Source organism: uncultured Nostoc sp. (assembly GCF_937863485.1).
Taxonomy (GTDB): domain Bacteria; phylum Cyanobacteriota; class Cyanobacteriia; order Cyanobacteriales; family Nostocaceae; genus Nostoc.
The window spans coordinates 1-57671 of sequence record NZ_CALMFY010000014.1 but is presented as its reverse complement, the minus strand read 5'-3'; the positions used below and the strand labels follow the sequence as shown (position 1 = coordinate 57671).

The 57671-nt window shown below is 42.2% G+C and carries 47 protein-coding genes, 1 tRNA gene and 1 pseudogene; 28 read left to right on the top strand and 21 right to left on the bottom strand.

Annotation, left to right across the window (positions count from 1 at the left end):
• The first annotated feature begins 130 nt into the window (after window positions 1-130).
• The 8 genes from Q0541_RS01840 (at window position 131) to Q0541_RS01805 (ending at window position 11014) form a co-directional block, all read left to right on the top strand.
• A complete protein-coding gene (locus Q0541_RS01840; RefSeq protein WP_273766779.1) occupies window positions 131-655 on the top strand; it encodes an SRPBCC family protein in 525 nt (174 codons plus the stop codon).
• Window positions 656-935: 280 nt separating this feature from the next.
• Window positions 936-2006 carry an Mrp/NBP35 family ATP-binding protein gene (locus Q0541_RS01835; RefSeq protein WP_273766777.1) on the top strand — a complete coding sequence of 357 codons (1071 nt, stop codon included), beginning with the start codon at window positions 936-938 and terminating at the stop codon, window positions 2004-2006.
• 418 nt (window positions 2007-2424) lie between these two features.
• Window positions 2425-3741, top strand: coding sequence for a rod shape-determining protein RodA (gene rodA / locus Q0541_RS01830; RefSeq protein WP_298904716.1), 1317 nt, complete (start codon window positions 2425-2427; stop codon window positions 3739-3741).
• A gap of 790 nt (window positions 3742-4531) precedes the next feature.
• Window positions 4532-4729: an NAD(P)H dehydrogenase subunit NdhS gene (locus Q0541_RS01825; protein ID WP_273766774.1), complete on the top strand. Its 198-nt coding sequence runs from the start codon at window positions 4532-4534 to the stop codon at window positions 4727-4729.
• Between the two features lie 151 nt (window positions 4730-4880).
• Window positions 4881-5537: an HAS-barrel domain-containing protein gene (locus Q0541_RS01820; RefSeq protein ID WP_298904709.1), complete on the top strand. Its 657-nt coding sequence runs from the start codon at window positions 4881-4883 to the stop codon at window positions 5535-5537.
• A gap of 141 nt (window positions 5538-5678) precedes the next feature.
• On the top strand, window positions 5679-7817 hold the full coding sequence (locus Q0541_RS01815) for a cation:proton antiporter (RefSeq protein ID WP_298904706.1): 2139 nt from the start codon (window positions 5679-5681) through the stop codon (window positions 7815-7817).
• A gap of 717 nt (window positions 7818-8534) precedes the next feature.
• Window positions 8535-9485 (top strand): UDP-glucuronic acid decarboxylase family protein, encoded by a 951-nt coding sequence (locus Q0541_RS01810; protein WP_298904703.1) that lies wholly within the window; start codon window positions 8535-8537, stop codon window positions 9483-9485.
• Window positions 9486-9622: 137 nt separating this feature from the next.
• Window positions 9623-11014: a UDP-glucose/GDP-mannose dehydrogenase family protein gene (locus Q0541_RS01805; protein WP_298904700.1), complete on the top strand. Its 1392-nt coding sequence runs from the start codon at window positions 9623-9625 to the stop codon at window positions 11012-11014.
• 233 nt (window positions 11015-11247) lie between these two features.
• Here the strand turns inward: Q0541_RS01805 and Q0541_RS01800 are convergent, their stop codons facing one another.
• Window positions 11248-12042, bottom strand: coding sequence for a DUF2993 domain-containing protein (locus Q0541_RS01800; protein WP_298904698.1), 795 nt, complete (start codon window positions 12040-12042; stop codon window positions 11248-11250).
• A 444-nt stretch (window positions 12043-12486) separates the two neighbouring features.
• On the opposite strand from Q0541_RS01800, the gene Q0541_RS01795 reads away from it, so the two are divergent.
• Window positions 12487-14172, top strand: coding sequence for a DUF262 domain-containing protein (locus Q0541_RS01795; RefSeq protein WP_298904695.1), 1686 nt, complete (start codon window positions 12487-12489; stop codon window positions 14170-14172).
• A 310-nt stretch (window positions 14173-14482) separates the two neighbouring features.
• Here Q0541_RS01795 and Q0541_RS01790 read toward each other — a convergent pair whose 3' ends face one another.
• The 3 genes from Q0541_RS01790 to glyA all read right to left on the bottom strand — a co-directional run bounded on the left by Q0541_RS01790 (window position 14483) and on the right by glyA (window position 20602).
• Entirely contained in the window at window positions 14483-16489 is a 2007-nt protein-coding gene (locus Q0541_RS01790; protein WP_298904692.1) for a cytochrome c peroxidase, read from the bottom strand.
• A gap of 1244 nt (window positions 16490-17733) precedes the next feature.
• On the bottom strand, window positions 17734-18984 hold the full coding sequence (locus Q0541_RS01785; protein ID WP_298904689.1) for a competence/damage-inducible protein A: 1251 nt from the start codon (window positions 18982-18984) through the stop codon (window positions 17734-17736).
• Between the two features lie 334 nt (window positions 18985-19318).
• The gene (gene glyA / locus Q0541_RS01780) at window positions 19319-20602 is read right to left on the bottom strand and encodes a serine hydroxymethyltransferase (RefSeq protein WP_298904686.1); all 1284 of its coding nucleotides are present in this window, start codon (window positions 20600-20602) and stop codon (window positions 19319-19321) included.
• Window positions 20603-20709: 107 nt separating this feature from the next.
• Between glyA and Q0541_RS01775 the strand changes: the two genes are divergently transcribed.
• The gene (locus tag Q0541_RS01775; protein WP_298904684.1) at window positions 20710-20877 is read left to right on the top strand and encodes a hypothetical protein; all 168 of its coding nucleotides are present in this window, start codon (window positions 20710-20712) and stop codon (window positions 20875-20877) included.
• A gap of 474 nt (window positions 20878-21351) precedes the next feature.
• Here Q0541_RS01775 and Q0541_RS01770 read toward each other — a convergent pair whose 3' ends face one another.
• From Q0541_RS01770 to Q0541_RS01760, 3 genes are all read right to left on the bottom strand, one after another.
• Entirely contained in the window at window positions 21352-21600 is a 249-nt protein-coding gene (locus Q0541_RS01770; protein ID WP_298904682.1) for a hypothetical protein, read from the bottom strand.
• A 29-nt stretch (window positions 21601-21629) separates the two neighbouring features.
• Entirely contained in the window at window positions 21630-22118 is a 489-nt protein-coding gene (locus tag Q0541_RS01765) for a hypothetical protein (RefSeq protein WP_298904680.1), read from the bottom strand.
• 957 nt (window positions 22119-23075) lie between these two features.
• Window positions 23076-25853 carry a pitrilysin family protein gene (locus Q0541_RS01760; RefSeq protein ID WP_298904678.1) on the bottom strand — a complete coding sequence of 926 codons (2778 nt, stop codon included), beginning with the start codon at window positions 25851-25853 and terminating at the stop codon, window positions 23076-23078.
• A 411-nt stretch (window positions 25854-26264) separates the two neighbouring features.
• Between Q0541_RS01760 and Q0541_RS01755 the strand changes: the two genes are divergently transcribed.
• Complete coding sequence (locus Q0541_RS01755) at window positions 26265-26750, top strand: hypothetical protein (RefSeq protein WP_298904676.1); 486 nt, start codon at window positions 26265-26267, stop codon at window positions 26748-26750.
• Between the two features lie 251 nt (window positions 26751-27001).
• Here the strand turns inward: Q0541_RS01755 and Q0541_RS01750 are convergent, their stop codons facing one another.
• The 4 genes from Q0541_RS01750 to Q0541_RS01735 all read right to left on the bottom strand — a co-directional run bounded on the left by Q0541_RS01750 (window position 27002) and on the right by Q0541_RS01735 (window position 32124).
• The gene (locus Q0541_RS01750) at window positions 27002-27478 is read right to left on the bottom strand and encodes a Uma2 family endonuclease (RefSeq protein ID WP_298904674.1); all 477 of its coding nucleotides are present in this window, start codon (window positions 27476-27478) and stop codon (window positions 27002-27004) included.
• Between the two features lie 173 nt (window positions 27479-27651).
• Window positions 27652-29745 (bottom strand): prolyl oligopeptidase family serine peptidase, encoded by a 2094-nt coding sequence (locus Q0541_RS01745; protein ID WP_298904671.1) that lies wholly within the window; start codon window positions 29743-29745, stop codon window positions 27652-27654.
• A gap of 416 nt (window positions 29746-30161) precedes the next feature.
• The gene (locus Q0541_RS01740) at window positions 30162-30377 is read right to left on the bottom strand and encodes a DUF2839 domain-containing protein (RefSeq protein ID WP_298904668.1); all 216 of its coding nucleotides are present in this window, start codon (window positions 30375-30377) and stop codon (window positions 30162-30164) included.
• A gap of 115 nt (window positions 30378-30492) precedes the next feature.
• Window positions 30493-32124, bottom strand: a complete 1632-nt coding sequence (locus tag Q0541_RS01735) for an ATP-dependent DNA helicase (protein WP_298904665.1) — start codon at window positions 32122-32124, stop codon at window positions 30493-30495.
• 144 nt (window positions 32125-32268) lie between these two features.
• Here Q0541_RS01735 and Q0541_RS01730 point away from each other — a divergent pair, with 144 nt between their 5' ends.
• Window positions 32269-33231, top strand: coding sequence for a M48 family metallopeptidase (locus Q0541_RS01730; protein WP_298904662.1), 963 nt, complete (start codon window positions 32269-32271; stop codon window positions 33229-33231).
• 94 nt (window positions 33232-33325) lie between these two features.
• Here the strand turns inward: Q0541_RS01730 and Q0541_RS01725 are convergent, their stop codons facing one another.
• Entirely contained in the window at window positions 33326-34036 is a 711-nt protein-coding gene (locus Q0541_RS01725; protein ID WP_298904660.1) for a PEP-CTERM sorting domain-containing protein, read from the bottom strand.
• 384 nt (window positions 34037-34420) lie between these two features.
• On the opposite strand from Q0541_RS01725, the gene Q0541_RS01720 reads away from it, so the two are divergent.
• The 4 genes from Q0541_RS01720 to Q0541_RS01700 all read left to right on the top strand — a co-directional run bounded on the left by Q0541_RS01720 (window position 34421) and on the right by Q0541_RS01700 (window position 37894).
• Complete coding sequence (locus Q0541_RS01720) at window positions 34421-34846, top strand: hypothetical protein (protein WP_298904655.1); 426 nt, start codon at window positions 34421-34423, stop codon at window positions 34844-34846.
• A gap of 390 nt (window positions 34847-35236) precedes the next feature.
• The gene (gene lysS / locus Q0541_RS01715; protein WP_298904652.1) at window positions 35237-36922 is read left to right on the top strand and encodes a lysine--tRNA ligase; all 1686 of its coding nucleotides are present in this window, start codon (window positions 35237-35239) and stop codon (window positions 36920-36922) included.
• A gap of 157 nt (window positions 36923-37079) precedes the next feature.
• Window positions 37080-37220 carry a hypothetical protein gene (locus Q0541_RS01710; protein WP_298904649.1) on the top strand — a complete coding sequence of 47 codons (141 nt, stop codon included), beginning with the start codon at window positions 37080-37082 and terminating at the stop codon, window positions 37218-37220.
• A gap of 338 nt (window positions 37221-37558) precedes the next feature.
• Window positions 37559-37894: a CHAT domain-containing protein gene (locus Q0541_RS01700; RefSeq protein WP_298904989.1), complete on the top strand. Its 336-nt coding sequence runs from the start codon at window positions 37559-37561 to the stop codon at window positions 37892-37894.
• Here Q0541_RS01700 and Q0541_RS01695 read toward each other — a convergent pair.
• Window positions 37882-37977: pseudogene (locus tag Q0541_RS01695) on the bottom strand (DUF29 family protein); the annotation flags it as partial. The gene Q0541_RS01700 and the pseudogene Q0541_RS01695 sit on opposite strands and share 13 nt — an antisense overlap.
• A 182-nt stretch (window positions 37978-38159) precedes the next feature.
• Window positions 38160-38756: a glyoxalase-like domain protein gene (locus tag Q0541_RS01690; protein WP_298904646.1), complete on the bottom strand. Its 597-nt coding sequence runs from the start codon at window positions 38754-38756 to the stop codon at window positions 38160-38162.
• Between the two features lie 196 nt (window positions 38757-38952).
• Between Q0541_RS01690 and Q0541_RS01685 the strand changes: the two genes are divergently transcribed.
• Window positions 38953-39582, top strand: coding sequence for a sigma-70 family RNA polymerase sigma factor (locus Q0541_RS01685; protein WP_298904643.1), 630 nt, complete (start codon window positions 38953-38955; stop codon window positions 39580-39582).
• A gap of 498 nt (window positions 39583-40080) precedes the next feature.
• Here Q0541_RS01685 and Q0541_RS01680 read toward each other — a convergent pair whose 3' ends face one another.
• Both Q0541_RS01680 and Q0541_RS01675 read right to left on the bottom strand, forming a co-directional pair.
• Window positions 40081-40794: a hypothetical protein gene (locus Q0541_RS01680; RefSeq protein ID WP_298904639.1), complete on the bottom strand. Its 714-nt coding sequence runs from the start codon at window positions 40792-40794 to the stop codon at window positions 40081-40083.
• 153 nt (window positions 40795-40947) lie between these two features.
• Window positions 40948-42396: an ATP-binding protein gene (locus tag Q0541_RS01675; RefSeq protein ID WP_298904637.1), complete on the bottom strand. Its 1449-nt coding sequence runs from the start codon at window positions 42394-42396 to the stop codon at window positions 40948-40950.
• 45 nt (window positions 42397-42441) lie between these two features.
• Here Q0541_RS01675 and Q0541_RS01670 point away from each other — a divergent pair, with 45 nt between their 5' ends.
• From Q0541_RS01670 to Q0541_RS01660, 3 genes are all read left to right on the top strand, one after another.
• Window positions 42442-42624 (top strand): hypothetical protein, encoded by a 183-nt coding sequence (locus tag Q0541_RS01670; RefSeq protein WP_298904634.1) that lies wholly within the window; start codon window positions 42442-42444, stop codon window positions 42622-42624.
• Between the two features lie 138 nt (window positions 42625-42762).
• Complete coding sequence (gene ppk1 / locus Q0541_RS01665; protein ID WP_298904630.1) at window positions 42763-44934, top strand: polyphosphate kinase 1; 2172 nt, start codon at window positions 42763-42765, stop codon at window positions 44932-44934.
• A gap of 200 nt (window positions 44935-45134) precedes the next feature.
• Window positions 45135-45551 carry a response regulator transcription factor gene (locus Q0541_RS01660; RefSeq protein WP_298904628.1) on the top strand — a complete coding sequence of 139 codons (417 nt, stop codon included), beginning with the start codon at window positions 45135-45137 and terminating at the stop codon, window positions 45549-45551.
• Window positions 45552-45680: 129 nt separating this feature from the next.
• Here the strand turns inward: Q0541_RS01660 and Q0541_RS01655 are convergent, their stop codons facing one another.
• Window positions 45681-45854, bottom strand: a complete 174-nt coding sequence (locus Q0541_RS01655) for a hypothetical protein (RefSeq protein ID WP_298904625.1) — start codon at window positions 45852-45854, stop codon at window positions 45681-45683.
• Window positions 45855-46192: 338 nt separating this feature from the next.
• On the opposite strand from Q0541_RS01655, the gene Q0541_RS01650 reads away from it, so the two are divergent.
• A complete protein-coding gene (locus Q0541_RS01650) occupies window positions 46193-46762 on the top strand; it encodes a DUF2854 domain-containing protein (protein ID WP_298904623.1) in 570 nt (189 codons plus the stop codon).
• Between the two features lie 692 nt (window positions 46763-47454).
• Here the strand turns inward: Q0541_RS01650 and Q0541_RS01645 are convergent.
• On the bottom strand, window positions 47455-47715 hold the full coding sequence (locus Q0541_RS01645; RefSeq protein ID WP_273766728.1) for a chlororespiratory reduction protein 7: 261 nt from the start codon (window positions 47713-47715) through the stop codon (window positions 47455-47457).
• Between the two features lie 611 nt (window positions 47716-48326).
• Here Q0541_RS01645 and Q0541_RS01640 point away from each other — a divergent pair.
• Both Q0541_RS01640 and Q0541_RS01635 read left to right on the top strand, forming a co-directional pair.
• Complete coding sequence (locus Q0541_RS01640) at window positions 48327-48527, top strand: hypothetical protein (RefSeq protein ID WP_298904615.1); 201 nt, start codon at window positions 48327-48329, stop codon at window positions 48525-48527.
• Entirely contained in the window at window positions 48515-49552 is a 1038-nt protein-coding gene (locus tag Q0541_RS01635) for a PleD family two-component system response regulator (protein ID WP_298904611.1), read from the top strand. Before Q0541_RS01640 ends, Q0541_RS01635 begins: the two co-directional genes overlap by 13 nt.
• 189 nt (window positions 49553-49741) lie before the next feature.
• Here Q0541_RS01635 and Q0541_RS01630 read toward each other — a convergent pair whose 3' ends face one another.
• On the bottom strand, window positions 49742-50947 hold the full coding sequence (locus tag Q0541_RS01630) for a histidine kinase (protein WP_298904608.1): 1206 nt from the start codon (window positions 50945-50947) through the stop codon (window positions 49742-49744).
• A 580-nt stretch (window positions 50948-51527) separates the two neighbouring features.
• On the opposite strand from Q0541_RS01630, the gene Q0541_RS01625 reads away from it, so the two are divergent.
• The 4 genes from Q0541_RS01625 to Q0541_RS01610 all read left to right on the top strand — a co-directional run bounded on the left by Q0541_RS01625 (window position 51528) and on the right by Q0541_RS01610 (window position 56552).
• Window positions 51528-51731, top strand: coding sequence for a hypothetical protein (locus tag Q0541_RS01625; RefSeq protein ID WP_298904604.1), 204 nt, complete (start codon window positions 51528-51530; stop codon window positions 51729-51731).
• Between the two features lie 1007 nt (window positions 51732-52738).
• Window positions 52739-54133 carry an S-layer homology domain-containing protein gene (locus Q0541_RS01620; RefSeq protein ID WP_298904601.1) on the top strand — a complete coding sequence of 465 codons (1395 nt, stop codon included), beginning with the start codon at window positions 52739-52741 and terminating at the stop codon, window positions 54131-54133.
• Between the two features lie 320 nt (window positions 54134-54453).
• On the top strand, window positions 54454-55488 hold the full coding sequence (locus Q0541_RS01615) for an SGNH/GDSL hydrolase family protein (protein WP_298904598.1): 1035 nt from the start codon (window positions 54454-54456) through the stop codon (window positions 55486-55488).
• Window positions 55489-55508: 20 nt separating this feature from the next.
• Window positions 55509-56552, top strand: a complete 1044-nt coding sequence (locus Q0541_RS01610; protein ID WP_298904986.1) for a M42 family peptidase — start codon at window positions 55509-55511, stop codon at window positions 56550-56552.
• Between the two features lie 50 nt (window positions 56553-56602).
• On the opposite strand, the gene Q0541_RS01605 is transcribed toward Q0541_RS01610, so the two are convergent.
• Window positions 56603-56827 (bottom strand): toxin-antitoxin system, antitoxin component, Xre family protein, encoded by a 225-nt coding sequence (locus Q0541_RS01605; RefSeq protein WP_298904595.1) that lies wholly within the window; start codon window positions 56825-56827, stop codon window positions 56603-56605.
• Window positions 56828-57165: 338 nt separating this feature from the next.
• A tRNA-Thr gene (locus Q0541_RS01600) sits at window positions 57166-57237 on the bottom strand.
• Between the two features lie 33 nt (window positions 57238-57270).
• Between Q0541_RS01600 and Q0541_RS01595 the strand changes: the two genes are divergently transcribed.
• A complete protein-coding gene (locus Q0541_RS01595; RefSeq protein WP_298904592.1) occupies window positions 57271-57564 on the top strand; it encodes a DUF3493 domain-containing protein in 294 nt (97 codons plus the stop codon).
• The last annotated feature ends 107 nt before the right edge of the window (window positions 57565-57671 follow it).

Here is a 57671-nt window from a genome sequence, read left to right as displayed (position 1 = left end):
GTGGCGGGATATAAAGCGGTTATAAACGTAGCAAGATCCCGCAGGGTAACGCCCTTGTCACAAACTGAGCGTAGTTGCCCACCATATCAGAGTTACCAGAAAGTGTCTAGGAAGGAGGAGGATTAAAAAAATGCAAGGTTGGTTATCCAAATTCATCCACCGCAAACGTCGTCGGTTTTGCGCTTCTCTGGTGCGGACGTATCGAGAGATTAGTTCGGCTTCTGTAGATGAACTATGGCAAAAAGTGGCTGACTTAACAGATGTTTCTTGGCATCCACTACTTAAGAGTACTAACGTGCCCTACGGATTAGTACCCAAACCAGGATTAATTTTTCATGCTGTAACACGCTTTTGGCCGATTCCCATCCGAATTTTTGTGGAGCGCGTCAATCATAGAGAGATGCTGAGTATCCGAGTGCTGGCGATTCCTGGGATAGAAGAACGGGTGACTTATCAAGTAGAGTCAACGGTTTGTGGTACTTGTCTGTCTTATTCCGTAACCCTACGGGGTTGGTTATCGCCCCTGATTTGGTCTTTATCCCGTCCTTATGCAGACCGCGTAGCACGGTCTTTAGTAGAGGCAGTAGAAAAGACGGCATTATCAACGGTATCTGGTAAGAAAAAATCCCTTAATGACAGTTGCTTTGATTTTTAGGTGATGGGGACTGGAGACTTTTAAGAGGCAGAGGGGCAGTTCTTGTAAGTGAAAGGGGAAAATACTCCCCTCTGCTCCCCTGCTTCTTTTCCCATGCCCAATAACTAATCCCTAAAGAAAGTTAAGATTCTATTAGGTGATAATGCAATTTGCTAAGTTTTGTTACGGCAGTAACAGTGAAAACACTAAGCTGACCTTACTTAAAAAAGCATCCAGTTAATAACTAAGATGTTCGCCACGAGTGTATTTTTTCATTTTCAATTTTGAATTTTGAATTTTTATGTACGATGTCCTCGACTCCCGCTCTGTGTTAGAAGTGTTGCGACCAGTAGAAGACCCAGAACTCCGCAAAAGTCTGGTAGAACTGAATATGATTCGCAACGTGAAAATTGACGATGGTAAGGTTAGCTTCACTTTGGTGTTGACCACTCCTGCCTGTCCTTTACGTGAATTTATCGTTGAAGACTGTCAGAAAGCTGTCAAAAAGCTCCCAGGCGTTACAGATGTAAGCATAGAAGTGACGGCAGAAACACCGCAACAAAAAAGTTTACCTGACCGCACTGGCATTTCTGGGGTGAAAAATATCATTGCTGTTTCCAGTGGCAAAGGTGGTGTTGGTAAAAGTACGGTGGCGGTGAATGTAGCAGTAGCTCTAGCCCAAACTGGGGCGAAAGTCGGCTTGCTAGATGCTGATATTTACGGCCCCAATGACCCTACCATGCTGGGTCTGGCTGATGCCCAAATTACTGTCCGCTCAACCGAAACAGGTGACATCCTAGAACCTGCTTTTAATCACGGCGTCAAATTAGTTTCAATGGGCTTTTTGATTGACCGAGATCAACCAGTAATTTGGCGTGGGCCTATGCTCAATGGTGTAATTCGCCAGTTTCTCTATCAAGTGCAATGGGGAGAACTAGACTATTTGATTGTAGATATGCCACCCGGAACCGGAGATGCTCAGTTAACTTTAACCCAAGCAGTGCCGATGGCAGGGGCGGTAATTGTCACCACGCCGCAAACTGTAGCCTTGTTGGATTCTCGCAAGGGATTGCGGATGTTCCAGCAGATGAATGTCCCGGTATTGGGGATCGTGGAAAATATGAGCTATTTTATCCCCCCCGATCAGCCGGATAAGCAGTATGACATCTTCGGTTCCGGTGGTGGCTCCAAAACAGCCGCCGAATTGGGAGTGCCACTGTTGGGGTGCGTGCCGCTAGAGATTTCCACACGAGTTGGCGGTGATAGCGGTGTGCCGATAGTCGTTGGTGAACCAGATTCAGCTTCAGCAAAAGCATTAACAGCGATCGCTCTTACTATTGCTGGTAAAGTATCAGTTGCTGCTTTGACATAATTAATTTTAATTTCTATCTACTTCTTGGGCTATAGCTTGGGAATACTAGGGATTGGGTATGGGGACTGGCGCATGGGGACAAGGAAGATAAGTAGAGAAGTCTGAGATAAGACTTCCTTAAATCAGAACTTTAGAGGGACAACGAGAATAAGCAATACCCAATACTTCGATGCCGCCCAACTCTTGGAGAGGCTGCGCCCTAAGCGTAGCTATGCCGCAGGCTTTACGGCTCCTTTCGGCAACTCTTGGAGACGCTCTTGCGTTCGCTCAAGGCAAGCCGCTCAGGACAAGCTCAGTACAAGTACCCAATGACGCCACTTGCTTCTCCTAAGGGAGACGCTGCGCGAACAACCGGGGGAACCCCGGCAACGCAGTGGCTCCCCAATGCCCAACACTTAAAAAAGTCTAAACTGGCACAATGTTATTAAAACGATCGCTTCCCAAAATTCGTTGGAAGTCTTGGGTTAAGCCCTGGCAGGATGTAGATTGGCTACTATTTTGTTTACCAATTGCTGTCAGTATCTTTGGTGGCATCATGATCCTCAGCACGGAACTGAAGCAGCCAGTAACTGACTGGTGGTGGCACTGGCTGGTAGCGGGTATCGGTGTGCTTATAGCTCTATTTTTATCTCGCACGCGTTACGAACTCTTGATGCAGTGGCACTGGGTAACATACGCACTAACGAACTTTAGCTTAACCGCCGTGATGATCGCTGGCACTAGCGCCAAAGGGGCGCAGCGGTGGATTAGTATCGCTGGTTTTAACGTGCAACCCTCAGAATTTGCCAAAGTCGGCATGATCATCACCTTAGCAGCTTTGTTACACAGGCGCACTGCTTCTAGCCTGGAAAGTGTTTTCCGGGTTCTGGCAATCACCGCTATACCTTGGGGATTAGTATTTTTACAGCCAGATTTAGCAACATCAATGGTATTTGGTGCGATCGTTTTAGGAATGCTTTACTGGGCAAATGCTAACCCTGGCTGGTTAGTTCTGATGATTTCTCCGGTGGTTGCCGCCATTTTGCTGAGTATATCTTGGCCATTAGCAGAGCCGATAGTTTTATTCAAAGAACTATCTTTTGGCCCATTAGGGCTAGTTTGGTCAGTTGCGATGGCTATTGTAGGCTGGCAAACTCTTCCCTGGCGTCGATTTGGTTTCGGTGCTATCAGTGCATGGAGTCTCAATATACTGGGTGGCGAATTAGGAGTCTTCGCCTGGAACCATATTTTGAAACTGTATCAAAAAGAGCGACTAACTGTATTCATGGACCCCGATCATGATCCACTAGGTGCTGGGTATCACTTAATCCAATCTCGTATTGCTATTGGTGCTGGTGAAATTTGGGGATGGGGTCTGTTCAAGGGGCCAATGACACAACTGAATTTTGTACCTGAACAGCATACAGACTTTATTTTCTCCGCAGTAGGGGAAGAATTCGGTTTTGTTGGTTGCTTGGTAGTGCTGTTTGTCTTCTGCTTAATTTGCTTCCGTCTACTGCATATTGCCCAAACCGCCAAAGATAACTTTGGTTCCTTGTTGGCTATTGGCGTTTTGTCCATGATTGTATTTCAGGTGATTGTTAATGTTGGCATGACTGTAGGTTTAGCGCCTGTGGCAGGAATTCCCCTACCTTGGATGAGTTATGGGCGTTCTGCTATGCTGACTAACTTCATTTCCTTGGGAATAGTAGAATCGGTAGCAAATTTTCGCCAAAGACAGAAGTATTATTCATGAGTCAGCCCCTTCTCTACGGGACGCTCTTGCGTTCGGGGAAGTCAAAAGTCACTCATTCAAACATTTTGAACCCCATAAATAAATTTAGTTGCTCTGAGTCAACTGACGTAGTATTTCTTGTACTACGTATCTCAAAATACATTTTTTTTATTTTCCATAAGTAAATTTAGGGGCTTGTACCTTTTTGTTTCTGGTCAAGGGTCAAAAACTCCTAAACTGTGGACTTTAGGACTTACCGCACAAGAGATCCTTAAAAAGGGGGCTTTTGGTTCCCCCTCCTTTTTAAGGCTACCGTGTACACACAAGTCGGAAAACCTCATCCACATTGGCTTGAATCTCGTAGGGTGCATTATGGACATTAGTCCTAACGCACCGAAAATCTGGGATAGTGCCTTACCCTACGGCATAACACTAATTAGCGATCGCTTTCCTTGGATAAACCGAAAATCTGGGATGGTGCGTTAGCCATTAGCCACATTTTTATAACAGTTAAAATATTGCACTGATCCACATCCCGCCCAGAATTTAAGTTCAGCGGCTCAGAACTACTGTCCATTTAAGTGGACTAAAATTTTCCCTAACACACAGAGTTTAACCATCTACATGACTTAAAACCTTGTATTTAGTCTTTTTGAAAGGACTTAACCTATAAGCAAGAGGAATTTATTTATTCCAAGACGGGTTGGCAACGAAGCCAGAGATTAAAAAGAGATGGGTAACGACAAGCATTTAGGCTGGGGACTGTCAAAAGTATTAAGCTATATAACAGGAAACAAGCGAGGCTAAAAACATGATTCTGCCTGGAGCAACTGTTCGCGTCAACAATCGTGCAGATACCTATTACCGCTACGAAGGACTCGTGCAACGGGTGAGTGATGGCAAAGTAGCCGTATTATTTGAAGGTGGGAACTGGGATAAATTAGTTACCTTCCGCCTGAGCGAATTGTCACTCGTAGAGACCACAGCCGGACGTAAAAAAGCCAAATAAGATTAGTTAGGAGTGAGATTAGTTAGGAGTTAGGAGTTATGATTCCTCAACTCATCACTCATAACTTCTAACTCAGCACTCAGCACTGGCTCAACCATAGCTATCCACTAACAGCACTGGCTCAACAACAGCTATCCGCAACAGCACTCCCATGCGCCTTCCCCTACCACAGTTTGCTACTGGCGATCGCCATCCCAACCACATTGCGGAGGTGATTGAGACTAATAGTACCGAATTTTTGGCCCAGTGTTTGGAACCGGAAGATTTGAGCTTTCCCTCCATGCCACCTTTTGGTAGTTGGGTCTGTTCTGTAGATGAAGAATCTGGCAATCAAGTTTATGCTGTGGTGTATTATGCCACAACCATGCCTATAGATTCCGTACACCGGGCTAGAGCTTTGGGATTGTCATTGCAAGACTTACGCGAGGAACAACCCCAAATATTTGCCATGCTCAGAACTGAATTCCGGGCTGCGATCGTGGGATTTGAGCAGTCTTCCCAAAATCGAGGTTATAACCAAAGAATATATCAGTATCTACCACCCCGTCCCCCGCAAATTCATCAAGCTGTTTATCGGTGCGAACCAGAAGCAATCATTAAATTTACTGAAGAACTAGATTTTTTGCGGACACTGCTTTCTATAAACAGTGCGCCAGTAGAGTCTTTGAGCGCAGCTGCCATTCGAGATGTATACCAGTTACGCAAAGCTGACCGAGAATGGTTAATTAAAGCTGGACGTAGCCTGAGCGTGCTACTAAAAGACGACTATGATCGCTTGCGGTTCATTTTGAGTCAAATCCATCCGTAGATAGTTAGTTCTTAAATAATTGCCTAGTTAGTGTAAGTTAATATTTTTGATTTTTCGTCAGGTGGCTTCTACATTTATATCGCTCAGGCGATCAGCCCCAAGGTAATCGCAGTTTTACCATAGCCCCTTCAATTCCTACCTATGGAACTCATATCACAAGTTCTTGTTCTGGAACCAACTTCCCAAGTTCTTGGCAAGGAACCAATTGTTCCCTTTGCTATTTTGCTGGTGGTCATCTTAGTTATACCCATCATGTTTGAGCGGCTAAGATTACCAGGATTAGTGGGTTTGGTTTTCTCAGGGCTAGTACTTGGGCCCTCAGGCTGGAATCTATTTCAGTCTGACTCGCCGCTGATTAACCTGCTATCAGACATTGGGTTAATTTACTTGCTGTTTGTCACAGGGTTAGAAGTTGATCTAGAACAGTTCCGCCGCCGAAAAAGTCGTGCCTTTGGGTTTGCTAGCTTGACTTTCAGTGTACCCGTAGTGATGGGAACCTTAGTAGGGCTAATTTTAGGCTCTGGCTGGAATACTTCAATCTTAATTGGCTCTTTATTCGCTTCCTATACCCTTTTGGCATATCCCATAATCAGCCGTTTGGGAGTGGTAAACAATGAAGCTGTTACTGTCACCATTGGAGCTAAGATTTTTACAGATATTGGTGCAATGCTGATATTGGCTGTTTGTGTAGGCATCACTCATGCTGGAGCATTCAGCTTTGCTAAACTACTCACCTTGTCGGGTTGGTTAACTATTTACTCTGTTGCCGTTGTCACAGGCTTTGATTGGGCAGGCAAAGAATTTTTCAAACGGTCTGGAGACGACGAAGGAAACAAGTTTTTGTTTGTGTTGCTTTCTGTGTTTCTGGCGGCTGTGGGCGCTCAATTGATTGGAGTAGAAAAAATTGTTGGTGCTTTTTTAGCGGGTTTGGCGGTGAATGAAGCTGTGGGTGAAGGCCCAGTCAAAGAAAAGGTGGTATTTATTGGCAGTGTGCTATTTATTCCCATTTTCTTTGTTGACCTTGGCTTACTGATCAATCTACCTGCCTCTGTGAACAACCTGAACACGCTCAAGTTAACGCTGTTGATGATAGTCGGTTTGATTGTCAGTAAATTAATTGCAGCTTTGTTCGCAAAACTGGTTTACCGCTATAAGTGGCAAGAAATGCTAACTATCTGGTCGCTATCACTTCCCCAGGTTGCTACAACATTAGCAGCAACGTTAGTGGGATACCGAGCTGAGTTGCTGCCATTAGAAGTATTACACAGTGTCATTGTCTTAATGCTTGTCACATCAACCTTGGGGCCGTTGATAACTAGTAGAATAGCTGTTGGTTTGAATTCCTCGCCAGCCGAAGATCCAGCACCACCCCTACCTGACCAAAACGCACCAGAAACAGACAGTGCCTTTACTATAGTCGTACCTGTTTATAATCCTCAGACCGAGCAGTATTTGATTGAAATGGCGGCATTATTAGCGCGTCAGTCTCAGGGCAAAATTGTACCACTAGCGATCGCTGCTGCTGCTGCTCAGATGGATGCACCGCAGTTAGAAGCCTCTCTACAACGGAGTGAGCGGTTATTGACCAAAGCCACGGCCCAAAGTCGAGTATTGGGTGTAGCTGCAGAACCACTGCTGCGAATTGATGATGCCTTTGCTCAGGGAATTAGCAGAGCTGCTCGTGAACAAAATGCTAATTTAATTGTTATGGGTTGGGGTAAACGGACTGGATTGCGAGCGCGTTTATTTGGGAATGTGATTGATGGTGTGCTTTGGGCATCCCATTGTCCAGTAGCGGTGACACGTCTAGTAGAATCACCGAAAAAAATTCAGCGCATCTTAGTACCAGTAGAAAACTTAACAGCACCTACATTACAGCCTGTGCAATTTGCCCAGATGCTGGCAGAGGCAAATCAGAGCCACATTACTGTGCTGAATGTGTGCGATCGCCGCACTAGTTCCAGTAAAATTGCTTGGAGGCGATCGCATCTCTCCCTATTGGTATCTAAATTAGCTTTGACCAATACCCCAGAAATTCAAATTATCGCTCATGAAAATGTTGCCCAAGCAATTTTGCAGGCAGCACGATTATATGATTTAGTCGTTTTACCTTTTATACGTAATCGTACCAGCCCTGGAGGGTTAGCTATTAGCGATGTCACAACCCAGTTAGCCAGACAACTCACCTGCTCCATTATCATGCTTGGAGAACCGCAAAGCACTCAAACCACAAATATAGTTATGTCTAACCCGGTTACCAGCATTACATCTGCTGTATGATACGAGCCAGAGTTCACTCTATCAATTTTGGATAATAGAATAATGGAATTTGGATTCACCCCAGCAAGATTGGGTGTGGGGCAAGCCGAATTTTGGATAATGGAATAATGGAATTGTTCCGCCCACACAATGTCAGGGCATGAACCGAAATAATTTTTAATTCTTGAATCTAAAATCTAAAATCTAAAATTGGCACAGTCAACAAGAGGATAGGGAAACAAAAAGACAGGGGGACGACTTGGGCTGCGATACCGATAGCGTACCCCTACGGGGATCTTGCTACGCGTAGCGTCTCTAAGAGTTGTCGAGATGCTCACCAGCCGCTCAGTGATCACCGGGGGCATCACATTCACAAAAATCTTTACAAAAAATGAATCGACTATAGGGATGTACAACTGCACATTTCTGGTCAACTTACTCTCTGCTGCTTTGCATCCAAGTGAGAACAGTAATAACCGTAAAAACACTTTATATTATTGAAGATTTGATGAACTTTAGGTGGAAGACTGACAATTTTGAGACTAAGTTTGTTATTTTGCTAGTTAAATTCCTAAGGAAGCAGGTAAAAATATCACAAATCTATAACCTAAGTAAGTTCAACAACACTTTTTGATTGAACCTTGTTCTTTTTTTCGTTTTGTATTTTTGTCCTCAAGCTGGGTAATCTAAAAGTAAGTGCAATAGCTACTGAAAATATTTGTAAGTAACTGGGAAACTATGAGAATTTTGGTGACGGGCGGTGCTGGGTTTATAGGTTCCCATCTCATCGACCGACTAATGACTGATGGGCATGAATTAATATGCTTGGATAATTTTTACACTGGTCACAAACGCAACATTCTTAAATGGTTAGGTCATCCGTACTTTGAACTGATCCGCCATGATATTACCGAACCAATTCGGTTAGAAGTGGATCAAATTTATCATTTAGCTTGTCCTGCTTCTCCAGTACATTACCAGTACAACCCAGTTAAAACTGTTAAAACTAACGTGATGGGAACACTGAATATGTTGGGGCTGGCTAAACGTGTGAAAGCTAGATTTTTCTTGGCTTCAACTAGTGAAGTATACGGAGATCCAGAAGTTCATCCCCAACCCGAAGAGTACAGGGGTAGCGTCAATCCCATTGGGATACGTTCATGCTACGACGAAGGCAAAAGAATTGCTGAGACTTTAGCATTTGATTACTACAGGCAAAATAAAGTTGATATTCGAGTTGCTCGGATTTTCAATACCTACGGACCGAGAATGTTAGAAAACGATGGTCGGGTGGTGAGCAACTTTATAGTTCAAGCCTTGCGAGGTAATCCTTTAACCGTGTACGGTGATGGTTCGCAAACTCGTAGTTTCTGCTACGTTTCCGATTTAGTGGAAGGATTCATCCGCCTGATGAATGGCGAGTACATTGGCCCAGTAAATTTGGGCAATCCTGGTGAATACACGATTTTACAATTAGCACAAGCAGTGCAAAATATGATCAACCCGGACGCACAGATTAAGTTCGAGACGCTACCTTCGGACGATCCCCGGCGTCGCCAGCCTGATATCACAAAGGCAAAAACTTGGTTAAATTGGGAACCTACAATTCCTCTGCAAGACGGGTTAAAACTAACAATAGAAGATTTTCGCGATCGCATTCAAAGCGATGTCAGTAATTCAACTATTTAAAGCGCCTAGCGTCGCTCTGAATTTTCATACAGGTTCGCTCTCGATAACTAATATCCTTAGTGGCTGATCCTGGCAGTGTATAAGTGTCTGAGAACTTCTTTTTAAAGACTAATCCCAAAAAAGTGAGGAGTTAAAAAATGCGTGTTTGCGTGATTGGTACTGGTTACGTTGGTTTAGTTACTGGTGCTTGCTTGGCTCATATTGGACATGATGTAATTTGCGTAGACAACAACGAAGAAAAAGTTAAGTTAATGAAGTCTGGACAGTCCCCAATTTTTGAGCCGGGACTCTCAGAAATTATGCAGTCCGCCATTCAAACAGAGAAGATTCATTTTACTAGTGATCTCGCTGCTGGAGTTACCCACGGAGAAATTCTGTTTATTGCTGTGGGAACACCACCTTTACCCACTGGTGAAAGTGATACTCGTTATGTTGAAGCTGTAGCCCGTGGGATTGGGGAAAATCTCAACGGTGGTTATAAAGTCATAGTAAATAAATCTACAGTCCCCATTGGCTCAGGTGACTGGGTGCGGATGCTTGTTCTAGATGGTACCGCTGAACGGCAGAAAACACTAATAACCGCAGGTGGGGTGTCGAGTGATGAGAAATTACCTGAGGTTGCAGCCCAGTTTGATGTGATCAGCAATCCAGAGTTTTTGCGCGAAGGTTCGGCAGTTCACGACACCTTCAACCCCGATCGCATTGTACTAGGAGGCAATAGTCAAAGGGCAGTAGCCTTGATGCAACAACTGTATGCCCCAATTGTGGAACGCAAGTATGCTGAGGATCAATCTTTACCCCCTGTGCCAATTTTGGCAACAGACCTGAGTTCGGCGGAGATGATCAAATACGCCGCTAATGCCTTTTTAGCCACTAAGATTAGTTTTATTAACGAAGTTGCTAATATTTGCGATCGCGTCGGTGCTGATGTTACCCAAGTAGCTAAAGGTATTGGTCTAGACTCCCGCATTGGTAACAAGTTTTTACAAGCTGGTATTGGTTGGGGCGGTTCTTGCTTTCCCAAAGATGTCTCCGCCCTGATTCACACTGCTGATGACTATGGTTATGAAGCCCAGCTACTGAAATCCGCTGTCAGTGTCAACGAACGTCAGCGGTTGATTGCTCTGGAGAAACTCCAACATGTTCTGAAAATTCTCAAAGGCAAAACAGTCGGACTACTCGGACTGACCTTCAAGCCAGATACCGACGACTTGCGCGACGCCCCAGCACTCAACCTGATTGAGCAGCTAAACCGACTAGGAGCCAAAGTCAAAGCCTATGACCCCATTGTTTCCCAAACAGGTCTACGTCATGGGCTTTCCGGTGTACTAGTAGAAACCGATGCCGAAAGACTAGCTGACGGCTGCGATGCTTTAGTACTCGTCACCGAATGGCAGCAGTTCAGCACTCTGGATTATGTGAAGATGGCAAAATTGATGGCTCACCCCGTTATCATCGATGGTCGTAACTTCCTCGACCCTGAAGTAATGATCCGGGCTGGATTCCAATATGTAGGCGTGGGAAGATAGATAGTTAGGAGTTATGAGTGATCAATGATGGATAAGAATTACTTACAACCTATAATCCATAACTGCTGACTCTAACTCTCTTAAAAACCCAAGAATTTATTTACAATACCGCCTAGATCATTTTAGGCGGTATTTAATTTTGTTTTAGAGCTTCGCCCAAAGAAGGCAGGGAGAGGTTCGTCGAACTGACGTTAAAAAAACTTTACTTACCTTGTTTACCTAAAAGTTTCATATCAAGCGCTATTTGGAATACGCTCAATTTCAGCATATCCACTGAAAATAAGTTTTTGACCTTCAGTTTCTAATCGGTTGAGCCGCATTTTCACTCCATCGAGGTCAAAGCGATCCAAATCAACCATATTATCCAAAATTTCTACCAGTGCCACGCTCAAGGTTTGCGAGATTTCCCGCTGGGCTTCTGGCACTTGGTCAAGTTCAATTTTCGGATCTTTGAAAGAAACTCGCCGCCGCCTTTCAATGCCTATAGTTAGAATCATGCTCAGGGGTACAAGTTCACCATTGTTTAAATCTGCTTTTGCTACGAGCTGTAAGCGATTTTCAGGTAATAGCTGTACCTGAACTTCCGTAAAGGAGACTGGTTCACCACCAGATAATGCCGTCAGGGATGGTACGGATAGATTAAGCAGGCGCTTTTTCACCAGTTCCGCATTAAAGGCTTGGTTGATGCCTGCTTCTGATAGAATTACTTGAGCGATCGCTTGAGTGGGTTGCTTGAGACTGAGTTTGCCACTTAAAACCGAGCTGAAGTCAATGGCAACCGCATCGGTTTCAAAAGACATCTCCTCTACCGCAAAATCTCTCCGAATCACCAAGCCACTACCGCTCATTTTGAAGCTATCAATGCTGCCTTGCAACAGTTTGCTGGAGGGATAGCAGCGCACAAAAACTTCTACTGACTCGCTTTGGGTAAACAGGTGGCGAATCGTTTGGCTGGCGACTGTGTTGAGCATCCGCTCTCCCCAATCTGTGCCTTTAGGATTTTGTAAACCAGTAAGTCCGCCGAACATGTGGTTTTAGGTCTCTAGAAGTTCTTTGTACTTTTGTAACAAACTGTGAAGAATACAGCAAGCGATCCCGTGATTAATTGTCCTGATGGATAGGTATGAGATCGCTGATGGTTATAAATTCAATGTATCAGATATTACTAACCATAAAGGTAGTGAAGCACATAAACGCGTGTCAAACACGTTTTGTTGAGGAATTTAAACGGGAAATGCAGCAGAAGTATAACATTTCTAGTGAGGAAAACTGAGTCAGATGTTGACATTGATATAAAATTTTTGCGAGGAAAGTTATCAATAACTGATTGGTGGGAATACTTGAACTAGGACATCAGACAGCTTCTTACCACTGCTAACGATGACACAGTTAAATCCAGTCTAGCTGATTACGTAAGAGCGGTTTGTGTTGAAGCTTTGATACCTACAGTTTTCCCATAAAATACTAAAACCATGAAAGCTACTCAAACCAAGTTTCTCAACTTCTTAGAAGGCAATAAACAATTAATCATCCCTATCTATCAGCGTCCTTATAGTTGGACAATTACCCAATGCCAGCAGCTATGGAATGATATTTTGCGTGCTGCTAAGGACAATGAAATTTCAGGGCATTTCATTGGTTCATTAGTTTACATGGTAGATACTGTGTATCTAACAGCAGTAATACCTAAATTGTTAGTTATTGATGGTCAGCAACGTTTAACCACCCTTTCATTACTACTTTCTGTTTTAAGTAAAGCTATTAGAGCAAGTAATGAAGAAATTGATATTAGTTCTGAAGCCCTAGAGGATTTTTATCTTTTTAATAGACATGCAAAGGGTAGTGAACGATACAAGTTCCTTTTAAATAAGAAAGATAGAGAAACTCTAATTCGATTGCTAGAAGATACAGAAATACCTAACGATAAATCTCAGCAACTTGTTGATAACTACCGATATTTTGAGAGTCAAATTCCTAAACTAGACATTGACCTCAATAGCCTGTACCGAGGTATATGCAAGTTAATGATTGTAGAAATTTCTTTGGAGCGCGATCGCGATGATCCACAATTAATATTTGAAAGTCTAAATTCCACAGGACTTGAGCTTTCGGAAGCAGATAAGATTCGGAACTATGTACTGATGGGACTTCAACCGGAGGAGCAGAACGAAATTTACAACCTCTATTGGCATCCAATGGAGAAAAACTTTGATAAAACCGGATATTCTCAGCTATTTGACCGCTTTATTCGGGACTATTTGACTATCAAATCTAGATCAGGAACTATTCCTAATATTAGAGAAGTCTATAGTAGCTTTAAGATTTATGTACAAGGTAAAAAAGATACTTTAATCAAAGAGATATTAGCGGATGTTTACCTTTACTCTAAATATTTTGTCAAGTTAGCTTTTGCTGAAGAAACTGACCAAGAAATTAAGCAGTTAATTACAGATATTAATACTCTTAAGGTAGATGTTGCCTATCCATTTTTAATAGAAGTTTATGATGATTACAATCAAAATAAGATAGCACGACAAGAATTTATCAGCATTCTTAGGCTTGTGGAAAGCTATGTATTTCGGCGGACTATCTGTGGCATTCCTACTAACTATATGAACAAGAATTTTGCCACTTTAAGTCGAGAAATTGACCGAGAAAACTACTTAGAAAGTTTACAGATTGCTTTGACTGGTAAAAAGAGTTATAAAAGATTTCCAGATGATGAAGAGTTTCGTCGAGAGTTCGTAGTTAAGGATATTTACAACTTTCGTGGTCGCAACTATCTACTTCGTAAACTAGAAAATTATGAGCGGAAAGAGTTAGTCAATGTTGAAGAATATAGTATTGAGCATATCATGCCACAAAATTCAAATCTTTCTTTAGAATGGCAGACAGATTTGGGAGAACAATGGAAAGAAATTCGAGCCAAGTATCTACACACTATTGGTAATCTAACTCTAACTGGATATAACCCTGAGTTGAGTGATCGCCCGTTTATAGAGAAGCGGGATAAAAAGAATGGTGGATTCGCAGATAGTCCTCTACGTCTGAATCGAGGGTTGCAACATTTGAAACAGTGGAACGAAACAGAAATCAATAAAAGAGCAGAATTATTAGCAGATATGGCTGTTAGAGTTTGGTCTTCTCCAAGTATGTGAAATGAGGCGATCGCAACCTCTACGCAAAAGCGCGTAGACGCGGAGCGGCTTGTCGTCAGACATCGCCTCTTTCATAATCATGAAGCTATCTGGTAAATAGCTGATCGATATCTCGTTTCAGGAATTGTCGTAAATACGTCTAAAAATAAGTTATTGATAAAACTTACTTGCGCGTGGTTGCCCATCTTTGTTATAAATCTAGCTTAAAATTAAGTGATATTCACCCCTAAGTTAGAAAATCTGCCCAATGCTGCTACTTTGGATAAAGCAATGCAACAAGGGCAGATGGTTACGTTTCAAGTCTAGAGTCTTACTCTAAGAAATTTGACTGGGGAGTAATGACACCTTTACGACCAACTGCGGGTATTTCCACTAGCTGATCTGTAGCCGTAGGAGTTCCATTAGTATTGCCACTGGCAGTCACTGAACTTTGATTGCCGGGATGTCCATTGGGGATGAACAATTGCGGATGGTCAAAGGGTGCTTGTTCAAGGAGGACTCGCTGATCGGTAAGTCCGGTTCTTAAGAACGCGACCAAATCAGCTTTTTTAGCATCGGTTAAGTTCAACGGTGCTGCACCAGGTCCACGGTCGTCACCTCGACCACGATTGTAAAAGTCTACTACTTGCTCCAGAGTTGCCTTCCCACCATTATGCATATATGGAGCTGTCAAGCCGATGTTACGGAGGGCAGGTGCTTTGAAAAGTGATGTGGTAGTGTTTCCGGCTCCTGGGTCATCTAAGGCAGGTCTGACACCGTAGTTAGGGAAGAAGCCGTTAGTTGGATTATTAATCAGCGGATCAGTTGAATCAGTTGAAGCTACTCCTGCGGTTCTTCTCACCGAAGCTCTGGTGAATTCTGGAATCGTATGGCAGATGTTACAATTACCGCCACCATTAGCCGGATTATTGACAAACACAGTCAGACCGCTTTTTTCCTGATCGGTGAGAGCATTGGTATTTCCCGCTTGGAATTTATCAAAAGGTGTCTGGTCAGACACAAGAGTAGAGATATACTTTTGCATTGCTAACCCAGAGAATAAGGAGAAATTCCAATCCCTAAGCGAAAACTGATTTGTAGGTAAAGTCAGTCCTTCCTCACTCTCATTACCATCATCATTTTTGCCGAGGACAGTTGGTACTCCATTACTGTCAACTTGAATGATTGACTTTGACTTCCACCATTGCTTCTTAAAGGCTTGCCGAATAAGCTTATCATAGGATGAGATATCCAGACCGGGCTTACGGTTTCGACTGTTAGATCCTAAAACACTGTCTTGCCGATCTACAAGTTGTTTACCTAAGGGTCTGAGGCTTTTGAGCTTCTGACCTTTTTTCCGCAGAAATTTAGCACCGACTTCAGGTAAGGTACGACCACCAGCAGATGTCTCAAATGGACTCAATAGTGGCCCGGTTACTAGGGAAGCTAGAGAGGAATTGTTGAGCGAAACGGAAACAGGAGTTAGTTGCCTTGATGTTGTAGCTATGTAAACTTTAGCATTAAAGTCTGCTGCTCCTTTTATATTCACCCCATTGAAGGTTTCCTTGGCGCGACCATCCCAAAACTGGAGTTTGTTGAAGATTGTATTAATTACCGTTGGAGTATTACGCGGCTCAACTCGACGCACATTAATTCCATTGACTTGAAAGCCGTCTGGATCTGGCACAGATGTAGTCGAATCCTCTGCTTGACCCGGAACAGTTTTATTAATAACACTGTTAAACACACCTTGGGATGAGGCGACATCGTTAGTGTCAGAAATAACTGTACTGGTTCGATCATTAGGATCTGCCAGTTTGTGAAATGGAAAATCTGCCGCCGTGAGTTGATAGTTTGCACCACCACCTACCTGGAAAGTTGTATCTTTCAGTGATGCCAAAAAACCAGGATTGATTTGATTCTTTGATCTATTATCAGCTCCGGCATGAAAGTGACAAGTAGCACAGGACTGAATACCGTCACTACCAAGCTGCATATCCCAGAATAGGGATTTTCCTAGCTTGAGTAGGGCTGTTTGGTCTTGAACAAAGTCTCCGAGATTGCTTGGTTGAGCCACTGCTGTCAGGAGTGGTGGGTTCGCCGGGTTAGGGTCTCCAGTTGTAGCCGCTGGTAAACTGGTTATATTATTTAGGGGAGCCGGGTTTGGTGTTACTGCCGATACAATACCTCCACCAGCGATCGCCAGAGAAACTATGACGAAAATTGCCAGAGGGCGTGAATATCTAGATCCTATTCTGGTTTTATACCTTAAATAAATCCAAAAAAGCATCGAAATTAGCACTAGTAACATTGCTAATGCACCATTTGAGGGTATCATTAAGACCTCGATATACGTGTGCGAATTATGATGTTGAGGCCATTCTTGACAGATTAAAATAAAATTAATTTTGTCAATAGTATTTACGCTGTAAATTAACTCCAAATGGGGGTATTAAATTCAATTTGACACAGAATTTTGAAGACAAAAATGAGTGATGCTTTTTCAGATGACGCATAGGCAGAGCCAGCCGTAGGCACTGCTAGTCCAAAACTTGTGTTTTCTACCCTCATTTTTGCGAAATTTTTAAGCACTATTACTCATTGACAAATTGATTATGATCTTAATCTTTCAAGAAGGGGTTGAGACTGACTCACAAAAACTCAGCCTTCCTTTAATTAGTACAAAATTACTAATGGAGGATTGTAACTATGTACAAAATACTAAGCAGTACTGATCTGATTTTCTAGGCATTTCGAGAACAAAGAAGTTTTTCCTACTAAACCAGATTTTGTTGTTTAAACGCAATACCTGTGAATGAAACTGTACGAACAATAAACTAATCAGGAAAAGATTATAAAAAATATAATATTGTAGTTATTAACAAGCTATTAACAAGATATTGATAAGTTATTAACAAGATATTAACAAGTTAATAATTTGTAAGCCACATTATGCAGGTTAGTTTTAAAATCTTGATATTTTATATTAACCAACTATTGTCTTAGGTTTCAGGCATTGAACTAGCTCGCCGCAGGCATTACAAAGAAAACAAGTACCAAAAGCTTTTTGACACTATTGTCAATAAATTTAGCATGTTGAAACTAAAAACTTTGCTCACTCTGAATAGATAATAAAAAGCGTGAATTGATTGCCAGGAATGATTTTTAGCCGTTTTTTAAAAATTTAGGTTTTGACAAAATAACGTGCAGAGGGCAAATTGTTGAGTACATTTACTCGTGCAGAATGTGGGTTGTAGTCTCAAATTAATGGCATTAATAAAAGCTGAAATACTTGTTCACCTCAAGCAAAAAATTATCTCTGGTTTAGAATATGAAACTACTGGTAATCATAGCTAGGTAGATTATATAATTACCCTGCTGCTTCGCTCTTTTGATGAGTTTAGTCTCTGGATTTAGACAAAATTTAGTTTTATGGAATAAAACTAAAGGCGATCGCAACTTCAAAAAAAAATGCGTAGACGCGTACTCCTACGGATCTCTGAAATCTATAGAAATCGCGCATTAATTCGCATCGTTAGGTACGCTTGTCATCCAAATCGGATGACAAACTTAACATACTTCCTATCTCGTCAACAACTTCCGGCGCAAATTATCCAATGCTGCATTTGCACTGACATGACGAATTAAATTTCGACCTCGCACTGTACCAAACTGATACTCAAAACTTGCCACTTCATCCTTTGGCCCAGCCAAACCAACGTAAACTAAACCCACTGGCTTGGTATCTGTCCCTCCAGTTGGACCGGCAATACCAGTAATACTCAATCCCCAGGTTGTTGCAAGGCGCGTTTTGACTCCAATTGCCATTTGCTCTGCAACGGTAGCACTTACCGCCCCAAATTTATCTAAATCTTCTGGGTTAACCCCCAGCAGCCCAACCTTCACCGAATTGTCATAAGAAATTACTCCACCCCAAAAGTAATCCGAACTCCCAGAAATCTCAGTCAATATTTGCCCCAGTCCGCCACCAGTGCAAGATTCTGCTACTGAAAGCGTTTCTTTTGATGCAAGCAACAACTGACCGACCACGGAAGCAAGAGTATCATTATTAACGCCGTAAAAATCTAGTCCGGCGATTTCTTTAATTTGTTTCTCAATGGGCGCAATTAAGGCTTCTGCTGCTGCTTCTGAATTTGCTTTAGCAGAAACTCGCAATCTTACTTCCCCCTTACCTGCATAAGGGGCTACTGTAGGATTTGGCAACTTCAAATAGGAAGCAACCTTTTCCGCCAAAGCGGATTCACCAATACCCCAAAACTTTAAACTCCGGCTATAAATAATTTCTTTACCCCAACCTTGACTTTTGAGAAATGGGACGGCTGTTTCTTCCCACATCGGATGCATTTCACTGGGAACACCAGGAAAGGTAAAAATCGTGATTTCAGGACGGGGTTGCCAGATGATACCGGGTGCTGTTCCAGTGGGGTTGGGTAGAATTTCTGCACCTTGGGGAATCAAAGCCTGCTTGCGGTTACTTGGTGACATAACCCGACCACGTTGGCCGAATTTCTGGATTATGTCTTCGATGATGTCAGAGCGTTCTACCAAGGGGACTTTAAAAAAATCGGCAATCGTTTCGCAGGTGAGGTCGTCTGGTGTCGGGCCGAGTCCACCAGTAAAAATGAGAATTTGCGCTCTGGAAATAGCAATTTCTATAACTTGCTTCAACCGTTCTGGATTATCCCCAACCACTGTTTGATAGTAGTGGGGGATACCTAGTTGCGCTAATTGTTGCGCCAAAAATTGAGCATTGCCGTTGAGGATATCTCCTAGCAGCAGTTCAGTACCAACACAAATAATTTCTGCACTCATTGGAAGGAATAGTTAGAAGTTAAGAGTAGAGACGCGATTAATCGCGTCTCTACAGGAGTTTAGAGTAGAGACGCGATTAATCGCGTATTGTAGAGGAGTTTGGAGTAGAGACGCGATTAATCGCGTTTGTAGAGGAGTTTGGAGTTATAGCAATTCTATGTGAGGTTGTGCTTTGTTTCGGTAGTAGGGGCAATTCATGAATTGCCCCTACACTGTGTTGTTTTGCGTAAGTCCTATAGGCACATCTTCATACAGAATTGGTATTAGGAGTTAGGAGTTCAAAACTTAAAACTTATCACTCCTAACTCTTAACTCCTAACTCCTAACTATCATCTCAGGCTAAGGCTGGTACAGGAATTTCCAGGTGAGAATATAAGGGGAAGCGATCGCACAATGCTGCTACCCGTTGCCGACAATCTTGGGTAACTACCTCGGAATCTGGAGAAAGCAGGCGATCGCTAATAATATTTCCAATCTCGGTAAATTCTGCTACTCCCAAGCCCCGCGTGGTCATTGCTGGCGAACCTAATCTTAGACCACTGGTAACAAATGGCGATTGCGGATCAAAGGGAACAGTATTTTTGTTAGCAGTAATATTCACGGTACTGACTAGCTGATCCGCCTGCTTACCCGTCATCCCGATAGAACGTAAATCCACGAGAATTAAATGGTTATCAGTACCATTTGACACTAGTTTTAAACCCCGGTTTTGCAGTTGTTCTGCCAAAGCACGAGCATTTTCAATCACTTGGGCAGAATAGGTTTTAAATTCAGGCTTCAGGGCTTCTCCAAAAGCTACTGCCTTACCAGCAATGACGTGTTCCAATGGCCCGCCCTGGCTACCAGGAAAAACAGATTTATCTAGCTTTTTACCTAGTTCTGCGTCACTAGTCAAGATTAAGCCACCTCTAGGGCCGCGTAGAGTCTTATGTGTAGTTGTTGTTACTACGTGACAATGAGGAATGGGATCAGGATGAAGACCACTAGCAACCAAACCAGCGATATGGGCAATATCCGCCAGCAAGTAAGCGCCGATTTCATCAGCAATGCTGCGGAACTTTTCAAAATCAATTACACGGGGATAAGCCGAATAACCACAAATCAGCAGCTTAGGACGCTCCCTCAGCGCCAGCTCCCGAATTTGGTCGTAGTCAAGTTGTTCTGTTTGTTGGCTGACACCGTAGTGGCTAACTTGGAACCACTTACCTGAGACATTTACAGGTGAACCGTGGGTGAGATGTCCCCCATGAGACAAATCCATCCCCATAATTTTGTCGCCTGGTTCCAGCAGGGACAGGAACACTGCAAAATTGGCTTGGGCGCCAGAATGAGGTTGTACATTCGCGTGAGCAGCACCAAATATCTGTTTAGCCCGATTGATCGCCAGTTGCTCGATTTTGTCGATAAACTCACAACCGCCATAGTAGCGTTTACCAGGTAATCCCTCGGCATATTTATTTGTCAGTACCGAACCTTGAGCCGCCAGTACAGCAGCGGAGGTAAAGTTTTCACTAGCAATCAACTCCAAGTGGTCTCGCTGACGCTGTAGTTCGTCGTTGATTAACTCCGCGATCGCTGGATCAGAGGAGGTAAGAAAGTCTGAATTAGTCCTAGTCACTTCAATTATCCTTGTGGAAATTTGTACAACGGCTGATTTTGGTTGAACGCAGCACCTAACAGCTTTACAAAGGCGATTAATCGTCTCCGTATTCTGGAGGTTTATTTGTGCCAACTTATTTATTATTAGACGCAAGCTCGATTAATGCATTAATTATCATAACGTTGCTTTTTGAAACTGGGCTAAATAAAGCTTTTTGCGATCGCTCCTCTGTCGGACAAAAAGCTGAAGCTTCTACAATTGACTGTGCGTTATACAACGCTTGCGGTACATAACTGCGAAGTTATCCGCTGAAAACTTTAAGCACTCAGTATGTTTTCCAAATGAAAAATTGTTTGAAACTGTGGGACAAAAAGCTGAAGCTTCGGCAATTGACTGTGCGTTATACAACAGTTGCAGAACATGACTGCGAAGTTATCCGCTGGAAAACTTAAGCAGTCAGTATTGTTGACAAATGAAAATTTTTTTGAAACTTACCTGTGGTAGCCGACAAACAGTATTAGCTATTTGAGTTGATCAACAAGCCGAGTTACCAAATGCTCTTGAAGAAATAGGGCTTGGCGGCACCGATGCTAAATTGAAAAACTGACCATTAAATATTTGACAAACTCTTGGATTTCTTCATTGGGAAAGGTATTAATTTCCAACACCATTTCGACTATGTAGAGTGCACTAAGCAAAAAAGTTATTTGTCCCAGACAATATCTGATTAATCAGATAGTATTTACAGGTGTGAAGATTGGATCTTTTCAATTCTCTTTTGACCTGTTTTGCTTGCCAAGTAAAAAAACTACATAGAAACGCTTTTTAATGAATGGGATATAAAGCCTGATATCCACAGCAGAACGCTTACTAACCCGCTTCATAAATACCTTTTGTAATTCTGTCAATTGAGCATCGGTAAAGGTAGCTGCTACTTGAGGAGGAATGCAGGCGAAAAACTGTTGTAGAAAAGTGCCACTTTTGGACGAATATTTAGTTAAATGCTTTTTAGGCATATTATTTTTATTGTCGAGGTGAATAGGCTTTAAAACATCGAACTGTGTTTATCATCCCAACACTTGTCATTACGCCAAGTTCTGTTAGTATATTCGCATTCAGATTTATCAAAAATCCAAGGAATAGATGTAGGGTAAGGCGAAGTTGAGATAGAAGTAAGTGAAATAACTGAAGACCATAAAAAACAGAAAATAGTGAAGCCACAACTCAAAAGAATGGTTACAAATACTGTTAATAATATGAAATTACCTGTATTTAAAAGAGGATATCTACCTTTTTTATATTGCAAACCCTGTTGCGAAAGACATTCCGAACCTGCTAATAAAACTAGATAAAATCGAAGTCTTGGAATCGGGAATGAAACTCTTATATCTACAGAATGACGAGTCCAAACATGAGAGCCAAAACCCCTTTGTATAGCTTTTATTTGCTCATCAGTAAAAGAGGCTGCTATTTTAGGATTAATCTTAGAAAAAAGTCCTTCAAAAATAGGATCAATATGTTCTAGACTGTTCATAATTGTGGTTGACTAGATGCCGCCGTTATCAGAATAACCCAATTTTCTAGCTCAGTCTTTGATATTTACATTAAAAAATTATCAATTGATAATAACTTTATATAAATGATTGATTTACGGTTTAATTACTTAATTTACTCAAGAAATTTTTAATTCTTCACTAGAGTTTAATATAAAAAAAGTTTTGATAAATTTTAGGCGATCGCAATTAGTAATATATAGCAATAAGTAAGTTGGTGCTAATATTTAAAGCTATATTAATAAATTTAAATCGTTGGTGCGCTGCTCGACAACGCACCAACGATTCAAGGTGCGTTAGCCTACGGCGTAACACACCCTACTTCAACTTTATATTTCTTCATATACAGGACTTACGCAAAATCATGAAAAAACGAACCGCATTCGCGCAGCGTCTCGTAGAGAAGGACGCAAAGGACACATAGACGCGCCAGCGGCTTCCCGCAGGGTAGGAATAAGGTTTCAGAGAGTTATTGCGTAAGTCCTAATATACATTGAATTTTTCTCGCCGACTCACTTAGATTCCTAACAAAAACCCCGATAAACAAGAAGTCAGAATTAAAAATACTCTCCGATGAAGTGATATTTTAGGATGAAGAATATTTAATACTGGTTTCACCCATGAGCAAGTGGCTCCATAAAGGGTGTTAGCGTGGCGGGACGAAGTACAGTTTTAAACCAATACTCATTACCCACTCCTACAGAATTCTTTCTGAATTCTGACCCCGACTTGTGATCTCTTCTTATAAAAGCAAAAGGTCTAATCTCAACCAACATGTAAAGGTGCAAAGCATATCTTTGCACCTTTAAGGACTGACAAAAAATAAATTCTCCAAAATTATTTGTACATTTGTAGGGGCGCAAGCCTTGCGCCCCTACGTTCGCGGAGCGTCCCGCAGGGATGCAATGTTTTTTTAACTGGAAGTCCCTTATGGGAAATCACGATCCAATCTTGGGTACAGTATCTCCAGGCCCGGCGGTGACAATTACCAGATTTTCTGGCTTAATTAAATCCTCAATTGCCTGTTGCATCTGAGCCATAGTGACTGCTTGAATCTTTTGGGGAAACTCTCGGATTTCTGCTCGTGAAAGTCCCAAGACAGCATTACTCAAAATGATGTTTGATACATCACTGGGATTAGCTAAATCCACGGGGTAACTATTAGTAATTGAGCGTTTTGCCGCATTGAATTCATCCTCAGTTATTCCTTGTTCGCGCAACTGTTTGAGTAAAGCCAGAGTACTGGCGATCGCTTTTTGGGTATCTCCAGGAGCAGTCTGCATCTGAATCAAGAACGGGCCAGGATTGATTCCGGCGGCAAAACCACTATAGATACCGTAGGTTAGACCTTGGCGATCGCGTACTTCCGTACCCAAGCGACTTGCTAAAGTATCACCACCCAAAATTTGATTTAGCACCAGTGCCGCATAATAACGTGGGTCTTTCCGAGCAATGCCGTTGTAGCCGATGTAAGTAACAGCCTCTGTCTTACCGGGAATTAGTTTATTTAGACGTGTTGAAGTTTGCGGTATTGACACGGACGCTATTTTAAGAACAGGTTGCTTACCTGTGGCTTGCCATTTGCCAAATGCCTCATTCAGCAAAGCTTTTACCTTAACTGGATCAAAGTCTCCTACTAAAGCGATCGTTGTTGTATCTGGTCGGTAGTGTGTCTGGTAGAAGCCAAGCAAATCATCACGAGTAACGCTCTTTAAGCTCTCGGCCGTGGGAAAGCTATGGAATGGATGATTTTCTGGGTAAATTGCTTGCTGAAATACTTGTCGTCCTAGTCCTCTGGGGTCATCTAGCTGGACTTTGAGACTTATCAACGCCCGCTGGCGACTCAGTTCTAACTGGTCGGCTGGGAAAGTGGCGTTTTCTAACACATCTGCCAGAGTTTGAATCAATATCGGCAGGTTCGCTGAAAGTCCCTCACCACTGACGCTAACTCCCTCGCGGCTAGCACCGAAGTTCAAATCAGCTCCCCGGTCTTCTAAGGTTTTTGCTAAGGTAAGAGCGTTTTTAGTCTGCGTCCCATTCATTAAGTTAGTCGCAGTCAGATTCGCTAATCCAGCTTTTTGATTGCCGTCAAATTCGCTACCGGCGTCAATTTGTCCACTCAGGTTAATCGTGGGGAGGTTGCGATCGCTCAAGAGCAGAACCCGCAAACCATTATTCAAGGTAAACTCTTCTGGTAGTGATTGTTTGCCCGAATCTGTAGCTGATGTGGCAGGTGGGAGATATTTGGCCAGTTCTGCTGGGTCTACAGGCTTACCGGGGCTGAAATTTTCCACTGTCCGACCAGAACCAGCGCTAGAAGTCCCTGGTTTACCATCTGGTTGAGTTGGCTCAAAGAAGCCGATGGTTTGTTTAGCCGGATTTAGGTAAGTTTTTGCTGCTTGCTGCACCTCGGCTGGGGTGACTTTAGCGATCGCAGCGAGATACTTTTCAATATAACGATAATCGCCGGCCACAGTTTGGTTATATCCCAGTTGGCTAGCTTGACTAGTGATGTCTTGGTTACCCAAAATATACGAGGCTTGCAGTTGCGTCTTCGCTCGGTTCAATTCTTCTGTGGTGACTAGCTGCTGTTGCAATTTTGCTAAAGATTCCTGGAGCACCTGGGCAATTTTCCCTAACTCTTGACCGGCAGCCGCTGTAGCATTAATTTCATACCAACCTGGTTCGATGAGTTCGGCTGCTCCGCCATTCACCGAACTAGCGAGTCCAGATTCCACCAACGCTTGGTAAAGTCTAGAGCTACGTCCGCCTGTGAGAATGGCATCCATCACATCAATTGCCGGCACATCAGGATGGTTGATATCTGGTAACGGGTACACCGCTTGCAATAGTGCCGCACTTCCAGGCTGCTTGAGGACAATCGGCGCTTTTTTAGCAACAGAGGTAGAAGCACTCACCTGGGCAGAATTTTTAGCCATAGCCGTCTTGGCTCGTTTTGGCAACTTCCCATAAGTTTCTTTAACAACTTTCAGTACAGGTTCTGTGGCAAAATCCCCTGTAATCACCAACGTGGCATTTTCTGGGCTGTAGTAGGTTTGGTAATAATTCCGCACCTGCTCCACCGTGAATTTTTCTACATCTGCTTTTGTGCCTCCCACAGGTAAGCCATAGGCTCTGCTTGGGAAAGCATCTTGCATCACTGCCCGACTCAGACGATAGCCTGGTGAATTTTCGTACCCCTGTAACTCGGAGATCACCACCCGCTTTTCACTCACGAGTTGTTCAGTCCCAACTAAGGAGTTTTCCATGCGATCGGCTTCAAGTGTCAACAATGCTTCGAGTTTGTCTCGCTGCACTGTGCCAAAGTAAGCTGTTTCGTCATAACTAGTAAAGGCATTGAACTGGCTACCCAAGGCACTAAACAACCTTCCAAACTGCACTGGACGGTCAGTTGTACCCTTGAACATCAAATGTTCTAGCTGGTGAGAAATGCCATTCTCTCCTTTAACCTCGTTGCGTGAACCAACTTTATACCAGACTTGTACGCTGACTACTGGAGCGGTATGGACTTCTTTGGTTAGCACCGTTAAGCCGTTGTCCAATACCGTTTTTTTCACCCCTTGGGTGAATGAGACAGCAGATACAGGTGCGGCTGCTGTTGGTGTTGCAGCATTGGTGAAATTGCCCGAAAGCGGCACAATACTTAAGAGCAGGCTGAGGAAAAACCCTACAAGCATATATGAGCGTAACTTCATAAGCAATGGGAAATGCAAAATTTCTAATTATAAAACAAAACCTTAATGCCGCTTTGTGCAAGTCAAAAGACTCACATTCTCGGCTTTTTTACCATTTTCAATGGTAGCTTTATTTCCGCCATGCCGTAATATTCGGTTTTCAAGCTTACCTATTTGCAAGACACCTACGAGCAATAGCCCACAACAAGGGTATAAAAATCCCTTCCCCTATTTTTTGCCACTTATTCCCTATTTTCAAGATAGATGTAACTTTACGCACTGTTACAAATTCTTGCAGGTATATTAACAAGGATTGCAATGTGTTCGATTTGACAAGTTTTTCGGAATATCCACCTTTATAAGTGGTTTAATTCTTATTGTCATCCCATCAGGGTAGATATCTTGATCAAACTAGCAATAAATTTTTGAGATATGCAAACAAGAAACTTAATTGCATCATTCACTTTAGGTATAACCTTAGCAGGAATACCTGTATTACAATCTCATGCCTTAGAAGAAAACACACCGGACGTGTATAGTTTCACAGGGTATAATTTAAAAGGTGAGAAAGTCAGTATTAATTACTCAACAACAAGCTTTATTGGTAAGCCCTCTTTCCAATATAAAGACCAGAAACAGACATTAAACTTTGAAGGAGAAAAGCAGATCCGGACTGTAGAAACGGAAATTGGTACACTAGTGACTGTGACTATTAAACAGACGCTAAATGGTGAGTACACCACATTTAGCTTGCTCATACCCCGTGTAAAAATTGGATTGGGCGAGGAAGTAAAAATTGTAACTAACGGAATCACAACATTGAATCGTTTTTCTACGATTCCTCAATCCAACCAGCAGCAGAAACAATTTTATACAATAATCAATCTGAAGGGTACAGCCCGATTTGTCGTGTTTTAAGCACAAAAGGGATATAGAAATTAGACTTCTTGCTCAGATGGAGGAAAACAGTAAGGGTGCAGGTAAATAATTGTTTATCTCCACCCTTATTGCTTAATCTGATTCCCTTTTAATTTGGCATCTGGGTGATAATATCTTTTGATCAAAAGCTTAGAAGTAGCTCAATGGCTTATTAGAACAGATTTTCTTTCCTTGTGATTTTTATGAGCGATCGCCTTTATAGACCAAATACGGTTCAGTTAAGGGTTTAATTACCGTTTAATTTGCTTAGGAAAGCTAGGAACTAATAAAGATTGCTCTAATTCCCCTTGCTCATTATAAAATTTCATTTGACCTTGTTCATTACATAACCATACTTCCACAGCTTGAGCTTCTAAATATAAATTTCTTTTAAATTCCATTTCTTCCAAAGTGTTACCACTGGATTTAACTTCTACACAAATTTCTGGTGCAATAGATGCTGATACTTCGTCTTCAATTTCAGAAAATCGTTCCTCTGAACACCAGACAACATCAGCAACTTTCACACCATCTGATGTGTTAATAGCACATTCGGGCATTACTTCTCCTGTATTCAATAAAGATTCTAATAAACGTTGGATTCTTCCTTGATAAAAAGAATGTTTAATTTTGACTGGACTCATTACGATTTGACCCCATTTATTTAATTCAATTTTGAAGGGTAAATCTTGTAATTGTTTGTGTTCACAAACTTCTTCCCATCTCATAGTTAATATTTGGCTAGAGTTATTGATTTAATTTTAACTCATCTATCAATATCGAGTCTTTTCCTCTCATTGCTGACATTTACCGTTGATTTATAGCAAAAACACTCACGCAAAAACGCAAACTTTATTTGAGCGGCTTGGCGTATTTGCGTGAGATAATCAGTTACATTATTCTAAACTTCAACATTCAAAGCACGCACCAAAAAAGCCCATTTATCTGCGGCTTCTTCGATAATTTTAGCCGTGGGTTTACCCGCACCATGTCCTGCTTTAGTCTCAATTCTAATTAACGTTGGCGCATCACCTACGTGAGCTTCTTGTAAAGCTGCGGCAAATTTGAAACTATGAGCAGGGACAACGCGATCGTCATGATCGGCTGTGGTAATTAAGGTTGCTGGATAAGCTGTATCTGGTTTGAGATTCTGCAATGGCGAATAAGCATACAGTGCTGGAAACTCTTCTGGATTATCTGCTGAACCATATTCGGAAGTCCAAGCCCAACCGATGGTAAATTTGTGGAACCGCAACATATCCATCACCCCGACTGCTGGTAAGGCTGCACCAAACAAATCAGGACGTTGTGCCATGCAAGCACCCACTAATAAGCCGCCGTTACTACCACCTGCGATCGCTAGCTTATCAGTCTTAGTATACTTATTAGCAATCAGCCACTCAGCTGCGCCAATAAAGTCATCAAAGACATTCTGCTTTTTATCCTTTATTCCTGCTTGATGCCATTCTTCGCCGTATTCTCCACCGCCACGGATATTGGGCATAGCATAGACACCACCCATCTCCATCCATACCAAAAGACTCACAGAGAAACTAGGTGTCATTGACGCATTAAAACCGCCATAAGCATAGAGATAAGTCGGGTTATTTCCATCTAATTTAATGCCCTTTTTATGGGTAATAAACATTGGCACTCTAGTACCATCTTTGCTATCATAAAAGACTTGTTTTGTCTCGTAATCATTAGGATTAAAATCTACCTCTGGCTGGCGAAAAATGGTACTTTTACCAGTTATCATATCGTAGCGATAGATAGTTCCTGGTGTGGTGAAACTGGTGTAAATATAAAAAGTTTCGGTATCATTACGCTTCCCTCCAAAACCTCCGGCTGAACCAAGTCCAGGTAGTTCTACCTCGCGAATAAACGCGCCTTTGAGGTCAAAAATTTTAATTTGGCTGTGAGCATCTTTGAGGTAATCTGCAACAAATTGGTTATTAAGTATGCCTACACTTTCTAACGTTTCTGCTGATTGGGGGATGATTTCTTGCCAATTTTCTGGCGCAGGATTTTTGGTGTCAATCGCAATAACTCTTCCCCGTGGTGCATTTAAATCCGTGCGGAAATAAAACAGGCTATCATCATTGTCAATAAAGCTGTAATCTGCCTCAAACTGGTTAATTAGTTCTACAACTTCAGCATTAGGGTTAGTCAAATCTTTGTAGAAAAATAAATTCTTGGAGTCAGTTCCCAGCCAAATTGAAATTATTAGATAGGTTCCATCTTCAGTAACACCGCCACTAAAACCCCATTCCTTTTGGTCAGGACGATGATAAATTAGTACATCTTCTGATTGGGGTTTACCTAGTTGATGATAGTAGAGCTTTTGATAATAGTTGACATCTTCTAATTGAGTTTTTTCATTCGGCTGATCATAGCGACTGTAAAAGAAACCTTGATTATCATGTGTCCAGGATGCACCAGAAAATTTAATCCACTTCAGGTGGTCTTGCAGGTCTTCACCAGTTTCGACATCGCGGACTTTCCACTCTTGCCAATCAGAACCAGAGGCGGATAGACCGTATGCTAAAAGTTTACCATCTTCGCTAATAGACAATCCTGAAAGAGCAACAGTGCCATCTTCTGAAAGTTTATTGGGATCGAGTAAAACTTTGGGTTGGTCTTCGAGGGTTTTCAGAGTGTAGAAGACACTTTGGTTTTGCAGTCCGTCATTTTTGAAATAAAAGTAGCGTTCGGTGGAACCGTCTTGCAGAGATTCACCTTCTTTAAAAGGGATACCATATTTTTCATAATCCCAAAGTTTGGTGAGGCGCTGTTTAATTTTTTCCCTGGTAGGAATTTCACTCAAGTAGCCAAAAGTAACTTGATTTTGTGCCTCAATCCAAGTCCTTGTTTCTTCAGAGTCAGGATCTTCTAACCAACGGTAAGGATCTGCGACTAAAGTCCCGTGGTAGCTATCGACTTGATTGCTCTTGTAGCTGGATGGGTAGGTGAGGGGTTTTTCAAAGGAGGGCATAATCTCAGGTCAAAAGTGCTTCTTTACATACTACAAAGATAGACCCAAGACGTGGAGCATACACAGACTAAACCTGCGGGAAAATTCTAATTGGAAAGAGTACCTGTTGGGGTATTACTAAGTAATCAAGCAGTCCCGTTAGGATTTTAATCAGCAAGCAAGATAAACTAATCCGCTTGGGTTAGGAGGATCAAGCCTTAATCCAAGCGGATTGAAGTATAAACAAGCGATGTCTCCGACGGGCTACGCCTACGCTCATTTAATTTGCATCAGTTTTAAGCCAAACCCCTTATCTGGTATATTTCTATAGCGTTTCTCAGTTGAGTCCAATAGAGACCTAACAAGAGCAGCTGGTTCCCTTCTAGCGTGGGGAGTAAGATTCAATATCTCTCCGAGTCAGAGGCTAACAGCAAGATTTAGAAGACTACTTGCCACCAACCGAAGGCTGGGCCGATAAAACGGATAGTTGCCCATCCTACAACCATAAGGATAATGCCTATCCAGGCACCACGAGTTGTCCAACTGACAAATAGTTCGGATTGAGCTTTTGTGATGGGAACCCAAGGCAAGATCCGAGTTTCTTGACCGTATGTTTCCCCTTGTCTGGTTTTACGACGCTTTGCTTCACCCATAATCAGCAACTCAAATTTTACTTAGGTTCTAAACTTATCTTGCCAGGAATCATGGCTATAGAGAGGCAATGAATTGCATTACCTTCATAAAATGTAAATTGGGTGACAAATGACCTTAAGCGGAATTTTCTTCACTAGTATTAGAAAACAGGCTTGGATCGAGATAGTTAATCCGTGCCAGAGGACTTAAGGCAGCAAGAATTTGAGCGCCATAGCTACGATTAACTACACGACTATCAAGTAAAGCAACAATGCCTTGACTTTCTCTGACTGGAGCGATCGCTCTTTGTAATTCATTCAAGGCTGCTGGCAACAAATATAAACGGAACCAATCTTGATGCGATCGCTTATAACGAGCTACCCTACCAGCTACTAGGGGATTTTCCAAAGATGGTAGGGGCAAAGTAGCAATAATTAACAAATGAGGTGCTGGCAAAACTCGTTGATGTTCCCGCCAAAATTCCCAACCGCTAATCAAAATCCCATTTTCATCTAAACAAGTTTTTTCTACTTGCACCCGCGAACCAAACTCTGAGGCCAGAATTGTCGCCACTTGAGACTTGAGTGGTACATCCCCCACCAAGACAACCGTTAATCCTGGTGCTGTAGCACTTAGACAAACCAGTGTGCGGACTTTGTGAATAAATGCCGCTTGAAATTCTGGTGTGTTAGGTAGGGGCAATTTATAGGGTACATACAGTTGAATTGCTTCCGCTTGATTTTCCGAAGAGAAATTCAGACAAGTTAAATCGTCCAAACCCAGGCGCTGTCGGAAAAGAGGAGCATCAGTTTCCGGTTCTATGGCGCTGCCAATTAAAACTACTGGTTGTCGCTGCCAAATGGGCGAGAGGATTTCCCCTAATTCCATTGGGGCATAGTGCAAAGAAAATAAACCTTGTCGATGGGCAATAGTCGCCCAGAAGAGAGGAGGGGAGGCAGTGCGCCCTTCTCCCAAGGGGAGACGCCAAGGGCGATGCGGTTCTCCGCGTTGTAGCAACTGCCGTGAGGCAGGGGGGGAAAGATTTTCATCAAGGATTTGTAATTGCTGCCAAAATTGTTTCCAAGGTTCTGGTAGTGCTTGTACTGACTCTAAAGCAGAATAGAGACGGCTTAAAATCTCTATTTCTGGCTGGGAAATTAGATAGCACTCATAAGGATTGGCAGGATGCTGAAAAAGTTCGTGTGTTAATTGTATCCGTGCTTCGCTAATTGCCTCAGCTTGGTTTGGGCAAGCTAGCATGAGTTGATCCCAATCATGGGGTTGAATATCTTGGGTAAGTTGATCACGCACCCAATCTTCGAGATCATCTACCCCATCAATAATTGTAGGGATGCCTTGGGGAAAGCGATCGCCACCAGCAAATTGTCCTCTTAACCAAGCTTCCGGGGAGGTTAACAGTAGCCCTTGAAACTCAGCATCAGGCCAAGCGTCACCTGTTCTAATCGATTTGTTGGCTGGTAGCCACTGCTGTAGACGGGGAATTTCTACCTGTAGCAGAAGTTGCTGCACCGCTTCTTGAGCAACAATAATTACAGGGCCATGCCACATTAGGGCTGATGCTACGAAACTGGTGCGATACCGCCCTTGATAGCCACAAACCGCCCCTACTTGAATTAGGGCACTACGTCCCAGGCGCAAGGCGCGTGCTACCAACCGTGCCATCGTCAAATGATGGGGCCAGGAAGGGAACCCCGCCTGCGATCGCAAAAAGTTATGTAGTGACAAGTGAACTTCTGCCTCAATCACACGCTTTTAATTCCATACAAAGTGACTTTTACTTCCAATTGCCCCATTTCTATTATTCAGTTCTCAGCTCTCAGTTACCAGTTAATAGACTGTTTATTGATAACTGTTCACTAATAAGTGTTCACTGACCCAATACCCTGAATTATGCCAACTTACACAGGAATTTCCAGCGAAGCCTTTAGGCATCCACTAGATCGCCAAGCCGAGCAAGCTTTACGAAATTTACCGGGATTTGATTTAATCGCTCGTAAATTTGTGGAATTTATCTACGAACGCCCTCAATTAGTCTATCTAATGGGTAACACCATCCAAGTCGGGCCGCGTCAATATTCCACTATTTACCAGATGTTTCGGGAATGCGTCCGAGATTTGGACATTTACCCAGAACCGACACTGTTTGTCTCGCAAAATCCCCAAGCAAATAGCTATGCACTGGGGCAAGAGAATCCTTACATAGTCATAAATACAGGGATACTAGACTTACTAGACGAAGCCGAAATTCGGGCGGTGCTAGCCCATGAACTGGGGCATATTAAATGTGGTCATACTATTTTAATTCAAATGGCGATGTGGGCGATGAGTGCTGCTTCTGCCTTGGGAGAATTGACCTTCGGCATCGGTAATCTTGTTACACAAGGCTTGATTTACGCCTTTTTTGAGTGGCGGCGGAAAGCCGAGTTATCCTCAGATCGTGCCGCACTTCTGGTGATGGATGACTTGAATCCCGTGATGTCAACGATGATGAAACTCTCTGGCGGTAGTAACAAATATGCCAATGAATGTAGTTTACAAGAGTTTATCAAGCAGTCAGAAAATTATCAGGCACTGGATGAAGATGGACTGAATCAGGTGTATAAATTCTTAATGTACAATGGCGCTCAGGGTATGATGTTGAGCCATCCTTTCCCTGTTGAACGCTTGCATTACTTACGGGCGTGGGCAATATCCGAAGAATACCAGCAAATTCGCCGAGGAAATTATCAGCGATCGCCTGCTTCCGGATCAGTAAATGTTGCAGCCGAATCTTCCGCAAATGAAACAGAAGCTTTACGCCAACAAATTGAAGAATTACAACGAGAAATCGACAGATTCAGAAGGTCTGAGTAAATTGTTTTAGGGTGCGTTAGACAAGGTTAACGCACCACATCCAGCTTATCCAATAGGTTACACGCTCCGTAACACTACCTTTGTTCGGTAATTGCTACTTTCTTTTATGTTTAAGAGCTAACCTTGAACTGAGTATACCTAGTATAATTAGAACGCCATGAATGGAAGTGGGTTCAGGAACAGGTTTAGCACTAGGAAGTTCACGAATTGTGAAAGAAGAAGAGAAATCGTTTCCGTCTAAATCATCGGGAACATCAACAGAAAACGTGAAATCGACGGACTCGCCAGGAGCAACCGATCCCCCAGACCACTGCAAATAGAAAGAACCATCCTGGAGCAGTTGCGTAAATTTAGACGAGGTAGGCTGAGGGTCAGAGCTTGAACCGTTGAAGTCAAAATCTGGAATCGCAAAGCCATAGGGGACTAGAATTAATTCAGGCGGTCCGAAGTCATCATTAACTCCGAAGCCAATCTTAAAACTAAACCCGCTCCAAGTAGAGTTAGTATTATTTACACCTGTTTCGGTAAAAAAATACTCTGTTGTCCCTGCTGAAGGTTCAACGAACAATTGAGTATCAATCGGGGCTATAGCTTGAAAGGTTTTAGGTGTACAAGATAAGCCAGGGAAGTTGAGAATCTGATTCGGGCTTGCAGCTGTGCTGTTGTCGTTATTAGGAAATGGCGTATTAACGGGAGTTTGAACTTGTGTACAGAATATATCGCCCTGACCTGGCCCCGTAGGCGGACTTATGCTAATAATGCTACGAGCCTGTGCTGCTCCACCAAAGCATAGATAAAATGCCAAGGTAGTTACAAGGATTTTATTTATTTTTTCATTTTCTCATATCTCTTTGGTTGTTGGGAATTCCAGCAACCAAATTTTATCAGCACTTACGCATTGACAGATTAACAGAAATGAGCAGTCAAACGATAATTTTGTACAAACTTGGATTTGAGTCTATATTTTGGCAAACGTAAAACTCCTCTTGCTTACTTGGATAAACTGAAAGTACTGCTAATCCAGTTAACTTTGCCACTCTAGTTTTTTTTGGATTCTCTCAAAGCGGATAATATTTTCTAGCTGGACTACCATTCTGTTGGAGGTAGGATAAATTCAAGATTCAAAATTAAGACTTGAAAATTGCTTAACTATATCTCAGCATTAAATTAGATGTAGGCATTTCTCAATATGGCAATTCACTTGACAAAACGGCTTTCTGTGTTCGCTGCTATTCTAGCTCTTGTCCTTTTCATGCCTGGAATTGCCTTAGCTGCACCCGTTCAACTCCATACTACTTCTGGTGTCATTTTCACCCAAACTACCAAAACTACAAGCTACTCCACCTCGTCGAAGATTAACCTGACTCCCTTACAAAGCCAACAACTCCAGGCTGTGCGTCAGAGAAGAAACAGGGAAATTGAGGCAGTCTTAAATACATCGCAACGTGCCCAACTTACTCACAATCTCCGGGCTGGTAATAATATCAATCAAGCCTTAGTAAAACTGAATTTGCAACCAGAACAGCAAGATTTAGTAAAGGCGATCATGCAATTTACTAACTTGAAAATGAAAGCTGTTTCATCTAGGCATTCGCCAAAAATAGTAGAGAAATAAAGGTTTGACTTACAGAGTAAAATTTTGAGCCTTTGTTATAGAAGATATCAATAATATTTTCTCTGACAGCCTTTTGGATAAAATGCGATCAAGCGATCGCACTTTTTCTTATAGGTATTTCACCTACTCAACACTTACGCAAGAACTCTCTGAAACTCTTATTCCTACCCTGCAGGTTCGCTCTTAGCGTTCTCGCAGAGTAGCCGCTGCTGCGTCTATGTGTCCTTTGCGTCCAACTCTTGGAGACGCTGCGCGATTGCGGTAGCCTGCGGCGGACTACGCCTACGCACATCACTTTTAGGCGATATGATCATCTGCAAAGTGCAAATATCTCTTACTCTCAACTTTTGCAACATCTATAATTAATGTTGCCCTATTTAGTTCGTTACCATGTCGGAAGAAGATATCCGAGCCGCAAGGCTGGAGAAAGTAGAACAACTCAAGCAGCTAGGGACTAATCCCTATGCCTATCGTTGGGAATCTACCCATCATGCAGCGCAGTTGCAAGAAAAATTTGCCAATTTACCCAGTGGTGAAGAAGTTGATTTAGAAGTTGCTATAGCCGGACGCATTATGGCGCGTCGCGTTTTTGGTAAATTAGCTTTCTTCACTTTGCAAGATGAAACCGGCACAATTCAGCTTTATCTGGATAAAAATCGCATCCAAGAAAGCATGGCAGATATTGATGCTGATGCCTTTAATCACTTGAAACAACTCACAGATGCAGGTGACATCCTGGGAGCCAAAGGTACTATTAAACGGACTGAAAAGGGCGAATTATCTGTCTACGTTAAACAATATACTATCCTCACTAAATCCCTGTTGCCCTTACCCGACAAGTGGCATGGATTAACGGATGTTGCCAAGCGCTACCGTCAGCGCTACGTTGACTTGATTGTTAACCCGGAAGTGCGGCAAACTTTCCGCCGTCGTGCCCAAATTACTGCTGGGATTCGTCGTTATTTGGAAGAACGGGATTTTTTGGAAATTGAAACGCCGGTTTTGCAAAGTGAGACTGGGGGTGCAGACGCGCGTCCATTTATCACCTACCACAACACTTTAGAAATGGAGTTGTATCTGCGAATTGCCACAGAACTTCATCTCAAGCGCTTGATTGTGGGTGGTTTTGAAAAGGTGTTTGAATTGGGGCGGGTTTTCCGCAATGAGGGAATTTCGACTCGACACAATCCTGAATTTACGACAATTGAACTTTACCAAGCCTACGCCGACTACAACGATATGATGGCGCTGACAGAAGGGATTATTACCACTGTCGCCCAAGAGGTACTCGGCACATTGCAAATTACCTACCAAGGGGAACCTATAGATTTAACACCACCTTGGCGGCGGGTGACAATGCACGATTTAGTTAAAGAAGTTACGGGTTTAGATTTTAATTCTTTCCAAACTTTGGAAGAAGCAAAAACAGCAAGTAAAAATGCTAGTATTCCTAGTGTAGATGAAGCCCAATCAATTGGTAAGTTACTAAATTTAGCCTTTGAAGAGAAAGTAGAGGCCAATTTAATTCAACCTACCTTTGTAATTGATTACCCTGTAGAAATTTCGCCCCTAGCAAAACCCCACCGTTCTCAACCTGGTTTGGTAGAAAGATTTGAGTTATTTATAGTAGGGCGGGAGACTGCCAATAGCTTCTCAGAACTTACCGATCCTATCGAGCAAAGAGAACGCTTAGAAGCACAAGCTGAAAGAAAAGCTGCTGGTGACTTGGAAGCGCAAGGTGTAGATGAAGACTTTTTGACAGCCCTTGAATATGGAATGCCACCTACAGGTGGTTTAGGGATTGGGATTGATCGGTTGGTAATGTTATTAACTGATTGTGCCAGTATTCGGGATGCGATCGCCTTCCCTCTACTCAAGCCCGAAGGCAGCGTTATTAAGGAATTTAGCTACGATCCAAAAACTCAAACACTGACTATTGAATTTGATAGTGGAAGTGTTTACGAGTATTTCAAAGTACCTCCTAGTGTCAAGGAAGACTTAGATAATGCACCGTCTAAAGGTCAATACTTTAACAAGTTTATTAAAGGGAAATTTAAGTTTGAACAATTGAGTTGAGTTAGTAACTGCTATTCAACAGTAGGGTGCGTTAGGCAAAGCCATAACGCACCATTTTTATTGCCTAAGTTGCACTCACTTATTCTATCTGATATTCCTTTAAAAGAATAATACGATTAACATTCCTTATAAGGAATACTATACTGTGAGCTAGGAAGTGACCTGGACTTGGGAACTTTATCTAGATATCAATGGGGAAATCCCCAAAGATTTGCTGGCTTTTTTCATCAGGATGATTCCTGAAGAGGAGCAACCAGAAAATCCACCAAAACCATTACTGAGTAGTTGTTGGATTTAGCTGAAGAATTGCTAGAGAAGTTGGCAGAAATTTTTGATAACTATAAATAAAAAATAGCTGAATTCAGATGACGAAAGGATTCGATACTCAAAAAACAAAAGGAAGACAAAACCACAAATACTATCTCGATTTCTTGCTTGAGGTATTGCAGGTAACACACGACAGCAATGGCAACTCCCAGCTCCAAAGCATATCAATAAGAATGGGCTACTGCCCAAAATAGTCTTGGGAATGCATACTGTAGAAGGCTACGTGGAGAACGAGCAAAAAATTTGGAGACAGCGATTATTTGCTATCAAAATGCCTTGCAAGTGTATAACCGTGAAAAATTTACCAATATGGGTATTCCTTCTCTAACTGATGATATTCTGACTCTCTCCACTGGCTTTTTGTGTGCTGGTGCTAAAAGTGTAGTTAGTACTCTGTGGTCAGTTAATGATTTAGCCACAGCATTATTTTCCATTTTCTACTACCAGCAGCGACAAGAAGGTAATAGCCGTCCTGAAGCTTTACAGCAAGCCCAAATCAAACTGCGCGAACTTAAGAAAGAGGAATTGCTGAAGAGGAAGGATATTAAAAAACTATATAATCACGCAAAAACGGAATTTGAAGAAGCCCAGATTCAAAAATCCCAATACGAGCGAGGTTCAACAGAGCGGTCGGTATCTAATTGATCCCACTGTTGAGTTTTGAGCAAGCTAACCTGCTCTTGAGTCCAAGCATAGAAATCTGTTTCATATAGATGATATGTGTACATCTTTTCAACGGTCATAAGCTTTTATTTAGCAAAACCCCATAATGACTTTAAATAATCAATGGTAGAGCGATGCCTACGGCGGCAAGCTACGCCTCACCTGCTATATAAAAATATTGGGTGGAGCGATGCCTACGGCAGCAAGCTACGCACCACCCAACCTGAAATAATCTAAAATCTAATGACTAATTCGCTACCTCTGCTACCTCAATAACGCGCCCTTCATAGTCCTTGACCAAAAAATTCAGGGGCTTGTGGTTGCGAATCTTCAATTTCAAACCGCGCATTTCGACTCGCATTAAAATCATTTCTAGGCAGTCATGGTCAAAGCAAACGTGGCGTTGCTGATTTTTGCTACCTAAACTCGCGCCAGTAATAATGTGTAACTGGGTGTTTTTCTTTAATTGATACCACAGCCCATCTGTGGCATTATTCATCATTTTGTTAGACAAGCTCGGCCCAGTAGACATATATAGTGGATCAATGCCAGTTGCGCCTATAGTTTGTTCGTAGTTGTAGTAATAGTGCAAGGGCACCTCAGCTGCTGGCAAATCTAGCAGCCCTTCATACAACTGTCGGGCAATCTCCAAATCCGACACCATTACAGTGTGTACTTTTGGGGCACTGGTGAGGAACATCCACATTGCACCAGCATAAGCTGCTAGCAGCATCACCATAATGCCTTGGGTGGAGAACAGGCTATCTAAGGGCAGGGAAGGGAGAAAGGAGCCTAAGGTAAGGGGACTGAGCAGGAACGATATCACACTAACTGCTATAACCATGAACAAATAAGGATTCTATAAGGGAGCCGATTTTATGATTGTCGATTAAGACTAAAATTAAGTCTTTGTTTCTAGTTTATCAATACTCTAGTAGTCTAAATGTGGGCTACAAACTGGGCAACACCAAGATATTATGCGATTAATTACGGGAGTGCAATTCCCAAAACTATTTTAACAACTATCAACTCAAAAACTTGTGCAAATTCCTCATTTTCCCGAAGCTAATCACCCGCTGGTGAAGTCGCTGTTCCATCACAGTGACGATGAACTACTGACTCTGTTTCAGCGCTATCCAGATGCCGGAAAGTACTTTACGGTGATTTTTTGCCGCTATAGTCCCATAGTGTATACCTTAATTCGGCATTCAGCGCGATCGCCTGTGCAAGCAGATTATCTGTTTGCCCTTACCTGGCGACATATCTACTACGAACTCGGTGGACTAAATTTAACCGACTCTGAATTAGGTAAGGAAACCTTAACCTTGCAAAATTGGTTAATTAATATGACAGCTTTCTGTATTAACGAGATTAAGCTACCACCCACAGAAGCAATTCATTATTCTCTTCAAACAACTTCGCCGCCATTATGGTGCTATGTACAACAGGCATTAGACCAATTACCACCTGTTTTGCGATTGATGGTGTTAATGGCTCAAACTTTCCACTGGAGCGAAACTAGAATCGCCGCCTATTTGCAAGCCGAAGGAGAAGCGATCGCCCCAAGTGTTGTAGCCAATTCTCTCCAGGAAGGCTATCGTATGCTAGAGGACAAATTACCCACAGATATTCGCACTATTTACTTTGGGGAAGATTTAGTTCAATCTTGAATTCATGATAAATGCGTAAATTAATTGTATTTAATTTAACAATTTAAAACTTCTTTTTAGACTTTCTACTTAAACCTGTAACTTTACAGGTAAGTTTTATCAAACAATGGCTTGTATTTCCAAGGCAAAAGGTAGGCTTAGTTTGGGCAAGTGCGATTTTTACAAAAGGGCGATTATACTGGCGCGGACATTGGAAGACAGCAAACAAGAAGTGCAATTGCTGGATCAGCTAACTAAAATGCTTCAGCTGAAGTAGGAGGACGGCATCGGAAATCTTTTGCATCGTTGAGAGTAGGGGCGTACAACTGTACATTGGTGTCAACTTAACGTTAAATCGGTGGTTAGAAACCGCGTCTACACAAGACTTTACCTCCAAAAAGCTTGACTTTCTCTTAGCCCACGGAGGAAAGCTCTGTTTGTGTAGCCGCGAATTCTATTCGCCAGGGCTTAAGTTGACTGAATTGAGAACAGCTAAAACTTAATCTACCCCTGCCTTTACTAATTCAAGAAGACAGAACCGTTTCGTTCAATTCTCATGGTACTTCTGCCTTGAGTTGCATCCGTGGCTTCCTTAAATGTAACTTCTAAGCTTCCTGGCTCGGAAGAAGGTTGTGGAGTCACGGTCAACTGTCCGCCATCTTGTCGTTCAAATGTTACCGTTACTGGTGCCTTTAGACCTTGCAGTGTTACATCTGACTTACCTTGTAGCGATCGCGGTGCTGTATCGCCAATCACTTGGAAAGTTACATTAGCCGCAGTGTTATTCACCAACCTGATATTAACTGTACCATTTGCTAGGGCGATCGTAGCATTGGGAGTTTGACGTGGTTGTAGTAGTTGTGGTTGGTCGCCAGAAACCGCGCCTGGTGAGGGCTGTTGAGTTTGCTCGCTAGGAACTGGGGGTGGTGTTGTGACACCTGATCCTGGAGATTCACCGCCGACACTCAATCTTGTTTGCTCTGGTGATGGGGTAGCAGGGACGGGAAGAAGCCCTTGAGCAGCTAGTCTTTTAGTTAGGGCATTAGGAGGACATCCCGGCGGCACCACAACCTGATTATTATGTGGTTCTTCGTAAAAAATTCTTGGACAAGGGTTAACCTTGGGAGGAGACTGCTGTGCTACTACTTGAGGAATTACTGGCAGACTAATCAGTAATCCCCCACAAATAGCGCCAAATAACTCAGCGGACTTGCGAAAATTTTGAGATTTCATATTCTTTGTGGACTCCTAAAAAAACACTTATTTTTTTAATAGTTTTTAAACAGCAAATTTAATGCGGCTAAATACTGCAATTGTTATTATATAAAGTAGTCAATTTATTTAATTTTCTACATCTATCACAGGAAACAAATATTTCTTGCCGAATTAAGACTCAAGAGTTATTGGTAAAGTTACAGTAAACGTAGTGCCAATGCCTTGGATACTTTCAACTTGAATATGACCTTGATGATGTTCGACAATAGCTTGAGCGATCGCTAATCCCAATCCTGAACCAGTCGCACTGGCTGTAGCTGTATTCCCAGTTGTATGAGTCCGTGCCGGATCTACCCGATAAAAGCGGTCAAACAAGCGTGGTAGTGCTTCTGCTGGAATTCCAACTCCGGTATCACTCACTTTAACTTGCAACTGAGCACTGGTGTAACGTAATCCAGAAAGGCGATTTATTCCCTCTATCCGCGCCAATCCCACTTTCACCCGTCCACCTGCTGGAGTGTAATGTAAGGCATTAGCAATTAAATTTGTGAACAGCCGCACCAGTTGATCCCAATTGCCTACAAGAGTAAACCAATTTTCCAGTAATTCGGGGCTTGTTTCTGAGGCGGGAGGGTCAACTAAATCTAGAGAAAGGGTGATTTCTTTTTCAGGGACTAACAATTCTTGTTCTTCAACCACTTCCATCAGCAAGGCATCCAGCGGACAAGGTGAAAAAATATCTTTGCTAATACCACTATCCTGCCGTGCTAGAAACAGTAAGTCATTGACTAACTTACCCAAACGCTGCGTTAACCGTTCCACCACCTTTAACTGTTGGCGATACTGCATAGAAGTAGTTGCTTCTGTCTCTGCTAAATCCAAGTCAGCAAGGGCAACTTGCACATTTGTTTGAATCAAAGTAATGGGACTTCTAAGTTCGTGGGAAGCATCAGCAGTAAATTGTTTGAGGCGTTGGTAGGATTCACCTACAGGTTCCATCGCTTTACCCGAAAGAAACCAACCACTTGCTCCGACACAAAGCACCATTAACCCAATACCTAGCGCTAAATCAAAAATTAATTGGCGACTGGGTTTAGTGACTTCAAACCAGGGATGGCTTACACGCAGATATCCTAATACCTGCCGTCCCATTTCCACCCGTTGGGTAACTTGTCGCAATAACAGTGCTGAGTTTTGAGTTTTGAGTTTTGAGTTTTGAGTTTTGAATTTTGAATTCTCACTCTCTTCCTTGACTACGCGTACAGTTTCGCCAGTGCGGTTAGCACGAATGGGAATATTTAGTGGTTCGGATAGCGTTGACCAAACTAATTCACCAGTCGGACTAAACCATTCTAGGTCAATATGGTCATCTTCTACAGTGTCGGCATTATCACGAAAACTGGCTTCTAGATTAATGCGAAATTTGTCAACATCATTATTGATCGGCTCAACTACAAGCGATCGCTCTACAATTTCCACTACATGATTGAGGGTATCGTCAATCCGCTCGATTAATGTACTGCGGACATATAAATATACTCCACTGGCGAATAATAGTAGTAATACAGCGGTGATAGCAGTGTACCAGACGGCAAGACGGCGACGAGTAGTTTGAAACATATTACAATGCAGAAGAAACTGCTTTAAATAAGCGAGTTAGGGAATTTGCCAGAAGGAGTTTATCTTGTTGAACGGGTTCCTATCCAAAATGGCATCACTAACAGCGATACTTTACCCAATTTAGAAGTAGCAGTTAACAAAGAGTTAGTCTACAACCAAAATCTGCAATTGCCAATTGCCACCGCAGCTAAGGAAACTGAAGAGAAAAAAGAAGCTCGAGAAAAATAACTGTTTTGATATTTTAATTTTTTCAATCGATAAAAGCGATAATTAAGGACAAACCGCTTCACTTGGATGCCCGATTTAATTTACTATGTGTATTGTTATCCATCTGTATAGGCTACATCTGGCTACCCTAAGATCGTTATGGCAAAATCGAAGAAAAGCGCCAATCCCATCAATTTAAACGATCCACAATATTATCTTAACCGAGAGTTAAGCTGGTTAGAATTTAATAGCAGGGTGTTACATGAAGCCTGTGACGATCGCACCCCCCTTCTCGAACGCCTGAAGTTTTTGGCAATCTTTAACTCTAATTTGGATGAGTTTTTCATGGTGCGCGTTGCTGCTTTAAAGCAACAAGTAGAGGCAAAAGTCAGCCTGTTAACTCCCGATGGTCGGACACCACAACAACAGCTAGATGATATTAGGTCTACCCTGATTCCTCATGTAAAAAAACAGCATCAACATTTTGAGCAAGTACTTCGTCCCCTACTTATAAATCAAGGCATCCATATCCTGGATTACATAGATTTGAATCAGAAACAGCGGACTCATCTCAACAGTTATTTTGAGGAACAAGTCTTTCCAGTTTTGACTCCCTTGGCTGTTGATCCTAGTCATCCCTTTCCTTTTATTTCCAATCTCAGTCTGAATCTGGCTGTTGTGGTCAAAAACCCAGACACCGAAGAAGAATTCTTTGCCAGAGTTAAAGTCCCCAGTGTTCTACCACGATTTTTACCAATACCGCCTGAATTGGGAGATCAGAACAACGAAAAACCTGCCCACTGGACTGGAGTGCCTTTAGAACAAGCGATCGCTCATAACTTGGAATCTCTATTTCCAGGGATGAATATTCAAGAATATCATCCGTTCCGCATTACCCGTGATGCCGATTTGGTATTAGAAGAAGATGAAGCAGATGATTTGTTGTTAGCGATCGAACAGGAATTGCGAAAACGGCGGCTAGGTGGGAGTCCAGTCCGGCTAGAAATTCAGTCCCAAACTCCTGAAATAGTGCGATCGCGATTATTGCATGATTTGGAATTAACAGAAAGTGATCTTTACGAAGTAGACGGTCTTTTGGGCCTGCGAGATTTGATGTATTTTATGGCATTACCACTGCCGGAACTCAAAGATCCACCACGTCAATCTGTTGTACCATTACGCCTGCAAAGGCTGAGGGAACCGAGTTTAAACCCAGATGCATTGGAGACGGACGAAGGAAAAGACTTTTTTGCTGTGATTCGGGAAAAGGATTTGCTAGTACACCATCCCTATCAATCCTTTACGACTACAGTGGTGCGCTTTATTACCCATGCTGCCTATGATCCGAATGTGTTAGCCATCAAGATGACTCTTTACCGGACTTCTGGCGACTCGCCCATCGTCAACGCCTTAATCGCCGCTGCCGAAAATGGCAAGCAAGTATCCGTGCTGGTGGAATTAAAGGCACGGTTTGATGAGGAGAATAATATTTACTGGGCAAAACGACTAGAAAGAGTTGGAGTTCATGTTGTCTATGGTCTAGTGGGACTAAAAACCCACAGTAAAACCGTCATGGTAGTGCGACGGGAAAAAGACCGGATACGTCGCTACGTGCATATTGGCACAGGTAACTATAACCAGAAAACGGCACGGCTGTATACAGATTTGGGATTGTTTAGTTGTCGTGAGGAATTGGCTGCTGACATCACAGATTTATTTAATTTCTTGACAGGATACTCCCTGCAAAAGTCTTATCGAGAGTTGCTGGTTGCGCCTGTGAATATGCGCGATCGCTTTTTGGCACTAATTCACCGCGAAATCGAAAATGTTCAAAATGGATTTTCTGGACGCATTGTTGCCAAAATGAATGCCTTAGTCGATCCGCAAATCATCGCCACTTTATATGAAGCTTCCCGCGCCGGAGTGCAAATCGACTTAATTATCAGGGGTGTTTGCTGTTTGCGCCCAGGACTCAAAGACATTAGTGAAAACATTCGCATAATCAGCATTGTCGGTCGCTTTTTAGAACATTCTCGGATTTTTTATTTTCATAACAATACACAAGAGGAAATCTATATTGGCAGTGCCGACTGGATGCGCCGCAACTTAGATCGCCGAGTGGAAGTAATTACCCCAGTGAAAGACCCTGATATTGCAAAAGATTTGCAAGAAATCATGGGAATTATGCTCGCAGATAATCGCCAAGCTTGGGAATTACAAGCTGATGGCACTTACATTCAACGCCGTCCCTATGATGATTCTCCAGAAGCTAATTCACAAAAAATTCTCATGAATATGGCATTACGCTCAACTGGTGTAGCCTCAACCTGATTGATTAAAAAATCAGTTACTTCTACCTTGACAACTAACTCAGCTTAGTTTTTTTTTAGAAAACTTTAATTTTTTGAGAAGTTATCTAAGTTGTTTGTCACGGGTTCACACAAGTTATTCAACCATAAGATAGAGTAAGTGCTGGCACTTATTCTCATAAACTGGAGACATTATTTTAAATAAAATTGTCTTTTTTCTAAATGTTAATGTTATCTTGTGAGCTTTCTACCTTGCGTGTTCTAGTAGTTGATGACCACGAACTGACTCGTTTAACCTTACAATTAGTTTTTTCTTGTCAGGAAAATATTCAAGTAGTAGGTTTAGCTAGTAATGGTGAAGAAGCTATAGAAATGGTTAAACGTTGCCATCCAGACGTAATTGTTCTAGATTTACAGATGCCAGTCATGGATGGCTGGAGTGCGTCTAGTCGCATTAAAGCTATATCTCCGAACACCCAGATCCTTGCTTACTCCTCAGTGGAAGACGTAAATTTTCAGGGGACAAAGGCAATGTCTAGCTTTGATGACGTTTGCAAGAAAGATGTACCTACAAGTGAACTTATTGCCTTAGTTAAGCAGTTGGGTCAGCGTGCAGGAGATGGTTCAGTTGCAGGATAAATGATACAGGTATGTTGCTTTGCCAACTTCAGCTTAGTTCAATTCTGGGGATTTGAGGAAATAATCCTACTCAGGAGCGTCGGTATAGCCTGAAGTTGACGGTTAGACCGACGCAGTTCTTGATAATTTCTACTCTACCGGAATGGTGCGTCTAAATTCATCAATTAATTCATCCAGTTCTTCCAAAGCCTGATTTACGTCAACTCTTAAAGTTCCCAGGTTAGGTTGCTCTAGTAGGCTTAACAGGTACTCGCGTTTGCTTTGAACTACGATAATTCGTTCTTTTATAGTCTGTACATCCATTATTTTTTCCTATCTTTAACTACCTTTAAATTTAAAGTTAACTCAAAATCCAACATTCTGGGGCACTATCCGCCCTTAGTAATTCTACTACACTAACTTTCACTCCCTTAAAAACTCTCCGTGTCTGCTGTACCCCTACTCAAAAGCCAGCTAGCAAGAGCGTCTCTGATCGGAGAAACCAAGCCAGAAGCTCTTGACTTCTCTTTGTGTCAGTCTTAATCTGGCAATTTTGAGTTGGTTGAATATTACCACCTGGGGACGATGTTCTTTCCTAATTTGTTACTCATAGCCGATGATAATAAAACTGAGGTATTCAGACTTTATACTAATTTAAGCTCATGCTACGCCAAATCTCTTTGGGAACACTCGGTTTAACTATCGGTGGCATATTAACCATCATTGGCTTCGTCGCCTATGCTGGTAATAATGCCACACTCAATCTTGTTGGATTTTTTTACGGGATTCCTCTGTTGTTAGGAGGGCTAGCGCTGAAAGCTAATGAACTTAAGCCAGTACCATTTAGCCAAACTACATCACCGTCAGCATTGATACTGCGCCAGCAGCAAGCAACTGATACTCAAAATAAAATTCGCAAAGACATCACCCGATATTGCTATGGTCAAGATTCTCATCTAGATACAACACTTTCTTTTCTGGGTTTGAGTCCCACAGACCAGGAAAGACCAACAGTCACAGGGTTGCGAGAAACAGAAGTTAATGGCAACTATGCCCTAATTTTGGAATTTGATTCTCCGCTAATACCAATTGATGTGTGGCAAAAAAAGCAGGAAAAAATGACCAACTATTTTGGCCCTGGATTGGAGATTCAAATAACGCAGCCATCTGAAAATACAATTGAGTTAGCGCTGATCAATACTAAAAAAGAGTCACTAGTCAGTAGTCAATAGTTAAGAACAAAAATTATCCTTACCCAAACGCCATACCTTTATGGCTTGTCGTTACCCACATTTATGTAACAGTCAAAGTGCTGTGCTAATTGACATCCCACCCATAACTTAAATTCTGGACTAATAGCTTCTATTTACTAAGCGTGAACTTCAATTTTCACTTTCACAAAGGATGTCCATATAGATCGCTTAAAATATTGTATTTAGTCCTTTTGAGAGGAATGCAAGCTATTAGCCTCAGAATTTATTTCAAGGCGGGATAACAACGAAATGGAAGATTTATTTGATATTGGTAATGACAAGGTTTTTAAGTATAGGGTTTCTCCCCTGCTTCCTCTGTTCGTGCAGTGTCTCCGTTAGGAGAAGTTCTAATGCCTACGGTGGTTACTGAGCAGCTGGTGAGCGCATTTGTACTGAACTTGTTCTGAGCGACGCCGTAAAGCCTGCGGCATAGCTACGCCCTAAGCGCCAGTCTCTCCTTGGCGCAGCCTCTAGTAGACAAGAGTTGTAGCGAAGCCGAGGTAAGCCCAAGTAGTTGAACCATGCCGTACCCCTACGGGGATCTTGCTAGCAAGAGCGTCTCCAAGAGTTGTGCGGCCTACACCAACGGATAACGCAACGTTAGGAAGTCATTGAGCATTGGAAGCTACTTCTTCGTTAACTTCTTTTCTGCTAAACAACTGACCAAAAAGTTACTTTTCTAAACGAACTGCATACCACTGTAAATATTGCCCAGGACCAATATCTAATTCGCAGCTGGTATCGAGTAAATATTGTGCTTGAGCTTCCACAGAATCAAACTTTTGCAAGTCAGGCGGCAAATCTTGAATTATGAGTTGTTGGAGAGTTGTTTTGAGCTTTTCTAATAACTCTGATTGTGTCAGAAATTGTTCGGGCTGATTTGTTTCTAGAACAACAAAATGATCCTGCTGATACATTAATGAGTCTGGCATTTTAAAGATTTAGTAAACGTAAATAAGTTTTGATTTCTTATAAAAACATCTAGTTGTTTGTATCGTCAAAAATATGGCGGTTTTATCTGCTGTCTGTAAACAAATTATCGGGTTTAGTTGTTAAAGATATTAATTTTTATTTAGTATATATATTTAATATAACCTTAGTAACTAAATTGCTGTCTTTCCGAAGAAACAAACTATTTTTTAATATAACTAGATATACTGAATCGAATTCAAGAAGAATTTTTACTTAAGTTATTCACTCAGAATGACTTGAGAATTAAGCTGAATGCAAAGCTTAACTTAATCTTATGTAATTATACTAAACCTCTGCAAGCCTTGTGAATAGACTAAATAAATTTAAGCCAGGTGATATTAGTCTTTAGTATTAGCTATCTTCTGAGCACGCTTTGGCAATTGCTTTGCCTTGTCTCACCAAGTTTATAAACTAACTACAGAACTCAATAATTAAGGTGTGCATTTGCAATTTTCAAAAAAATTGCAATTTGACTTTAAGAATGGGGAAATATAAAAGTAACATTTCCTTCCATAACCATAGCCGAACAAAAAGGTAACAATTGCCTTCATGTTCCAATTATAGATTGTCTATGCAACTTAGTTATCTACCGCTTGCTTGGCTCACTAATATTGAACAGTCTAGTGTCAAAAAACAGTTGATTGTGAAGCCCGACACACCTTTGCCGCAAATCCTGGCATTGATGAAAAGAGCGATCGCCGCCATGCGATCGAGTTGCACAGCCTTTTTCAGGATAGTCCTGCAAGTGGAAGGTAACTCATGTCAGGCATAAGCCCATTTTCTAATTCTAAGCAGCAATCACAGCAACCACCCCTGATTTTAGTGGCTGATGATGACAAGAGTGTTCGAGTATTCTTGCGTAAAGCTATGGAAAAAGAAGGTTATCGAGTGGTCGAGGTCAATGATGGTAAGCAATGTTTAGATGCTTACGAGACTATCAAACCAGATATAGTTTTGCTAGACGCTGTAATGCCTGTAATGGATGGCTTTACCTGCTGTAAGCACTTGTTCCAAATTGCCAAAAATAAATTAAAATCAGCCGTTGAAACCTTTGATACTGACTCAACCCTTAACAATACTGTGATCTCCAAGATATGGGAGCGCACTCCCATATTAATGATCACATGCTTGGACGATGAAGAATCCGTAAACCTTGCTTTTGACGCAGGGGCAACTGATTATGTCACTAAACCAATTCACTGGCCTGTATTGCGCCAGCGGTTGCGCCGACTGCTAAAGGAAGCGCAAATTTACAAACAATTAGAGGCGGCAAACCAAGCTTTGCAGCACCTTGCCAATGTAGATGGCTTAACTGAGTTGGCTAATCGTCGCCGCTTTGACGATTATCTCAATACTCAGTGGATTAATCTCGTACAAAAGGAATCTCCCCTGTCAATGATTTTGTGTGATATCGACTTTTTTAAATTTTATAACGATAGATATGGCCATCCTGCTGGGGATATCTGTTTACAAAAGGTGGGTGCTGTCTTAAGCCTTAAGGTACAAAAACATCAGGATTTAGTAGCGCGTTATGGTGGCGAAGAATTTGCTGTGATTATGCCATACACCCCTGCATCTGGCGCAGTTCACATTGCCGAAGTGATCCAAGCTGGAATTAAAGATTTGCAAATTGTTCATGACGGGTCTGTAGTGAGTCAGTATGTCACCCTGAGTATGGGCGTGGCGACTGTTGTCCCTACTTGGGAATCATCACCTTTAGATTTGATTGTGTGGGCAGATAAAGCACTCTACGAAGCTAAGGCAGGGGGGCGCGATCGCTTTGTCTCAACTTCTTAGTTCTGCTTTGACCAATGCCCAATACAACTTTTGGAGAGGCTGGCGCTTAGGGCGCAGCTATGCCGCAGGCTTTACGGCTTACCTCGACTTCTCTACGTTCGCGCAGCGTGTCGCAGACAGACGCTCTTGCTAGCAAGATCCCCGTAGGGGTATGCTCGGTACAAGTCGCTCAGTACAAGTGCCCAATCCCTAAGAAGGATAAACTGGCAGTGTGAAGTGGAACCATGCTCCATTATTCGGGGCAGAGTCTACCCAAATTTGACCATAATGTGCGAGGATGATGCGTTGGCATAAACAAAGACCAATGCCATAACCTTCTGTACCTTCATCCCGTTGCAGGCGGAAGTGGTTTTCAAAGATGCGATCGCGATTCTCTACAGGAATACCAGGTCCAGTATCGCCAATACTGAACTGAACTTTTTGGGTAGTACGGTGCAATCCGGCAACACTGATCTTGCCACCTTCTGGGGTGTATTTGATGGCATTATCCAACAAATTTACTAGCACTTGGCGGATGCGTTCTGGGTCAGCATATACATATGGCAAGTCATAGGGAATATCTGTTTCTACCTCTTGGCATTTGGCGGTGTAGCGATCGCACAATTCTTCTAATACATCTAAACACAGTTTCCCTAACTGTACCTTTTGTGGTATGATAGGAAACTCTGTATCTTTCCCACGACCTACCTGCAAAAGGTCGGCAATCATCCGATCAATGATCTTAGTTTGATTACGGGCTTGTTTTAATAAATGTACCGTCATCGATGGTTTGAGGCGCTGAAATTCCCCTTTCTCTAAATTGTAATTAGATTGGAGAGTTTCTATGGCGATCGCGACAGCAGTTAAGGGATTGCGAAGATCGTGTGCCAGCATAGCAATCACCCGGTCTTTAAACTGTAGCTGCTCTTGGAGGTTATCTTTTTCCTGTTTCAAGCGAAAAATTTCGTCTGAGAGTCGGATTAGTTCAGCAGAAACAGCAACTGAATGGATAGTGGATTTGGGTAATGTCGCCCTAGCTTTGTCCTCTATACGTTCTTGCAAGTCATCCTGTAATTTTAAGTAAGCGTCTACAGCGGCTTGCCAGCGAGGCCACCAGTTTTTCAATTGTGCTATTATATTACTCCCAGCTAAAATCTGTCGTGGTTCCGGATGGATTTTGATTAAAGCTGGCGTTGCGATCAATTTAAAGTGTTCTGCTAAGTAAGGTTGTTGTCCAATATCGATAATTTGAACTTCAAAAGTATACTCAGCCTGCAATTCTTTTAAGTAAGCACGTATTCGCTGCACCTGTTGTCGGGACTTTGGGCGTTCATCGACAAATAGTAACAGTTGGAGTGGAGCCTCAGAATAAATAGGCTGATCCTGGGAGACTTGCATGTAATCGTGTTTCAGCACTGGTAACAACCTGGCGACGTTTTACAGAAAGTAAAATTGACTGACGGTTGTCGATAATCGTTGTTTTTTCTTCATTCATACTCCGATTAGATCTGCGTTTTTGACATCAGACATATTTTTTTCAGCCTTTTGCCCCTTTTTGGCTAACTTCACCTCCAAGAAACACCTTTGCCCTTGAATAATATAAGTCTTAATTTGCCCTGAATCAAAAATATTCGCCAGAACCAGCAGGTAGAAAGGTTTAATACTATGTCAAATTGGCTAGTTGAGCAGCATGTCAATTTGATTACTCGCCTTGAACTAGTGATCACTGTACCAAACGCAGATGCTAATTGTATCTAATCTATCAGGAAGCTGTTAACTGTTCAGACCAAGTTTGTAGAGGGTTTTCTCAACCGCCAGTGCATCCGATGAAGTGTCTTTTTTGCCTCTACCCAATCATTAGTAGGATTAGGAAACAGCTATAGCTGACTATGTACTGCCTCTATAACTTGCAAAGCGCAGCCTGTGCCCAGCCTTTCCTAAAAGAACCCCTGCTCTATCCCAGAAGAACAGGAGATGGATTGCCCAAGAGAAAGCAATGGAAAACATAGAGGCGATGCCTACGGCGGTAAACTACGCACTTTTGGAGTCAGCATTCACTGCTTTCGAGGCTGCCAAGAAACTCGTGGCTACAGTACAAGTAGCACTTTCCCTAGAAAATCAATTTATAGATATTAGGGAAACTGCTGCGACACTTGACTGCTTTGCCTATGACCCCAGTCGCCAAGAACCACAAACTTAGGCCGCTAAGTTCCTGGAATTGCTTAACATTGGCATTTTCCACCTATTACCTTATTCAGCTTACCATCGTCAGATGAATAATCTCCAGAATCGATTGTAAGCGAACGTTAGCAAACTTAATCTATTTCCTTGCTTGGGTGAGGCTAAAGGGGGCTTTAGTCTTAGTCTATCACTTCAGTTGCTTGGTGTAGGCTTTGCCCGCCGTAGGCATCGCATTACAACTACTGCATCTGGAAGGAGATTAAAGCTTTTGCTAGCTATGCTGTTCTTTGGCAAGTTCTCAATCAGTTATCCACTCTGTTTAACTGAATATTTCCACAACTATTTAAAAAATTGATTCTCAATCTAATGCTTTGATAAGGCAACAATTTCAGCGCTCAAATCAAGGACTAAAGTCCCGACTACGAACTGATTCACCCATCCAACTTGGTGTGGTGAACTACTAACTATGAGGAGCAAAATTATAAAACTCTTATCTAGCAAGTATTTCAGGTTTATTTCTGTTTTTTTTTCCAAAATGTTAGTTTGCCAGAATTTTAGGGAACTCTATAAATAAGCATGGGAATTATCAAAACCTAATGGCTGTAAAACAAAGACAATACGGTAGCTTTTGCTACCGTTTACTCATTTTTAGAGATAGGGCTTAGTTGACATTTAAATAAACAAACCTATAGCAGTCCTAAATCATTTGTAAAAATAAATTAACCGCAGAGGCGCAGAGGAGGGCAGTTGCATGGGCGGGTTTCCCGACTTGAGCAAACTGCCTGTAGCGCAGAGAGAGGAATCGGAGATTTTTACGACTTAGGATTGCTATAGCAGATATCATCATCACCAACAGAGATATTTACCAAGAGGACGTGGTGAGTTGGTAGTGTCTTTTGGTGATATGAAGAGGCACAGAAGTAGAGGAAATGGGGTTTTTTCAATATTCCAGTCCCCAATGCCCCATACCCATTTAATGAACAGTCTGCGCTAGGGTAGGAATTGAAACTCAATTTGTGATTTCCTGTGCTTCCCTGTAAACGTCCAGCTGTATTTCTAATTTGGGCTGTTCTACTGACTTCGTTAACAGCCTGTGCTAACAGTCCAGTCGCCAAAAACCTTGAGCAATCTTTGGCGGCAGATCCTAAGCTGCAAAGCAATCCAGTTGTCTTTGGAGAATCTCAGGGTAACCAACCACAAGCACAGCAAAACGAATCAACAGTTCAGTTACCATCTGATTTTCCCAAAGATATCCCACTATATTCCAATGCCAAACTACAGGAAGTTACACCTGCTAACGGCTCAGAAAACAGAGTCTCAACTCGTTGGTTAAGTTCTGATCCCAGTAACTTTATTGCTAGCTTTTATAGCAGCCAGTTTCAAACAAATAACTGGCAGATTTTGCAACAGCCAACAGATAATGCAGCAGATGTCTTTGAAGCACGTCGTAACGATTTGCTATTGAAGGTTTCCATTCAGCCTAAATCAGTTACTAACGCCACACCTAATCAACCCCAAACAGCCACTGAATTACTGATTGAGTACGTACCGAATAGTACCGCTACAGCACAGCCTACCCCAACTACAAATCTTAACGAAACTACTAACGCCATTCCCCAACCAGGAGAGCCACAGTTCATTGGGCCGATACCACCTGCAAACTTGGCAGTACAGCCACCAAGTACGGCTAACAACCAAACAACTCCTACAGCCACACCCGAATCTCAGGAATTCAACGATCTCAATCAGATACCGCAAGAATGGCGGCAACACATCCAAGACTTGGCTGCATTAGGTGTTTTATCCATAGAGCCAAAGGCAACTAAGAGCAACTCTACTACCACAACTAACCAGTTTGAACCCGGTAAAATCGTTACACATCGGGAATACGCCCGTTGGTTAATTGCTGCTAACAATGCTATGTATCCCAGCAATCCAGCTAAACAAATTCGCTTGGCATCAGAAAGTACTCAACCAGCTTTTAGTGATGTGCCCGCAAAAGACCCTGATTTTCCAGCAATTCAGGGATTAGCCGAGGCTGGATTGATTCCCAGTCCTTTGTCTGGAGATTCTACAGTAGTTTTGTTTCGTCCTGATGCACCTCTAACTCGGGAACAGTTGCTGCTGTGGAAATTACCCCTAGATACTCGCCAAGCTTTACCCTCTGCTAACTTAGATGCGGTCAAACAAACCTGGGGTTTCCAAGACGCAGCGCGAATTGACCCTAAGGCTTTAAGAGCTGTGTTGGTTGATTACCAAAATAGCGAACAATCGAATATTCGGCGGGTATTTGGTTATACAACTCTGTTTCAACCCAAAAAACCAGTAACTCGGGCTGAGGCTGCTACAGTTTTGTGGTATTTCGGCAATCAGGGTGAGGGTGTATCGGCTGCTGAGGCTTTGAAATTAAAGCGAAGTTAAAGCGATGTCTACGAAGGGTTAGGCAATTCTCTTGCGGTTAGTTGATAGCCAGCCTGCATAAAAGTGGGCAATTCCATCTCTAGGATGAAAACTTTGCTATTTCTTTTTAATACACCTATCTTTATCAAGAAAATGTAAATCTAAGTATTTACAGCGTTTTTACCTGTGTATGATAAATTTTTAAGGCATAGTTAGGTGTAATAACGCAAATTAACTCATTAAATATGCCTAGTTTTAAAATAACTGAAGAAAACATTAGTTGTCATATTGCCTCTTGATTACTTTTAAACAGACTAAAAAATACCACAGGTAAAATAAATATGAAAAAACAAGCTGTAGCGGCAGGATTTGTTCTATTTTCTTTCATGTTGCCAACCAAAGCCTCTGCTGCGAGTTTTGATCAACTTTATGTATTTGGCGATAGTCTTTCCGATACAGGCAATATATACAATCTTACTGGGAAAGGATACCCTCAAAGCCCACCTTACTTTGAAGGACGTTTTTCTGATGGGCCGAACTGGGTAGATTATTTTGGAGATCAGCTAGGATTAAAGCCTACTTTATTCACTACTATTCCTTCCACACCTCCTACCCAAGGAATAAACTTCGCTATCGGTGGTGCTAGCTCTGGTTTAGGTAATGCTGTCCTTCCCGATTCAAATTTACCGGGAGTGCTCAAACAAGTCCTTGATTTTACTGGAACTTTGAAAGCAAATAATCAAACTGCTAATCCAGATGCACTTTATACATTATGGGGAGGTGCGAATGATTTCCTTTTTCCTAACCCCAAAGACTCGACCAAGCCAATCAGTAATATATCTCTGGCGTTGAATACTCTCATAGGAGCCGGCGCAAAAAATATTTTAGTGTTTAACTTGCCAGATTTGGGACAGCTACCAGCAGCTAAAACCAATGGTCGCAACCCTACAACCCTTAGCAAATCGAGTAGCGAGTTTGACTTGGGTTTAGCAAACACTGTGAGCGCTTTGAACCAAAACCCGAATCTCAACATCGTCTCTGTTGATATTTATTCTTTATTTAATCAGGCAAGTGCATTGGGTTTTACGAATGTAACCGAGTCTTGTCTATCTAGACCAGATATATGTGACCCAGGAAACAACAAGTTTCTTATCTGGGACGGTGTCCACCCAACCACCGCTGCTCATAAGGTGATAGCAGACACTGCACTGGCTGCGATTGAGGCTAAGTCTGTACCTGAACCCTCAATAAACTTAGGAATTTTAGCGCTCGGTGCTTTTGGTGCGGTAGGAGTGCTGAAGCGTCAACAAAAAAGGTCAGCACTTGTACCAGCAGGTCGGGTTGTTGATGCACAATTGTCCCATAATAATAGTTGAAAATTAAACTAACTGTATTGATGTGGGATTACGATCGCTTATTTGAAATTATTGAAGAATTGGTCATGCACCATTCTCCTAGTGGTGCAGAAGCTGAGATTAACCAGTTGTTGATGCAACGATTTGCGGCGCTGGATGTAGAAGTCTGGTGCGATCGCGCCGATAATATTATTGCGAAGATTCCAGGAAAAAATCCAGACCGAGCGATCGCTATCACGGCACATAAAGATGAAATTGGCGCAATTGTCAAGAGTATTGGTGATGAAGGTCGTGTCAAAGTCAGCAAACTTGGCGGTTCTTTCCCGTGGGTTTACGGCGAAGGCGTTGTAGATTTACTGGGAGATAACGAAACTATCAACGGTATTCTCAGCTTTGGTTCCCGCCACGTTTCCCACGAATCACCCCAAAAAGTCCAGCAGGAAGATACTACTGTTAAGTGGGAAAATGCCTGGATCGAAACCAAGCTGACATCTGCTGAATTAGAAGCAGCTGGTATTCGGCCTGGAACTAAAATGGTGATTGGCAAACATCGCAAGCGTCCAATTCGGTTAAAGGATCATATTGCTGGTTACACTTTGGATAACAAAGCTTCTGTTGCGATTTTGCTAGCTTTGGCTGAAAATCTCAAACAGCCAGTAGTCGATGTTTATTTAGTAGCGTCGGCGAAAGAAGAAGTGGGAGCAATTGGGGCGCTATTTTTCACCCAAAACCAGCGTTTGGATGCCTTGATTGCTTTAGAAATTTGTCCCTTATCTGAGGAATATCCGATTAAAGATGGCGAAAGTCCTGTACTTTTATCTCAAGATGCCTATGGAATATATGATGAGGGGCTAAATGGACAACTGCGCCAATCTGCCAAGCAACTTGATATACTAGTGCAGCTAACGATACTGAGTCAGTTTGGTAGTGATGCTTCAATTGCGATGAAATTTGGTCATGTTGGGCGTGCTGCTTGTTTGGCATTTCCTACACAAAATACCCACGGTTATGAAATTGCTCATTTAGGAGCGATCGCAAATTGTATCGATTTGTTAAAAGCTTTCTGCGAAACTGAGTTTGAGTGATAGTTTGAGGCTTTGATTGGAAGGAGCGATCGGATATCAACCCAAAATAGCTAACATGACCAAATTCGTAGTGTGTCATATTCTGCATTATCAGGGTTATCCCAGATTTTAAGCAGAACTGGTTCAGAAAGTTTTGCTGCTGCAAAGGTAAGGCTATGGTCTGTATTTTGCTTCTTCAGAGAATCAATAAAATCTTCAACTAGCAAAACTTGTTCGGGAGATAGCTTTTGAATTTTTTCAAGTAGCCTTTGCTCTGAAATACTATCAGCCTGCATTATTTAGATTCTCCTTGCTGGTTAGCAATTATTTGTAACTATTTTGCCTTTATTAGTTGTACCATGCGTTGATTATAGTTTTTAGTTCTCTCTCTATCCACGAAGGCGATCGTAAATTGTATTGATTTGTTAAAAGCTTTCTGGGAAACTGAGTTTGAGGCTTTGACTCGAACGAGCGATCGCATTTCAACCCAAAATAACCAGAAAAAAGTTTTGCAAAGTCTGAAGGTCTGGCTCCTCAAGAGTCATATTTAGGCGTGTTTTTAATGATTTTTACACCAATTTGGCTAAATGCTTAATTTATGTCAAACTTTAGTATTGAGCAATACTTTTATCAAAGCCGATGATGGGATTTGAACCCACGGCCTGCTGATTACGAATCAGCTGCTCTACCACTGAGCCACATCGGCGTACACAATCTAAGAGTTTAACATGATTTAATCATGGCAGATCAAAATTCTAAAAATCGCCTTAACTCTGAACAATATGCCAGCCTCAAAGCAGAAATAGCCGCTCCTTATCGCGGCTTACGACAATTTATCTACATCGCTTTCGGTGCTTCTGGCTCGATTGGCGCATTTGTCTTTTTTTTCCAAGTGCTTGCCGGACGGGATGTTGAGAGTGCTTTGCCTAGTTTAGCTCTCCAAGTCGGAATCATTGCCCTAATGGTCTTCCTCTGGCGCTGGGAACAGCGTCGGCAACAACGCCCTCAATCGGGTAAAAATCCTAATTCCTGAAGGGAGAAATTTTAGCTGTTAATTTTTATTGTTTTCGTTTTATATATCTTAGGACTAGCCCTTTCAAGGTGTGTTATTTTTCAGTTTTTTCTGGTTTAGAATCTTAA

Excerpts from the sequence above, each read along its gene's own strand:
- Q0541_RS01840 (WP_273766779.1), top strand. The coding sequence starts at position 131 with ATGCAAGGTTGGTTATCCAAATTCATCCACCGCAAACGTCGTCGGTTT.
- Q0541_RS01835 (WP_273766777.1), top strand. The coding sequence starts at position 936 with ATGTACGATGTCCTCGACTCCCGCTCTGTGTTAGAAGTGTTGCGACCA.
- rodA (WP_298904716.1), top strand. The coding sequence starts at position 2,425 with ATGTTATTAAAACGATCGCTTCCCAAAATTCGTTGGAAGTCTTGGGTT.
- Q0541_RS01825 (WP_273766774.1), top strand. The coding sequence starts at position 4,532 with ATGATTCTGCCTGGAGCAACTGTTCGCGTCAACAATCGTGCAGATACC.
- Q0541_RS01820 (WP_298904709.1), top strand. The coding sequence starts at position 4,881 with ATGCGCCTTCCCCTACCACAGTTTGCTACTGGCGATCGCCATCCCAAC.
- Q0541_RS01815 (WP_298904706.1), top strand. The coding sequence starts at position 5,679 with ATGGAACTCATATCACAAGTTCTTGTTCTGGAACCAACTTCCCAAGTT.
- Q0541_RS01810 (WP_298904703.1), top strand. The coding sequence starts at position 8,535 with ATGAGAATTTTGGTGACGGGCGGTGCTGGGTTTATAGGTTCCCATCTC.
- Q0541_RS01805 (WP_298904700.1), top strand. The coding sequence starts at position 9,623 with ATGCGTGTTTGCGTGATTGGTACTGGTTACGTTGGTTTAGTTACTGGT.
- Q0541_RS01800 (WP_298904698.1), bottom strand. The coding sequence starts at position 12,042 with ATGTTCGGCGGACTTACTGGTTTACAAAATCCTAAAGGCACAGATTGG.
- Q0541_RS01795 (WP_298904695.1), top strand. The coding sequence starts at position 12,487 with ATGAAAGCTACTCAAACCAAGTTTCTCAACTTCTTAGAAGGCAATAAA.
- Q0541_RS01790 (WP_298904692.1), bottom strand. The coding sequence starts at position 16,489 with ATGATACCCTCAAATGGTGCATTAGCAATGTTACTAGTGCTAATTTCG.
- Q0541_RS01785 (WP_298904689.1), bottom strand. The coding sequence starts at position 18,984 with ATGAGTGCAGAAATTATTTGTGTTGGTACTGAACTGCTGCTAGGAGAT.
- Q0541_RS01770 (WP_298904682.1), bottom strand. The coding sequence starts at position 21,600 with ATGCCTAAAAAGCATTTAACTAAATATTCGTCCAAAAGTGGCACTTTT.
- Q0541_RS01765 (WP_298904680.1), bottom strand. The coding sequence starts at position 22,118 with ATGAACAGTCTAGAACATATTGATCCTATTTTTGAAGGACTTTTTTCT.
- Q0541_RS01760 (WP_298904678.1), bottom strand. The coding sequence starts at position 25,853 with ATGAAGTTACGCTCATATATGCTTGTAGGGTTTTTCCTCAGCCTGCTC.
- Q0541_RS01755 (WP_298904676.1), top strand. The coding sequence starts at position 26,265 with ATGCAAACAAGAAACTTAATTGCATCATTCACTTTAGGTATAACCTTA.
- Q0541_RS01750 (WP_298904674.1), bottom strand. The coding sequence starts at position 27,478 with ATGAGATGGGAAGAAGTTTGTGAACACAAACAATTACAAGATTTACCC.
- Q0541_RS01745 (WP_298904671.1), bottom strand. The coding sequence starts at position 29,745 with ATGCCCTCCTTTGAAAAACCCCTCACCTACCCATCCAGCTACAAGAGC.
- Q0541_RS01740 (WP_298904668.1), bottom strand. The coding sequence starts at position 30,377 with ATGGGTGAAGCAAAGCGTCGTAAAACCAGACAAGGGGAAACATACGGT.
- Q0541_RS01730 (WP_298904662.1), top strand. The coding sequence starts at position 32,269 with ATGCCAACTTACACAGGAATTTCCAGCGAAGCCTTTAGGCATCCACTA.
- Q0541_RS01720 (WP_298904655.1), top strand. The coding sequence starts at position 34,421 with ATGGCAATTCACTTGACAAAACGGCTTTCTGTGTTCGCTGCTATTCTA.
- lysS (WP_298904652.1), top strand. The coding sequence starts at position 35,237 with ATGTCGGAAGAAGATATCCGAGCCGCAAGGCTGGAGAAAGTAGAACAA.
- Q0541_RS01700 (WP_298904989.1), top strand. The coding sequence starts at position 37,559 with ATGGGTATTCCTTCTCTAACTGATGATATTCTGACTCTCTCCACTGGC.
- Q0541_RS01690 (WP_298904646.1), bottom strand. The coding sequence starts at position 38,756 with ATGGTTATAGCAGTTAGTGTGATATCGTTCCTGCTCAGTCCCCTTACC.
- Q0541_RS01680 (WP_298904639.1), bottom strand. The coding sequence starts at position 40,794 with ATGAAATCTCAAAATTTTCGCAAGTCCGCTGAGTTATTTGGCGCTATT.
- Q0541_RS01675 (WP_298904637.1), bottom strand. The coding sequence starts at position 42,396 with ATGTTTCAAACTACTCGTCGCCGTCTTGCCGTCTGGTACACTGCTATC.
- ppk1 (WP_298904630.1), top strand. The coding sequence starts at position 42,763 with ATGGCAAAATCGAAGAAAAGCGCCAATCCCATCAATTTAAACGATCCA.
- Q0541_RS01660 (WP_298904628.1), top strand. The coding sequence starts at position 45,135 with ATGTTAATGTTATCTTGTGAGCTTTCTACCTTGCGTGTTCTAGTAGTT.
- Q0541_RS01655 (WP_298904625.1), bottom strand. The coding sequence starts at position 45,854 with ATGGATGTACAGACTATAAAAGAACGAATTATCGTAGTTCAAAGCAAA.
- Q0541_RS01650 (WP_298904623.1), top strand. The coding sequence starts at position 46,193 with ATGCTACGCCAAATCTCTTTGGGAACACTCGGTTTAACTATCGGTGGC.
- Q0541_RS01645 (WP_273766728.1), bottom strand. The coding sequence starts at position 47,715 with ATGCCAGACTCATTAATGTATCAGCAGGATCATTTTGTTGTTCTAGAA.
- Q0541_RS01640 (WP_298904615.1), top strand. The coding sequence starts at position 48,327 with ATGCAACTTAGTTATCTACCGCTTGCTTGGCTCACTAATATTGAACAG.
- Q0541_RS01635 (WP_298904611.1), top strand. The coding sequence starts at position 48,515 with ATGTCAGGCATAAGCCCATTTTCTAATTCTAAGCAGCAATCACAGCAA.
- Q0541_RS01625 (WP_298904604.1), top strand. The coding sequence starts at position 51,528 with ATGGAAAACATAGAGGCGATGCCTACGGCGGTAAACTACGCACTTTTG.
- Q0541_RS01615 (WP_298904598.1), top strand. The coding sequence starts at position 54,454 with ATGAAAAAACAAGCTGTAGCGGCAGGATTTGTTCTATTTTCTTTCATG.
- Q0541_RS01610 (WP_298904986.1), top strand. The coding sequence starts at position 55,509 with ATGTGGGATTACGATCGCTTATTTGAAATTATTGAAGAATTGGTCATG.
- Q0541_RS01605 (WP_298904595.1), bottom strand. The coding sequence starts at position 56,827 with ATGCAGGCTGATAGTATTTCAGAGCAAAGGCTACTTGAAAAAATTCAA.
- Q0541_RS01595 (WP_298904592.1), top strand. The coding sequence starts at position 57,271 with ATGGCAGATCAAAATTCTAAAAATCGCCTTAACTCTGAACAATATGCC.